48 protein-coding genes and 2 pseudogenes are annotated in these 47543 nt (G+C 65.4%); 28 read left to right on the top strand and 22 right to left on the bottom strand.

Features of this window, described 5'->3' with window-relative positions; genetic code table 11:
* From MKK60_RS25780 to MKK60_RS25770, 3 genes and pseudogenes are all read left to right on the top strand, one after another.
* Window positions 1-131 (top strand): annotated as a pseudogene (locus tag MKK60_RS25780) (IS5/IS1182 family transposase); the annotation flags it as partial.
* A 247-nt stretch (window positions 132-378) separates the two neighbouring features.
* The gene (locus MKK60_RS25775) at window positions 379-1371 is read left to right on the top strand and encodes a hypothetical protein (RefSeq protein WP_243989012.1); all 993 of its coding nucleotides are present in this window, start codon (window positions 379-381) and stop codon (window positions 1369-1371) included.
* Between the two features lie 174 nt (window positions 1372-1545).
* Entirely contained in the window at window positions 1546-1956 is a 411-nt protein-coding gene (locus tag MKK60_RS25770; protein ID WP_243989011.1) for a hypothetical protein, read from the top strand.
* Window positions 1957-2028: 72 nt separating this feature from the next.
* Here the strand turns inward: MKK60_RS25770 and MKK60_RS25765 are convergent, their stop codons facing one another.
* Window positions 2029-2379, bottom strand: a complete 351-nt coding sequence (locus MKK60_RS25765; protein ID WP_243989010.1) for a hypothetical protein — start codon at window positions 2377-2379, stop codon at window positions 2029-2031.
* Window positions 2380-2592: 213 nt separating this feature from the next.
* The gene (locus MKK60_RS25760; RefSeq protein WP_243989009.1) at window positions 2593-2949 is read right to left on the bottom strand and encodes a helix-turn-helix domain-containing protein; all 357 of its coding nucleotides are present in this window, start codon (window positions 2947-2949) and stop codon (window positions 2593-2595) included.
* Window positions 2950-3306: 357 nt separating this feature from the next.
* Here MKK60_RS25760 and MKK60_RS25755 point away from each other — a divergent pair, with 357 nt between their 5' ends.
* The 3 genes from MKK60_RS25755 to MKK60_RS25745 all read left to right on the top strand — a co-directional run bounded on the left by MKK60_RS25755 (window position 3307) and on the right by MKK60_RS25745 (window position 5332).
* Complete coding sequence (locus MKK60_RS25755; RefSeq protein ID WP_243989008.1) at window positions 3307-3624, top strand: hypothetical protein; 318 nt, start codon at window positions 3307-3309, stop codon at window positions 3622-3624.
* Between the two features lie 54 nt (window positions 3625-3678).
* The gene (locus tag MKK60_RS25750) at window positions 3679-4272 is read left to right on the top strand and encodes a hypothetical protein (RefSeq protein WP_243989007.1); all 594 of its coding nucleotides are present in this window, start codon (window positions 3679-3681) and stop codon (window positions 4270-4272) included.
* A 349-nt stretch (window positions 4273-4621) separates the two neighbouring features.
* Window positions 4622-5332 carry a hypothetical protein gene (locus MKK60_RS25745; RefSeq protein ID WP_243989006.1) on the top strand — a complete coding sequence of 237 codons (711 nt, stop codon included), beginning with the start codon at window positions 4622-4624 and terminating at the stop codon, window positions 5330-5332.
* A 170-nt stretch (window positions 5333-5502) separates the two neighbouring features.
* Here MKK60_RS25745 and MKK60_RS25740 read toward each other — a convergent pair whose 3' ends face one another.
* On the bottom strand, window positions 5503-5673 hold the full coding sequence (locus tag MKK60_RS25740) for a helix-turn-helix domain-containing protein (RefSeq protein WP_313901153.1): 171 nt from the start codon (window positions 5671-5673) through the stop codon (window positions 5503-5505).
* 16 nt (window positions 5674-5689) lie between these two features.
* Window positions 5690-6253 carry a recombinase family protein gene (locus MKK60_RS25735; RefSeq protein WP_243989005.1) on the bottom strand — a complete coding sequence of 188 codons (564 nt, stop codon included), beginning with the start codon at window positions 6251-6253 and terminating at the stop codon, window positions 5690-5692.
* 466 nt (window positions 6254-6719) lie between these two features.
* Between MKK60_RS25735 and MKK60_RS25730 the strand changes: the two genes are divergently transcribed.
* The gene (locus tag MKK60_RS25730; protein WP_243989004.1) at window positions 6720-9656 is read left to right on the top strand and encodes a glycosyltransferase; all 2937 of its coding nucleotides are present in this window, start codon (window positions 6720-6722) and stop codon (window positions 9654-9656) included.
* Between the two features lie 232 nt (window positions 9657-9888).
* Here the strand turns inward: MKK60_RS25730 and MKK60_RS28555 are convergent, their stop codons facing one another.
* Window positions 9889-10020: a hypothetical protein gene (locus MKK60_RS28555; protein WP_279604252.1), complete on the bottom strand. Its 132-nt coding sequence runs from the start codon at window positions 10018-10020 to the stop codon at window positions 9889-9891.
* Window positions 10021-10246: 226 nt separating this feature from the next.
* Here MKK60_RS28555 and MKK60_RS25725 point away from each other — a divergent pair, with 226 nt between their 5' ends.
* A complete protein-coding gene (locus MKK60_RS25725; RefSeq protein WP_243989003.1) occupies window positions 10247-11659 on the top strand; it encodes a class I SAM-dependent methyltransferase in 1413 nt (470 codons plus the stop codon).
* A gap of 86 nt (window positions 11660-11745) precedes the next feature.
* Window positions 11746-12681, top strand: a complete 936-nt coding sequence (locus tag MKK60_RS25720; protein ID WP_243989002.1) for a class I SAM-dependent methyltransferase — start codon at window positions 11746-11748, stop codon at window positions 12679-12681.
* Between the two features lie 602 nt (window positions 12682-13283).
* On the opposite strand, the gene MKK60_RS25715 is transcribed toward MKK60_RS25720, so the two are convergent.
* Window positions 13284-13487: a hypothetical protein gene (locus tag MKK60_RS25715; RefSeq protein WP_243989013.1), complete on the bottom strand. Its 204-nt coding sequence runs from the start codon at window positions 13485-13487 to the stop codon at window positions 13284-13286.
* Window positions 13488-13605: 118 nt separating this feature from the next.
* Between MKK60_RS25715 and MKK60_RS25710 the strand changes: the two genes are divergently transcribed.
* From MKK60_RS25710 to MKK60_RS25685, 5 genes and pseudogenes are all read left to right on the top strand, one after another.
* Window positions 13606-14517: a transporter substrate-binding domain-containing protein gene (locus tag MKK60_RS25710; protein ID WP_243989001.1), complete on the top strand. Its 912-nt coding sequence runs from the start codon at window positions 13606-13608 to the stop codon at window positions 14515-14517.
* A gap of 108 nt (window positions 14518-14625) precedes the next feature.
* Window positions 14626-14955, top strand: coding sequence for a nucleotidyltransferase domain-containing protein (locus MKK60_RS25705; RefSeq protein ID WP_243989000.1), 330 nt, complete (start codon window positions 14626-14628; stop codon window positions 14953-14955).
* Window positions 14952-15464 (top strand): annotated as a pseudogene (locus MKK60_RS28770) (hypothetical protein). The gene MKK60_RS25705 and the pseudogene MKK60_RS28770 overlap by 4 nt, the downstream one beginning before the upstream one ends.
* Window positions 15465-15545: 81 nt before the next feature.
* A complete protein-coding gene (locus tag MKK60_RS25690) occupies window positions 15546-17264 on the top strand; it encodes a lysine--tRNA ligase (protein WP_243988997.1) in 1719 nt (572 codons plus the stop codon).
* A gap of 72 nt (window positions 17265-17336) precedes the next feature.
* Window positions 17337-17948: a pyridoxamine 5'-phosphate oxidase family protein gene (locus MKK60_RS25685; RefSeq protein ID WP_243988996.1), complete on the top strand. Its 612-nt coding sequence runs from the start codon at window positions 17337-17339 to the stop codon at window positions 17946-17948.
* A gap of 15 nt (window positions 17949-17963) precedes the next feature.
* Here the strand turns inward: MKK60_RS25685 and MKK60_RS25680 are convergent, their stop codons facing one another.
* Complete coding sequence (locus tag MKK60_RS25680) at window positions 17964-19151, bottom strand: putative zinc-binding metallopeptidase (RefSeq protein ID WP_147726589.1); 1188 nt, start codon at window positions 19149-19151, stop codon at window positions 17964-17966.
* Window positions 19152-19430: 279 nt separating this feature from the next.
* On the opposite strand from MKK60_RS25680, the gene MKK60_RS25675 reads away from it, so the two are divergent.
* Genes MKK60_RS25675 through MKK60_RS25665 form a run of 3 tightly spaced genes read left to right on the top strand, consistent with a single transcriptional unit; the run spans window position 19431 to window position 26184 of the window.
* Window positions 19431-22724: a DUF2126 domain-containing protein gene (locus tag MKK60_RS25675; RefSeq protein ID WP_243988995.1), complete on the top strand. Its 3294-nt coding sequence runs from the start codon at window positions 19431-19433 to the stop codon at window positions 22722-22724.
* Window positions 22721-25279 (top strand): circularly permuted type 2 ATP-grasp protein, encoded by a 2559-nt coding sequence (locus MKK60_RS25670; protein ID WP_243988994.1) that lies wholly within the window; start codon window positions 22721-22723, stop codon window positions 25277-25279. Before MKK60_RS25675 ends, MKK60_RS25670 begins: the two co-directional genes overlap by 4 nt.
* Entirely contained in the window at window positions 25276-26184 is a 909-nt protein-coding gene (locus MKK60_RS25665; protein ID WP_243988993.1) for a transglutaminase family protein, read from the top strand. The genes MKK60_RS25670 and MKK60_RS25665 overlap by 4 nt, the downstream gene beginning before the upstream one ends.
* 12 nt (window positions 26185-26196) lie before the next feature.
* Here MKK60_RS25665 and MKK60_RS25660 read toward each other — a convergent pair whose 3' ends face one another.
* The 5 genes from MKK60_RS25660 to MKK60_RS25640 all read right to left on the bottom strand — a co-directional run bounded on the left by MKK60_RS25660 (window position 26197) and on the right by MKK60_RS25640 (window position 28975).
* Window positions 26197-26691, bottom strand: a complete 495-nt coding sequence (locus MKK60_RS25660; RefSeq protein WP_243988992.1) for a DUF6894 family protein — start codon at window positions 26689-26691, stop codon at window positions 26197-26199.
* A 52-nt stretch (window positions 26692-26743) separates the two neighbouring features.
* On the bottom strand, window positions 26744-26956 hold the full coding sequence (locus MKK60_RS25655; RefSeq protein ID WP_147728746.1) for a hypothetical protein: 213 nt from the start codon (window positions 26954-26956) through the stop codon (window positions 26744-26746).
* Window positions 26957-27155: 199 nt separating this feature from the next.
* On the bottom strand, window positions 27156-27350 hold the full coding sequence (locus tag MKK60_RS25650; protein ID WP_147728747.1) for a hypothetical protein: 195 nt from the start codon (window positions 27348-27350) through the stop codon (window positions 27156-27158).
* A 61-nt stretch (window positions 27351-27411) separates the two neighbouring features.
* Window positions 27412-28044: an acyl-homoserine-lactone synthase gene (locus MKK60_RS25645; RefSeq protein WP_243988991.1), complete on the bottom strand. Its 633-nt coding sequence runs from the start codon at window positions 28042-28044 to the stop codon at window positions 27412-27414.
* Between the two features lie 199 nt (window positions 28045-28243).
* Complete coding sequence (locus MKK60_RS25640; RefSeq protein ID WP_147728749.1) at window positions 28244-28975, bottom strand: LuxR family transcriptional regulator; 732 nt, start codon at window positions 28973-28975, stop codon at window positions 28244-28246.
* A gap of 175 nt (window positions 28976-29150) precedes the next feature.
* On the opposite strand from MKK60_RS25640, the gene MKK60_RS25635 reads away from it, so the two are divergent.
* From MKK60_RS25635 to MKK60_RS25615, 5 genes are all read left to right on the top strand, one after another.
* Entirely contained in the window at window positions 29151-29402 is a 252-nt protein-coding gene (locus MKK60_RS25635) for a hypothetical protein (protein WP_147728750.1), read from the top strand.
* Window positions 29403-29505: 103 nt separating this feature from the next.
* Window positions 29506-30300 carry a trypsin-like serine protease gene (locus tag MKK60_RS25630; RefSeq protein WP_243988990.1) on the top strand — a complete coding sequence of 265 codons (795 nt, stop codon included), beginning with the start codon at window positions 29506-29508 and terminating at the stop codon, window positions 30298-30300.
* 127 nt (window positions 30301-30427) lie between these two features.
* A complete protein-coding gene (locus MKK60_RS25625; RefSeq protein ID WP_147728751.1) occupies window positions 30428-30679 on the top strand; it encodes a hypothetical protein in 252 nt (83 codons plus the stop codon).
* 105 nt (window positions 30680-30784) lie between these two features.
* Window positions 30785-31162 carry a phage holin family protein gene (locus tag MKK60_RS25620; RefSeq protein WP_147841678.1) on the top strand — a complete coding sequence of 126 codons (378 nt, stop codon included), beginning with the start codon at window positions 30785-30787 and terminating at the stop codon, window positions 31160-31162.
* Window positions 31163-31261: 99 nt separating this feature from the next.
* Window positions 31262-31990 carry a spermidine synthase gene (locus tag MKK60_RS25615; protein ID WP_243935906.1) on the top strand — a complete coding sequence of 243 codons (729 nt, stop codon included), beginning with the start codon at window positions 31262-31264 and terminating at the stop codon, window positions 31988-31990.
* A gap of 29 nt (window positions 31991-32019) precedes the next feature.
* Here MKK60_RS25615 and MKK60_RS25610 read toward each other — a convergent pair whose 3' ends face one another.
* The 6 genes from MKK60_RS25610 to MKK60_RS25585 form a co-directional block, all read right to left on the bottom strand.
* Entirely contained in the window at window positions 32020-33084 is a 1065-nt protein-coding gene (locus MKK60_RS25610) for a sensor histidine kinase (RefSeq protein ID WP_147728928.1), read from the bottom strand.
* Entirely contained in the window at window positions 33081-33515 is a 435-nt protein-coding gene (locus tag MKK60_RS25605; protein WP_147728927.1) for a response regulator, read from the bottom strand. The genes MKK60_RS25610 and MKK60_RS25605 overlap by 4 nt, the downstream gene beginning before the upstream one ends.
* 14 nt (window positions 33516-33529) lie before the next feature.
* Window positions 33530-35413 (bottom strand): MHYT domain-containing protein, encoded by a 1884-nt coding sequence (locus tag MKK60_RS25600; RefSeq protein ID WP_243935904.1) that lies wholly within the window; start codon window positions 35411-35413, stop codon window positions 33530-33532.
* Between the two features lie 220 nt (window positions 35414-35633).
* Window positions 35634-35786 (bottom strand): hypothetical protein, encoded by a 153-nt coding sequence (locus MKK60_RS25595; RefSeq protein WP_187274723.1) that lies wholly within the window; start codon window positions 35784-35786, stop codon window positions 35634-35636.
* Window positions 35780-36022, bottom strand: coding sequence for a hypothetical protein (locus MKK60_RS25590; RefSeq protein WP_243933118.1), 243 nt, complete (start codon window positions 36020-36022; stop codon window positions 35780-35782). Before MKK60_RS25590 ends, MKK60_RS25595 begins: the two co-directional genes overlap by 7 nt.
* Window positions 36023-36193: 171 nt before the next feature.
* On the bottom strand, window positions 36194-36439 hold the full coding sequence (locus tag MKK60_RS25585; protein ID WP_147729921.1) for a 3',5'-cyclic-nucleotide phosphodiesterase: 246 nt from the start codon (window positions 36437-36439) through the stop codon (window positions 36194-36196).
* A gap of 184 nt (window positions 36440-36623) precedes the next feature.
* On the opposite strand from MKK60_RS25585, the gene MKK60_RS25580 reads away from it, so the two are divergent.
* Both MKK60_RS25580 and MKK60_RS25575 read left to right on the top strand, forming a co-directional pair.
* Window positions 36624-37694 carry a UV damage endonuclease UvsE gene (locus tag MKK60_RS25580; protein ID WP_243988989.1) on the top strand — a complete coding sequence of 357 codons (1071 nt, stop codon included), beginning with the start codon at window positions 36624-36626 and terminating at the stop codon, window positions 37692-37694.
* Window positions 37695-37865: 171 nt separating this feature from the next.
* Window positions 37866-38177, top strand: a complete 312-nt coding sequence (locus tag MKK60_RS25575) for a hypothetical protein (protein ID WP_147727288.1) — start codon at window positions 37866-37868, stop codon at window positions 38175-38177.
* Between the two features lie 455 nt (window positions 38178-38632).
* Here MKK60_RS25575 and MKK60_RS25570 read toward each other — a convergent pair whose 3' ends face one another.
* Window positions 38633-39331, bottom strand: coding sequence for a hypothetical protein (locus tag MKK60_RS25570; protein ID WP_243988988.1), 699 nt, complete (start codon window positions 39329-39331; stop codon window positions 38633-38635).
* Between the two features lie 362 nt (window positions 39332-39693).
* Here MKK60_RS25570 and MKK60_RS25565 point away from each other — a divergent pair, with 362 nt between their 5' ends.
* Window positions 39694-39972, top strand: a complete 279-nt coding sequence (locus MKK60_RS25565) for a hypothetical protein (protein ID WP_147727297.1) — start codon at window positions 39694-39696, stop codon at window positions 39970-39972.
* A 102-nt stretch (window positions 39973-40074) separates the two neighbouring features.
* On the opposite strand, the gene MKK60_RS25560 is transcribed toward MKK60_RS25565, so the two are convergent.
* Window positions 40075-40287, bottom strand: coding sequence for a hypothetical protein (locus tag MKK60_RS25560; protein WP_243988987.1), 213 nt, complete (start codon window positions 40285-40287; stop codon window positions 40075-40077).
* A gap of 217 nt (window positions 40288-40504) precedes the next feature.
* Here MKK60_RS25560 and MKK60_RS25555 point away from each other — a divergent pair, with 217 nt between their 5' ends.
* Window positions 40505-40744: a hypothetical protein gene (locus tag MKK60_RS25555; RefSeq protein ID WP_243988986.1), complete on the top strand. Its 240-nt coding sequence runs from the start codon at window positions 40505-40507 to the stop codon at window positions 40742-40744.
* 1539 nt (window positions 40745-42283) lie between these two features.
* Here the strand turns inward: MKK60_RS25555 and MKK60_RS25550 are convergent.
* Window positions 42284-43276, bottom strand: a complete 993-nt coding sequence (locus MKK60_RS25550) for an AraC family transcriptional regulator (protein WP_243988985.1) — start codon at window positions 43274-43276, stop codon at window positions 42284-42286.
* Window positions 43277-43596: 320 nt separating this feature from the next.
* Here MKK60_RS25550 and MKK60_RS25545 point away from each other — a divergent pair, with 320 nt between their 5' ends.
* Complete coding sequence (locus tag MKK60_RS25545) at window positions 43597-43794, top strand: hypothetical protein (protein ID WP_243988984.1); 198 nt, start codon at window positions 43597-43599, stop codon at window positions 43792-43794.
* A gap of 584 nt (window positions 43795-44378) precedes the next feature.
* Entirely contained in the window at window positions 44379-46343 is a 1965-nt protein-coding gene (locus MKK60_RS25540; RefSeq protein ID WP_243948870.1) for an alpha/beta hydrolase domain-containing protein, read from the top strand.
* Between the two features lie 725 nt (window positions 46344-47068).
* Here the strand turns inward: MKK60_RS25540 and MKK60_RS25535 are convergent.
* Window positions 47069-47543: SOS response-associated peptidase (locus tag MKK60_RS25535; RefSeq protein ID WP_243988983.1), on the bottom strand; the 475-nt coding region annotated here is incomplete at its 5' end.

The following is a 47543-nucleotide window of genomic DNA, read 5'->3' as shown; positions in this document are numbered from 1 at the left end:
GGAGCTTCGGCTGGATCGCCCGCTGCCGCAGGTTGGCTCGCGACCACGAGGCTACCCCGTCCTCTGCGCTCGCCTTCTTCGTCCTCGCCGCAGCCATGATCCTCGTCAGACGGATCGCCCGAGCTTTATGAAACAGGGTCTCAGACGTATTGTCGGACATCTGTGCGCAATCGAGATAGCAATGCACGAAAGGTCATAATTCTGCCTGACCGGCAGAATGCTGCGTGGCAGCAACTACAGTTTCCAGGATCTACTGTTCGACCTCTCGGTATTGATAGTAGGTCTCCTGTTCGAGTGAGGAAAGACAGGACCTATACGTCTGCTACCGAGAGGAAACGGGCTCAACGTGCCCGACTAGCCGATACACAAAATGAAATCATGGGCGGATTGATGCAGGCAGTTGAGTCCAAACAAGAAAATTTCTTCATCAACGAATGTCACGGTTCTTCGTTTAATAGTAGTAGTCCTGTGACATCCCTTCAAGGCTCCATCATTGCACAAAAGATGGATGGAAATTCAACTGCTCTCATATGCTCAAATAAAGAGTTTGTTGCAAGTATGAGAAGATTCTCGATTAACGAATTTTCATCGAAGGACACTAATTGCCTCATCAGTCCGGCCTTATTCGTTCCCAGCGATCAATCTCAACAGAAGCGGTCAGCGAAGGAAGCTTTCTGCGGACGACATGTTTACCTGGATATCGAGAACGGCAATCTGACTCATAAGCAGATAAGTAAGCTGTTCCCGAGAGAAGAAATCGTTGTTTACAGCTCCTATAGCCATACAAGAGAATTATCCAGATATCGTGTTATCTTTCTCACCGATAAGGTCATGGCACCGAATGCATACACTGCTCTATACAACCAGATTGCGCATGTGATTGAGGGTGCGGGATACCAGGATATCCGTAAGGGTACATCTGGATCGCGGGCCAAGGTGCATGGAATTGATCGTAAGCCGTACCTGACCGATCTGTTCTATCTGCCCTGTAAGCCCGGGAACGGTGATGGGTTCTTTGTCCACTATGAGAAGGGCCGTTCCCCCATCGACGTTGATCAGTGGTGCGCGAACCTCAGCCCAACGCGGTTCGACAAGGATGATGGGACAGGCACCGTCGAAGCGTCGTTGGCGACTATCGTAGCGGATCATGCCTCGGTCTGTGAGGAGGCTTTGGCGACGTTCAGAGACGCTACGGTCGAGCCACGGACTAGCTTCAAGGCGCTGAGGAAGCTGAACTGCACGCTTATCAGGGCCGGAGTTGATGATATCTCGCGCGATGTCACGCTGACCCAAGCCGCACAGTCTAGTCGTTCACCGACTGATCGAATGAAGGACAAGGCGCGCCTAATGCGTATTCAGGGTATTAATTGAACGTTCGATGCCTATTCATTCGTTACCCTGAATTCTGTAGATTGCCTTATCGATCAACGAGAGGCAAGGCAAGTCTCGAGCGTCTGATTGATTCCATGTAGATCGATACGATCTGCTTCATTTATCTACTCTTACCGCTTATGGGTTGTTGCCCGAGCTTAAAAAGGAACTATCATGTCTAAAACTTATGCAAACGTTGACTACCGTTCCAACTCTCAAGAGACGTTCGTTTTGCGGTGTGTTCTGCAAGGTATCATTGATGATCTGATGCCAGTTGAAACCTGGGGCCGTGTCCCTGTAGAGCATCAGAAAATGTTCAGGGATGTTCACGTGCTGCTTGGTGTGCTAAATGAAGCAGACGATATGGTTGATTCATTTAACTATCTTGGTGCATTGCGTGTTTTCGAAATGTTATCCCAAATCTCCAATTCTACCGCCGTAGACGACGAAGATAAAGGTCTAATCCATCACTATTTAATCGATGTAGTATCACTGTTTATTCACAGTGAAGGTTACGAAGAAGACGAACGGAGTGAGTTCAAAGCGTCGGTTAACGCGCATTTTGGATTTAGTTACGTGAACTGATTGATCGCCCGGCGGCGTTTAGCCGCCGGTTTTAAACCTGCTTGGGCGCATTCGATCGATGACAATACTGTTTCACGCCAAACTAAGATGTCCGCGTCCAATGCGGCTGAACGGTCCATTACCCTCCGAAATATTGCCGTCTAAATCATGACGAACAATATGATCAGGTCGGTAGTGGACAGTTACGCCGATGGGACGATCGAAATAAGGAATCTTTCCCTTAAAACTATCAGTCTCATACCTCGCCAGACGATTTTGCAACCCATCGAGGGCCTGTTGCAGGTAGGTATGCTCGCCCCGGCTCGGGTCGAGGCTCAGTTTGAGAAGGTTGTCGATCCCCAGGATGGCCGCAAAGGTCGGGGAGGTTGGTACGCTTCGCTCACAGACGATGATGGCATGAGGGGTAAAGGCTGCTTTCGTCATCGTGGTCTCCCCCTTGATCAAACGCTTCGTCACAGTCTCAATCTGATTGCAGCGGCTACGGGTAGTCCACCACCGATCCGGAGATACCCGAGCAATGACACACGGCGTCCCGCAGAGGCATCTGCATAATCTGGCTGGGGAACCCAAGGCGAACGGTTCACGGGTGCCTACGGCCTTGGTAGCTGCCGGCCTCAGTCGTGGAGACCAAGGGCGTCAGTCAGGTGATCGGCTTGTGACGAAGGCTTCGATCATTGCGACAACCGCTCTTGCATCCGCCTCGCTTAGTTGACGGAACGCATAGTCGAGCTTGGCTTTGAGTTCTATTTTTACTCGATCGTTGCTAAAGTCATCGAAGAGGTAGACGATGGGGACATTGATACCATCGCATATCTTCTGCATCGTTTCGAGGGTTGGCATGTTTCGCCCACGCTCGATGTTACTGATGGTATCCTTCGTCTTGCCCACGATTTCGGCAAGCCTCTCCTGACTGAGTCCGGCCTGTTCACGAGCCGTCTTCACCCTCTTGCCGATCGATACGTTCAACAACCCCTGCATGACCGGCAGTGTCACCGGTCCCCAGGCGTTGAAAACTAAATCATATTCCGCTAATTCGCAATAGACGGAATATGGTTCCGGCTTTGCAGAGGGTATGCGATGGCGTTCGGTGGCAAGCCGCAGGGAAAGACCTACCAGCCGTTCGTCACAACCGATGATGATGATGTGGTAGTCAAGAGCATCAGTAAGCGAGGGAACGACTATTACGTCAAATTCGGAAAGAGGGGAAGCATCTTCGGACAGGAACGATTCATCGGATCGGCAACTGGCAAAGGTGCCAAGATAGGATCGGTTCTAGGAACGACCTATCGAGTTGAATGGGAACGCGACTAATCTGACCATCATAAACGTAGTTTCACATAGGAGTCGCCCATGGTCGGCTGGTTCGAACTGTTCCATTACACGTTGGTTGGTTTGAGTGTTGTATTCCTTGTTGGCTTACTCTACGCTGGCTGGCAGAAGATAGTTGAGTTGATTTTACTCATCCATAGCAAGCGCGTGGCGGAAGCCGTCAATGATACGGTTACCGAAGAGCGCGAGGTTCATCACATTCACCACGTAAGCTACACTGAGGAACCGTCGTATCGTCCCCAGGCTGCAAGGACTGTCCGAGCGTCGCCCGTGGAGTATCATCAGGTGAAACAGGTGGTCGAACAGCCGCGTGCCATATCCCGTGTGAAGCGAAGCTGATAGGTGAGGCTGTCCTGTTCGAAGCCGGCACTACGATAGTAAGAGAGTGATACGATGTCTCTGCGAATCCCCATCATCGTAGCTGCGGCATCTGTCTGCACTCTCGCGACATTAGTAGTTGAAGCGTTGGCTGATGACCTTAGTGCCATCGCGGGTGTCTGGGCGCTCGATAAGGAGGCGTGCAAGCTGAAGCCTTCCGACTTCGATGATCGGTTGAAGGTCACCGCCGCGGGGAAGAATGGTGGTCCGGAGTCTGATTGCCGGGCATCTACCATTAGGTCGGCAGGATCGCGCATCGAGTTTCAGAACGCCTGCCTCTCCGAGGGCGAACGGTCGAAGTCGAAAGTGACGGTCGAAGTCGCCTCCCCGGATCGGATCACGTGGAGAGAAGGGAAAGCGCCACCGACCACCTATGTTCGGTGTGATGGTGACCGGGAGGCTCCGAAGGCCCAAGGAGCGGCTACGGCGTCATCCTTCGAGACCGGATCATTCAATCTGTCCTCCCACGGCTACAGCGCCATGATCACGAGCCTGACGGGTGCCGACACGCCAAACGCGACGATGACAGGGCAGGTGACCAAGGCGGACGCTACCGAGGAATGTGAGCGGAACGGTCCGGCCTTACGGAGCGAATGCGCCAATCTTTGATGGCTGTTGATCCGTGGGCTGATATCGCCACGTGATTTGAATACATGATACCACCTTAATCCACTAAAGTTAGCAAATGACGATACGGTCAGGTTGAATGTGCGCTTTAGTCGCGCGATGACAGATTGTCCTCCCCCTGACACACCGGGGTCGCGCTTTTTCAGGCGCCTTCCTCAGGATGTCCTAAGGCAGAACTGCCCGAATGATGGCGTCAGCGATCTGAGCCAAGATGGCCGCGATCTGCTAACCCTCATCCGGCTGTGGAGTGCCATCACTGAGCAGCTTGCAAGGGCTCGCGTTCTCAGTACCGCGCGGCAGGAAGCAGAGAGGTCAGGCTATCGCGAGTAACATGTCCGAAGCAGAACCCAAGCCACCGACCACCGCACATAGAATAAGTGCGGAACGTATCAATACATTCGTCCAGACCTTAGCTATTATTGGCGCGGGCGCCTGGGGTGTCTACACCTTCATCTACGAAGCCCGCATCAAGCCAAGTCTAGAGCCGCCCGCAGTCTCGGTCACAACACACTTGGAAAAGGCTGGAGAGCGAAACAACCGCATTGCAATCCGCTCTACGGTGACGCGGAAAAACGTGGGACAGACGGGCGTACGGGTTCTAGGACTAGTTTACAACGTCATTGGCATCCGCGCACAATTCAAGGATAGCCCAATCGACATGACTTACAGCGAACGTGGGCATTCGAACCAAGTTGCAGGGGCCCGCGACTACACCCTTGATGAACCAGGAACAGAAATCCTGTACCAGGGCAGGCTGTTCGCCGGTGCGGGGGACGATAACGCCGAATCCTCGGACCTGAACCCCGGCGAGGCTGTCTCACGAGACCTCATCGTTTACGCAGATCGAACCAAGTATGACTTTGTTCGGTTTGAAGTTAGACTTGCCTACACAAAGGATGACGATTTGCCAGTCAGGCTGCGCTTCGAAATAAACTCGAAGGGTAATCTTACGATCAAGCCGGCCACAGATTGTGAAACGCAAGCTGGTCGCTGCGAACGGCTAAAGGCGACTGACTACGGAACCGAGTTCTCGCTCTGGTAACGCCGACCATAGATTCCAATATTAATTATTGAACCGTGCCAATAGCGACAGTCATCGACCGGTGAGTTTTGAACGAAATTCGAGATGATTTCTCGAACTGTAGAGGAAGGTCGGCACTATGATAGTCGAGAAATGATAGCAATAAACCGTTGAACGTGAGCGTAGAACAACTAAGACCTTTCATCTGGTCCTAAAAGTCTGTAAACGGAAGCTCGTGAAACGTTCAGGGCGCGGGCGATGGCAGTTACTTTAAGACCAGATGCTGCAAGCTCACGAACTTTAGTAGCGTCGATTGAAGGCTTACGGCCTTTGAACGCTCCCTCGGCCTTGGCCTTGGCGATTCCCTAACGCTGACGCCTACACAGCGTTGGGCGCGTTCCCCGATTCTATGATCCGATAGACCTGCATACGGGAGCAGCCAAGCGCCCTTGCAATCGCCGCCGGACCGGTGCCAGCTGCCTTCATGGCCAGAACCTTGTCACGATCCAGCCGTCGTTTGCCTCCGGTGTAGAGGCCCTTCGCCTTCACTGCCTCGATACCTTCGCGTTGACGTTCAAGGATGAACCGGCGTTCCATCTGGCTCACCATCCCGAGAACGGTCAGCACGATCCGCCCGCTTTCGCCTCTGGTAGAGACATGAGGGTCGAGGACGGTAAGGAAAGCGCCGCGCTGATCAAGCTCGTGGACGATGTTGAGCACGTCACGGGTAGCGCGGCCGAGTCTGTCTGCCCGGAGCACGATTAACTCGTCGTCTTCGCGGATGAAATCGAGGATCGCGGCAAGTTCCGTCCGTCCATCACGCGAGGCACCAGACATTTTCTCGGCTCGGATCGGCTGACATCCTTCTGCCTTCAACCGTGCAATCTGGATGTCGAGGCTTTGATCCTCTGCACTGCACCTAGCGTACCCGATCCTCGCCATGTGTCACCTTAGGTTCTAGACCTTATGATAATGGCGTAACATCAGGTGGTTGGCAAGCCTGATGTTACGCATTTAGGCGAGTGTCTGTTACGTCAATCCACGGTGAACCCTAATGTAGCTCCCGGCTCAGACACTCTCAAAGCCATAAGAATTCATCCTGCGGAAATGCACCAAAAAGTAAAAGATCTATCACGCCGTCACATATCGAAGTACAGTTCGAAGCAATTGATCTTGCCGGACCATCGTTGCGATACCATTCACAACTGAATCCCAAGTTTTCTAGTAGTATCAGTCCCTGCCATCTGACTAAAAAACTGATACTCTGCTTCACAAAATCGCGTAACTGAGTCAAACCTCAACTTAGGGTTGACCACCCAATGAAACACTGTTACTCACTACCAACCAAATCCTAGCAACTGTTGCGAGCATGATGCTTAATAAAATTAGACGCTTAACAAGGAATAGGTTGGAGAAAAAGGCAAAAAAGCTTGTTGACGAGAGGTTTTATCTTATTGAGTATCCTGATGTGGCAACGCAAAAAGATATGGATGCTTCCACTCATTATATGAAACATGGGTGGCGCGAAGGTAGAAATCCAAACAAAAATTTCAATACTCTATTTTATAGAATAAAGCATTCTATAGCTAGAGAAGAAAACCCATTGATACATTATGTATTGTATGGCGAGAAGAAGCAATTGGACTGCGCGCCTATCAACGGGCGGACATATGATGCATTTCAGTTAGAAGTGATCCGCAGGCACATTGACGCTGATTTTTTTATACAAAATAACTATTTTGGAGGCGGGGATGTAGCATCTGACTATTTTTACGGCCAAAGAGACGGAATTAAAGTTAAACCTCGCGCTGATTTTGATACTGCCGAGTACTTATCGGCTCATTCGTTTCTGAAAACATCGTCTACAGACCCATATTTTCACTTCCTTGCAACGACTGGACTATTCGATGCCAAGGGCAACGAAATCATGCCGCCGGAATCATACGATGTAGCGGTATTCGCACAAAGCAATAGTACTGAAAATCATGAAATTCGTAGATTGGTGGCCGAACATTTTGATGCCTCATTGTATCTCGATAGTAATGCTGATGTGCGAATGTCTAAAGTTAATCCTTTGAACCACTATATAATCGATGGCTGGAAAGAGTCACGAAACCCCAACGCGTTCTTTTGGACGAGTTATTATCTTGCAAGCAACCCAGATGTAGCAAGTTCACTACATAACCCGTTCTATCATTACTTGAAGTGGGGTAGAGACGAAAAGCGACGTCAAAATCCGATTGGGGACGAGCTTTGGACCGGAGGAATCAAAGCGGGCTCGCGGAAATGGGCATCGCATACGTGCACGGGAATGAATGAAGCTGATGTCGTGGTCATAATGCCTGTTTATCAAGGCTACAACGAAACATTGGATGCGATCTATTCAATTTTATGCGCGCAACAAAAGACTAAGTATCATCTAATCGTCATACAAGATAACAGTCCAGATTTAACATTGATCGATGATCTGCGATCACTATCTATCAAATGCCAATTCTCTCTTGTTGAAAACGAATCAAATGAAGGATTCGTTAGCACGGTAAACAAAGGGTTTTCCATCTCTTCCGGAAGAGACGTCGTTATCATAAATTCTGATACCGTAGTCTACGGTGATTGGCTCGATAGGCTGCGCTATCATACGTTGAAGCAAAACAATGTCGGGACTGTTACGCCATTTTCCAACAATGCTACGGTGTTCAGCTACCCGGATCCTACACAAAACAACGTTTTGGCTATTGAACTATCAAGTCATGAACTCGACAGTCTCACACGCTCAGCTAACTGGCAAAACAGCGTAGAGGTACTAACGGGCGTTGGTTTTTGCATGTATATAACTGCAAATGCGCTCAAGAAGGTTGGCGATTTTGATGTTGAGTCCTTTGGTAAGGGTTATGGCGAAGAGAATGACTTCTGTATGAGAGTGAAACAGGTCGGAATGACGAATCTGCACGCTCTGGATGTTTTTGTGTACCATAAAGGTCAAGTTTCATTTGGGAACTTCACTGCCGGGCTCATGTCTGAAGGTTCACAAAAGCTGAACTGCAAGCATCCAAACTACGATTATGAACTAGCTAGATGGGTGAAGGCAGATCCAGCTCGAAATGCTCGTCGCCGATTGGATGCACATAGACTTGTGAATGCTGCTGGCGATCAATATATTGTTTTATTTCATTCGAAGGCAGACGGCGGTATTAAAACACACCTTGATGAGCTAGTTGAAATTTTCAACGAGTCGAAATTGAATGTTATCTCTGTCGAGCTAGACCCTCGACGAGAGTCCCGACTCAAAATATATCTGCTTAACACGCCACAGCCGTACGTGCGCGAAGATGTATCATTTGATATGTACGACGATTTTGCTGCTGAATTTTTCGATACCCTCTCACCTAAACTATTCCACATTCATTCTTTAGGCCGGATGAGTAATGCCGACCTAGATAGATTTGACCTTCTCATATCAATGCTCGATTGTCCTATATATTTTACCGTTCACGACTTCGGCTCCATATGCTTGAGGTATAATTTTGTCCGCGAGGATGGGCAATTCTGTAATAATAATAGTAATATTCCCTGCGATCAGTGCAACTGGGCGGACAAGCATGTTTGGTCGATGGCGGATAAAATTCACCGCTACAATTTGTTTTCGGATATATTATCCAAGTGTAATTTGATTGCACCATCTATTTTTGCTGGAGAACGATTGAATAAAGCGTTCCCTTTGATTACTTATCACCATAGGCCGCATCCAAGAAAGCTGAAAACTTCCAATTTCATATCCTATCCGAATGAAGACCGCTACCGTCGTATTGTAATAATTGGAGCAATTGGCCCGCATAAAGGTTCCGATTTGGTGGCGGCTGTTGCATCACATGTGAAAGACGCCGCACTGAACCTCGAATTTCACATAGTAGGCTATTCAGATATTGATGCAAAGCTCGAATCTTTAAACGTAAAACTACATGGAAGTTATACTGATGAAGACGAAGCAATAGACCTCATCCAGAAGATTCGTCCTCATGCAGCATGGCTACCCTCTATTTGTCCAGAAACTTATAGCTACACCCTCGATATAGCGCTCCGTGCGGGTGTTCCACCCATTGTGTTCAATCTTGGTGCGATGGCCGAACGTGTAGAGAAAATCGGATGGGGGATTGTGCTGCCAAAATACTTTATCACATCTCCGAATAAATTGGCGAATACACTCAACAATGCGTCACTCAACCCGCTGTGGCAAAACCGGGAAGGCGTAAAATCGGCTATGTATGCAAACATATTAGACGAGTATTATCAGCTAAGTCCTGGAATCATCGAGTCCTCTGAAGAAATTGATGATGTGAATGTCTAACGCTACGCGGCGGTGTATTTGCAGGAATCTGGTCGCCCTCGACGTTGCGCCGGAGCGCGACTTGCTTCATGCCGTCCGCCACGTCCTCCGTCTCGTTGCCAAGGCCGAAGGTTTGGCGCGGGCAGTAGCCGTTCGAGCGCAGCTTGGAGAAAGGCGCCTCGACCTTCTGCGCCTCTCCGTTGACGAAGCCGGCGACGCCCAGTGCGCACGACAACCCGAAGCCCTAGCTGATCTAGGGGTTGTAGTAGAGTTCGCTCTCCTCCATCAGCTTGAAGGCGAGGAAGACGGTAGCCGTCGTCGTCGCCTGGGCTTGGTGCGGCACGAGGTTGTTTGGGGCGAGATAGGGCGAGGGAAGCTCAGTCACGCCCGGGCGGATAGAGGCGGTCTAGCCGTGGGGCGATAACCGCTCGGCGTCGCCGTCCGGCGTGGTTGCCTCGTCCGGCTCCGGCGGCAGTCGGGCGCTATGATGGGCGGGCTAGGATCTGGTTCCAGGTGAGTGCGCCCGCGTCGCGACCGGGCTGAGGCTTTGCACCGCGCAGAGGACGAGGCGCCGCAGCGTTTTCTGTGGATTAACTTTGGAAACATCAATCATGTCTGAGCAGTATCAAACATTTGGAGATGTGCGAGGAGCATCGAACTCTTTCGCAAAATTATTATTGCTTGGCGTTCCAAATCTCAAAGACAAATCTTTTTTAGATGTAGGTTGTAATGAAGGCTTTTTCTGTAAAGCGGCCGAGATAGCAGAAGCTACAAAGATCATTGGCATCGATATTGATCAAGACGTTATCACACGCGCGAAACACCGTTATCCCAATATCGACTTCAGATGTATGTCTTGGAATGATCTTGATAGCGACAAGTTCGACGTGATATTATTTTCATCGGCGATCCATTATGCTGACAATCAAATTTCTACCATCAAGTCGATGCTTGATAGATTAAAAGAAGACGGGTTGCTCATCTTAGAACTCGGATTGTTTCCGCATGGGTCACCAAATGTCAACAAAATTACTCGTTCTGCGGGTGATGTAAGGGAGTATTATAGTTTAGATTACATAGAAGGCGCGTTGCCTGGTTTTGTAATCAGACTTGTTGGGGACAGCGTGAAGCAAGCTGGCGATCCCGTTTCCCGAAAAGTGCTTCACATACGGAAGCGTAAGCCCTGTATGGCGGTCTTGTCATCGGCGTCTCATACGGGCAAGTCGGTATTTGTCAATGCTTTCTTCAATGGCATTAATTCTTCGGATCATATTAATGTAATTGCTGTTGATTTGATACTTCACAAAATTCGCAATAATCAATTTCAAGAAACCGATGGGATCGCTCAAACTATTAGAGAATATGGACTTGCAACATCATTCGAAACTAATAACATAATGAATTATATATTCTCATATAATAAATTGGAAGACTTCATAAGTTTTGCGCTTGCCGTAGATTGCTCACCGGGGAAAGACGTTGTTTGGGAGGGCTTTATTCCCCCTGAGTACCATCATCAGTTCGTTGAGACTGTATCAAATCGTGGCTTTTTTGTATGGGAGCTCAATTGTCTCACGCCCTCAGCCTTAATCGCAAATGATTTCAATTGCTATAGAACCACAGAGGGTGATTTTATTGGATACAAAACCCGGAGAAATATTCGACTCTGCTTAGATATGATTCATATTGAAGAAGATTTTATTGAGTTCCGCGGGTGGTCTTTAGATACTTCAACAAATAGCTCTTTAGATAATGTCACAGTCATGGTCGGCAGCGCCGTTGTTGAGGCTATTGTAAATCGGACGCATCGACCAGATATAAACAGTGCTTTTCAAATCGACTCGGATCGAAGTTTTGGATTTTCGGCTCGTATCGCCACGTCAAAATTGCTTACATCAATCGACACGAAAAGTTTACTTGGTCTTGTGCTTCGAACTGATATAAACAAAAATGCTCTTAGAGCCCTCAGAATTTTCGGGAATGATATTGAAGGATGTTTGTGCGAGGCGGAATATCTTGCGTGAAAGAAATGATGAGCTATAAGCCTAGAGCATATTAGATGGACTGCGGTACGGCCATTGTTTGATACAAGGTTAGTTTCGAGGTAACCATGCCCTATATTTTTGAGCAAAATGGGTCGTTCCGAGATCGCGACGGACGCTTATATCTTTCTGCAACAGAGGCGACGTCAGCTTCGCCCGAATTTGATGGTCAGATTAATTCGCCAGAAAGTCCTCATATTATAAAGTTCTTTTCGGATAATTATATGCCAATTATAAAGATGGCCGGCATTAATCAGTCTGATGCTCGTATCCTTGAAATTGGTGCTGGACTTGGTGCACTAGCGTATGGAACATTGAGTACGTTTACACCGCTTTCCTATGTAGCCACCGACATTTTTCCAATCTTGATCGATGAAATGTCTAACAACCTTAGTAAATGGTCAAGATCAGAGACATGCGCTGCGCTATTAGACCCGAACGATCGACTTTCATTTGAGTTCAATTATTTCAATATTATACAATCTCATTCTGTTTTCCATCATGTTGCCGATTATCGAACTGCTATTGCGAACCTGTTCGATCGATTGAGGACTCCGGGCGTACTGATAATTGCCGAGCCCTCAGCGGATGGATATGCCCTTCTATGCATGCTTGTACGCTCGATGCAATTGCATAACATTTACGCTCCCGAGAAATTTTCGGAGCTGTATTTAAACACCTTGAAGAAACTTGTTAACAATCTTGCGGACAGGCTTAGTCATGCAAACGATGTGAATTATTTGCGTAAGTATGGCCATGGTGACAAGCACATATTCAGTGTATACGATTTGGTTGACCTTGCTTGCAGTCTAAAAGCCAGACTTCATATCCAGCGCGAACACCGCAGTTTTTTCGGTGGAACGAGATTTCAACTGACGTCTCGTTCGGCAAACGAGCTAGATATACGTTTGACTGAGGAGCTTATCAGAAATCTGGAACCGGTTGGTGTTCAAAACGCCGTCTTCAATGATATGCGAATCATAGCGGCATTTATAAAATCTTGAATAAACCGAATTTTCGATCGTGTTTAATAATTACTTCAATTGCAGATAAAATATCTGAAGAAAGTCAGCTTATACAATGATAACATGCTCAATCGTGGGGTTACGTATCGTCTCCCTACCGACGCGAACCGATGGACGGTGAGCGCATCCTCCAGGCATTATCCTATTCCAGCAGTTGAGGTATAGGTCTTTCACGTGTGTCGCCAGCCCGGTTCGGATCAACGCACGGACCAAGTTGAACGGTCTCTCGCAGTCACTTCCTAATGTCAAATTTCTGTATTTCACCCGGAAGCGTCTTTTAAACTTTCCCGCGCCGCTTGGGGTCGTAGAACAGAGGACCGGACGCTGCCGCTTGAACGAGCGTGAGAAAGCCTTGCTCGATAGGTCAAGCATGTTCGGAACGGTTCGTGATTCACATGGGGCCAATTGGGCGATCAATCGCTGCAACGGCGTAGGTCGTTCGCTGTCTCCATGCTCAGCGTTCGAAAGGGTCGGCACCATGATGGTCGCGACAGGATGCCGCACACGTAGAACCAACGACGGACTGCCTTTAAATGATGCCGCTATTGCCGCTAATTTCCTACCTAAGTCGTTGTTTTGCATCATCCAAGAGCCCGGTAATACGGCTCCTCGTCCATCAGCCCGGCCCGCAGCAGCGCGGTCGCCGCATCGGTGCCGCTCGCCTCGGCCAGCGCCGCGGCCCGGCGGAGCAAGGCCGCGTCGACGCCTTCGGCCGCCAGGAACGCGATCTCCGGCGGCAGGCCCGGTGCGCCGAGGGGCGGGCCCAGGAAACGGAGGAACGACACGGGGCCGGCTGCCGTCGGCTCCGGGACGTGCTAAGACGGGGGCGTGAGCCGGACCCCCTCCCCATCGCGCCGTCGGCGCCCCGCGATCATAGGTGCGCCCGGCCCCGGCGCAAGCACGATGTCCTCGATCAAGACTATTCTCTTAGCCGTTGGCCTCTGCGTCGCGACGATGCTGCAGGCGGGCGCCCAGGATCGTGCCGGTCAGGATCGTGCCGGTCAGGTGCGTGCCGGCCAGCCCGCCGCCGGCAGCCCCGCGCCCGCCGCCGTGACGGTGCCCAACTTCTGGAACCCGCGCAGCCGCGGCGAGCGGGTCGAGGCGCCGCAGACCGGCCGGGCCGTGCGCTTCCTGACCGACGACGAGTTCCCGCCGCTGCACTTCGCAGGCCCCGACGGAAACCCGACGGGCTTCGTGGTGGAGCTGGCCCGCGCCGTCTGCGAGAAGCTGTCGATCACCTGCACCGTGCAGGCCCGGCGCTTCGACACCCTCCTCGACGGCCTGACGGACAAGCAGGGCGACGTCGTCGCCGCCGCGATCCCGCTGACGCCGACGCTGCGGGCGACGTTCTCCGCGACGCGCCCGTATTTCCGGTGGCCGGCGCGCTTCGCCGCCCGCGTCGACCGCGGCCTGCCGGCTCCCTCGGCGAGCGCGCTGGCGGGCAAGTCGGTGGCGGTGGTCGGCGGCAGCGCCCACGCCGCCTACCTCCAGGCGTTCTTTCCCAAGGCCGAGGCGAAGCCGTTTTCCGACCTCGCCGCGGCGGAAGGCGCGGTGAAGCGGGGCGAGGCCGACTACGTCTTCGCCGACGGGCTCGGCCTCGCCCTCTGGGTCGGCGGCCTGGAGGCGGGCAATTGCTGCGCGCTCGTCGGCGGCGACTACCTTGAGAACCGCTACTTCGGCGAGGGCATCGGCCTGATCACCCGGCCCGAGGACGCGGCCCTGTCGCGCGCGCTGGACGACGCGCTGCAGCGGGTGTGGGACGACGGGAAGTACACCGAGCTGTACCTGCGGTTCTTCCCCGTCAGCCCGTTCTGATCCGCATTGCGTCCGGGACCGACGCGTCTCCTTTTCCGCAGGCGTTCCTGCGGGTATCCTCGGCGCGGTCCTGCGAAGGGGCGATCCCGCAAACGGCGTGCGGCGGCCATGACGGCTCCGAGCCCGTTCGAGCGCATCCTCGCCGCGCGCGTCGCGGACCGTCACCGGACGGCGCGAGGCCTCGCGGCACGGATCGTGTCCGACGTCGAGGCGCAGGGTCGCGCGATCAGCCTCATCGGCTCGCTGGCGACCGGGCGTTTCCGGCTGTATTCCGACATCGACCTCCTGGTGCGCGGGCCGATCGATCCGGCCGAACGCGCCGCCGTCGAGCGGGCGGTGGCTGCGGTGATGCGCGGCACCGGCATCCCAAACGACCTGATCTATGCCTGCGATCTCACGCCGTCGCAGCGGGAGGCATTCGAGAAGGCGGTCCCGTGATCGCGTCGCGACTGCCCGCCTTCGCCAAGCCTGGTCCGAAGCTCGACCGCGCGGGCCGCGAGCTGGCGAACCTCGACGCGTTCCTCGCCGGATACGACGCCCTCCCGCCGGAGCAGCGGACGACGTGGGGGCGGCTCACGGCGATCGCGGCCGCCCTTCACAACGCTGACAACGGCATCGAGGACGTGCTGCTCGGCATCGCCAAGGACGTCGACGGGGCCGCACCGACCGGCGACACCTCGCACCAGGACCTGCTCGATTAGATGCGGGCGCAGATACCGGGCCTGCGTCCGGCCGTGCTCGACGACGAGCTCTACGTTTCGCTGATGGAGCTGAAGGGCTTTCGGCACCGCGTGCGGCACAATCACGGGTTCGACCACGACGCCGGCCGGACGGAGCAGAACCGGGCGCTGATGCAAGCAACCTTCCCGAAACTCGTCGAGGCCGTCAGGACGTTGGAGAACCGGCCGACGGGATCGGGGGCCGACGACCCGGCCGAGCGGCCGTAAAAGTCGATTTCGCATCGCGGCAAACCTCATTAGGGTGCCGCACCCGCGAAGATCCCGTGTCACAGTCCAGCGTCCCAGCCCATGTCCGCGCCCCTCCACCTCGACCCCGACCTGATCGAGGCCGCCGCCACCGCCGCCGCCTGGCCGTTCGAGGAGGCGCGCAAGCTCGTGGCCCGGCTGGAGCGCCGGCCGAAGCCGGAGGTGCTGTTCGAGACCGGCTACGGGCCGTCGGGGCTGCCGCATATCGGCACCTTCGGCGAGGTGGCGCGGACCTCGATGGTGCGCCACGCCTTCCGGGTGCTGACGAAGGACGCCGTGCCGACGCGGCTGATCGCGTTCTCCGACGACATGGACGGCCTGCGCAAGGTGCCCGACAACGTGCCCGAGCGCGCGATGCTGGCCCAGCACCTCAACCAGCCGCTGACCCGGGTGCCCGATCCGTTCGGCACGCATGACAGCTTCGGCGCGCACAACAACGCAGAGCTGCGCCGCTTCCTCGACGCCTTCGGCTTCGACTACGAGTTCCGCTCGGCCACCGACTGCTACCGCTCCGGCGTGTTCGACGCGGCCCTGATGCGGGTCGCGGAGCGCTACGACGCGGTGATGGCGATCATGCTGCCGTCGCTGCGCGCCGAGCGCTCGGCCTCGTATTCCCCGTTCCTGCCGCTGCACCCGGTGACCGGGGAGGTGATGCAGGTGGTGGTCGATGCGGTGCACGCGGACCGGGGAACGCTCGCCTGGCGCGACCCGAAGACCGGCGAGGCCTACGAGACCCCGATCACCGGCGGCCACGCCAAGCTGCAGTGGAAGCCCGACTGGGCGATGCGCTGGTTGGCACTGGGCATCGACTACGAGATGGCCGGCAAGGACCTGATCGACTCGGTGAAGCTCTCCGGGCAGATCGCCCGCGCGCTCGGGGGCGAGCCGCCGGAAGGCTTCAACTACGAGCTGTTCCTCGACGAGAAGGGCCAGAAGATCTCCAAGTCGAGGGGCAACGGGCTGACCATCGACGACTGGCTCGCCTACGGCACGCCGGAGAGCCTGAGCCTGTTCATGTACAACAAGCCGCGCGAGGCCAAGCGGCTGTTCTTCGACGTGATCCCGCGGCACGTCGACGAGGTGCTGAGCTTCTCCGAGCGCTACGCCGCGCAGGACGCCAAGCTGCGCCTGGGCAACCCCGTCTGGCACATCCATGCCGGCAACCCGCCCGCGCCGGAGCGGATCGGGGAGGGCGCGCAAGGGGGGTCCAAGGGCAGCGTGAGCTTCGCGATGCTGCTCAACCTCGTGGCGGTGGCCAACGCCGAGGAGCCGGGCGTGCTCTGGGGCTTCATCCGGCGCTACGCCGCCGACGTCGGCCCCGAGACCCATCCCGGCCTCGACCGGCTCGTCGGCCACGCGCTGGCCTACTTCCGCGACTTCGTGCGCCCGGCCAAGAGCTACCGGGCGCCGAGCCCGGAGGAGCGCGCGGCCCTCGACGACCTCTCCGCGTCGCTCTCCGAGCACGACGGCTCGACCGACCCGGAGGGCTTGCAGGCGGTGGTCTACGAGGTCGGGCGGCGGCACTTCCCGGACCTGTCGGGCAAGGGCAAGAGCCCGGACGGACGGCCCGGCGTGTCGCAGGCGTGGTTCACGACGATCTACAACGTGCTGTTCGGCGAGGCCCGCGGCCCGCGCTTCGGCTCGTTCGTGACGCTCTACGGCGTGGCGGAGACCCGCGCGCTGATCGCCAAGGCGCTGTCGGGCGAGCTGCTGGCCGAGCACGCGGCGTTCACGGCGAGCCGCGCAGCGAAATCCGCCTGACGGGCGTTCGCGGGATCGTCACGCACCGCGCGTGACGCACCGCCATCGGATCGGGCGCTTGGGGGCAGGGGCATGATCGTACGGGACCTCGCCGGGCTTGAGGCCATCTACGGCGACCACCTCGCCCCGGCCTCCGTGGTGAAGGAGAGCGAGCGGATCACCGCGCACTACGCCGCGCTGATCGCGGCCTCGCCCTTCGCGATCCTCGCCACCGCCGGCCCGGAGGGGCCCGATTGCAGCCCGCGGGGCGACGGTCCGGGCTTCGTCCGGGTCGTCGACCCGCACACCCTGGTGCTGCCCGACCGCCGCGGCAACAACCGGATCGACAGCCTGCGCAACGTGGTGCGCGATCCGCGCGTCGCCCTGCTGTTCCTGATCCCCGGCTCGGGGACGACCTTCCGCGTGAACGGGCGGGCCGTCGTCTCGGCCGATCCGGCCCTTCTAGAAAGCTTCGCCGTCGACGGGCAGGCGCCGCGCACCGCCCTCGTGGTCACCGTCGAGCAGGCCTACTTCCAGTGCGCCCGCGCCGTCGTCCGCGCGCAGCTGTGGGATCCCGCCCGCCACGTCGAGGCGGGGACGCTGCCGAGCCCGGGGACGATCCTGGCCGCCCTGAGCGCGGGCGAGGTCGGCGGCCGCCCCTACGACAAGGCCTGGCCGGCACGCGCGGCCGCCACCCTCTGGTAGGGCGGCCGGGCGCGCTCACGCGTTCGGCACCGCCACCTTCTGGCGCAACCCCGCGATCACCGCGCGCAGGATGTCGGCGCCCGCCTCCGCGCCGGCCTTGGCGCTCATGTCGCCGCGCACCGCGTAGATGCGCTCGTGCACGAAGGCGAGCTTGGCGATCACCGCGGGCGTCAGGCGGAACGGGTAGAGGTCGGGCTGCCCCATGCTGCGGGACAGCGAGTTCACCGCGTAGGTGAGCGGCAGCCACGCCGCGATCAGCTTGTCGAGGTCGGGCGTGCGATAGGGATCGAAGTCGATCACCACCGGCTCGCTGCCGCCCCGGCGCAGCTGCGGCCGCAATTGGAGCGCGAAGGTCGAGGCGGTCTCCACCGTGTCGACGATGTGCAGGTAATGCGCCCAGGTCTCGGCGAAATCCTCCCACGGGTGGCTCGTGGCGTAGGCCGAGACGAAGGATTCCTCCCAATCGCCCGGCGCGCCGTGGGCGTAGTGGTTCTGCAGGGCGCCGACGTAGTTCAGGCTCTCGTCGCCGAACAGATCGCGGAACGTCCACAGGTGCGGGCTGTTCTGGACCAGCAGGTACCAGAAGTAATGCCCGATCTCGTGGCGGAAATGCCCGAGCAGGGTGCGGTAATGCTCGCCGAAGCGGATCCGGCGCCGCTCGCGCTCGACGTCGTCGGCCTCGGCGATGTTCATGCTGATCAGGCCGTTGAGGTGGCCCGTGAGCACCGGCGGCCCGATCAGGAAGCTCTCGGACGGGTCGACCAGGAAGTCGAAGGCGAGCCCGTCGGTGTATTGCGCACGGGTGGCCAGCGGCAGGTCGAGGCGCAGCAGCGAGTAGAACAGCCGGTGCTTGGCCGCCTCGACCTGACGCCAGCGGGTCAGGTTCCAGGCGAGCGTCAGGTCGGGGACGACGCGGTTGTGGCGGCAGGTGACGCAGAACGTCTCGGGCGCGTCGTCCGGCACGAGCCAGTTGCAGGCCGCGTGCCGGGCGTTGGCGCAGAAGCGGTAGCGCTGGCCGGGCCGCGCATAGGCGTGGAAGGTCTGCGCCTCGGCCGAGCCCGGATGGGCCGAGCGGACCGACGGCTCGAGCGCGGAGATCTCGTGCACCTCGCAGACGTAGCCGAGGCGCCGCTGGCAGCTGTCGCAGGCCGTGCTCTCGAAGGTGAGCGGCTGGTCGCAGGCTTGGCACTGGAAGATCTTCATGGCGGGTCCCGGCGCCCGAGGCGGGCAAGCACCCTGTCGTCGAAGGCGTCGTCGGCAGTCGTCGGCGGCCGCCGCCGGGCGGACCGTCCTCGCCGCATCAAACGGGCTTGCCCGGCAAAGTTCCCGGGGGGCGCGGCACGGGGAGGACGCGGCGCGCCGCCCGGAGCCGGACGCCGCATGGAAATTGCTTGCGCCCTCCCCTTTGCCGCATAAGGCGCAGACGAGGGCACCGCCGGATTCGATCCGGACGCCACCTGCTTCGCCCAGACGAGAGTGCCCGTGTCGATCAAAGCCGCCCTGCACCACGTCACGCACTACACCTACGACCGGCCGATCGCGCTCGGGCCGCAGGTGATTCGCCTGCGGCCGGCGCCGCATGCGCGCACGAAGATCCCCTCCTACACCCTCAAGGTGACCCCGGAGAACCACTTCGTGAACTGGCAGCAGGACCCGAACGGGAACTGGCTCGCCCGGCTGGTCTTCCCGGAGAAGACCAGCGAGCTGAAGATCGAGGTCGACCTCACCGCCGACATGTCGGTGATCAACCCGTTCGACTTCTTCGTCGAGGACTACGCGCAGGCCCGCCCGTTCGCCTACGCCCCCGACCTCGTCGCCGAGCTGGCGCCCTACCGCGTCCTCGACGACGCCCAGGGGCCTGAGATCGACGGCTTCCTGGCGCGCCTGCCGTCCGAGCCGAACACCGTGCTGTTCCTGGTGGCGCTGAACGCGCAGATCAGCCGCGAGGTCGCCTACGGCGTCCGGATGGAGCCGGGCGTCCAGACGCCGGCCGAGACCCTGACCCTGAAGAGCGGCTCCTGCCGCGATTCGGCCTGGCTCCTCGTCCAGGTGCTGCGCCGCATCGGCTTCGCCGCCCGCTTCGTCTCGGGCTACCTGATCCAGCTCGTGCCCGACACCACCGCGGTCGACGGCCCCGAGGGCACCAAGACCGACTTCACCGACCTGCACGCCTGGGCCGAGGTCTACCTGCCCGGCGCCGGCTGGATCGGGCTCGACGCCACCTCCGGCCTGCTCTGCGGGGAGGGGCACATCCCGCTGGCCGCCACCCCGCACTACCATTCGGCCGCGCCGATCTCGGGGCTCGCCGAGCCGGCCAAGGTCGAGTTCGGCTTCGAGATGACCGTGGCGCGCGTGGAGGAGAGCCCGCGCATCACGAAGCCGTTCTCGGACGCGGTCTGGGCGGCCATGGACGCCCTCGGCGACCGGGTCGACGCCGACCTCGTCGCCCAGGACGTGCGCCTGACCATGGGCGGCGAGCCGACCTTCGTCTCGATCGACGACTTCGAGGCGCCGGAATGGAACATCGCCGCCGTCGGCCCGTCGAAGCGGGGGCTGGCCGACAAGCTGATCCGCCGCCTGCGCGACCGCTTCGCGCCGGGCGGCATGCTGCATTACGGCCAGGGCAAGTGGTATCCGGGCGAGAGCCTGCCGCGCTGGGCCTTCGCCCTGTACTGGCGCCGCGACGGCCGCCCGATCTGGCGCGACGCCGAGCTGATCGCGCGGGAGGACGGCCCGAAGACGGCCGACGCCGACGCCGCGCGTCGCCTGATCGATGCGGTCGCCGGGCATTTCGGGCTGCAGGACTACGTGATGCCGGCCTACGAGGACCCGGCGCAGTGGGAGGAGAAGCGCGCGGAGCTGCCCGTCAACGTGACGACGCAGGAGGCCAAGAGCGGCTCGGTGGAATTCGATTCGCGCATCCACCGCGTCTACGAGCGGGGCCTCGGGAACCCGGCCGGCTTCGTGCTGCCGCTCGCGAGCCTGCCCACCGGCAAGGACGGCGATTCCGACCGGGTCTGGATCTCCGAGGCCTGGGATTTCCGCCGCGGCCACGCGTTTCTGGTGCCCGGCGACTCGCCGCTGGGCTTCCGCCTGCCGCTCGGCTCGCTCCCGTACGTGCCGCCGGAGCATTACCCCTACTACCAGCCGCAGGACCCGCTGGAGCCGCGCGAGCCCCTGCCCGAGGGGCATGCCCACGAAGGAACCGGCGAAGGGACCGGCAAGCGAACGGTCAACGGCGGCGGCATCACCGGCGTCGCGGTGCGGACCGCGCTCGCCGTCGAGCCGCGCGACGGGACGCTGCGGGTGTTCATGCCGCCGACCCAGCGCGCCGACGAGTACCTCGAGCTGATCGGCGTCCTGGAGGAAGCCGCGTCGGGGCTCGGGCTCGCGATCCACGTCGAGGGCTACGAGCCGCCCTTCGACCCGCGCCTCAACGTGATCAAGGTCACCCCCGACCCGGGCGTGATCGAGATCAACGTCCACCCGGCGACCTCCTGGCGCGACGCGGTGGCGATCACCACCGACCTCTACGCCGACGCCCGCCAGACCCGGCTGGGCGCCGAGAAGTTCATGGTGGACGGGCGCCACACCGGGACGGGCGGCGGCAACCACGTGGTGATGGGCGGCGCCACGCCCGACGACTCGCCGTTCCTGCGCCGGCCCGACCTCCTGAAGAGCCTGGTGCTGTACTGGCAGCGCCACCCGGCGCTCTCGTACCTGTTCTCCGGCCTCTACATCGGGCCGACGAGCCAGGCCCCGCGCATGGACGAGGCCCGCCACGACGGCCTCTACGAGCTGGAGATCGCCCTGGCGCAGGTGCCGGGCCCGGACGAGCCCAACATCCCGCGCTGGCTCGTCGACCGGGTGTTCCGCAACATCCTCGTGGACGTCACCGGCAACACCCACCGGTCCGAGATCTGCATCGACAAGCTGTACTCGCCCGACGGGCCGACCGGGCGGCTCGGGCTGCTCGAGTTCCGCGCCTTCGAGATGCCGCCGGACCCGCGCATGAGCCTCGCGCAGCAATTGCTGCTGCGGGCGCTGGTGGCGTGGCTGTGGCGCGAGCCGCAGGTCGGCGGCTGTGTCCGCTGGGGCACGGGCCTGCACGATCGCTTCATGCTCCCGCATTTCCTCTGGGCCGACTTCCTCGACGTGCTGGAGGATCTGCGGGCCGCGGGCTACGACTTCGACCCCACGGCCTTCGAGGCGCAGGCCGCGTTCCGCTTCCCGGTCTTCGGCCGGGTCGAGCACGGCGGCGTGAAGCTCGAGCTGCGTCAGGCGCTGGAACCGTGGCACGTGATGGGCGAGGAGGGGACCAGTGCCGGCACCGTCCGCTTCGTCGACAGCTCGGTCGAGCGCCTGCAGGTCAAGGTCGAGAGCTTCGTGCCCGGCCGCCACGTCATCGCCTGCAACGGCCGGCGCCTGCCGATGACTGGCACCGGCACCGGCGGCGAAGCGGTCGCGGGCCTGCGGTTCAAGGCCTGGCAGCCGGCCTCGTCGCTGCACCCGACGATCCCCGCGCACTCGCCGCTGACCTTCGACATCCTCGACAGCTGGAGCGGGCGCGCGCTCGGCGGCTGCCGCTATCACGTCGCCCACCCCGGCGGCCGCAACTACGAGACGCATCCCGTCAACACCTACGAGGCGGAGGGGCGGCGCCTCGCCCGCTTCCAGGCCCACGGCCATACGCCGGGCAAGATCGCGATGCCGGTGCCCGAGACCAACCCCGAATTCCCGCTCACGCTCGACCTGCGCACGCCGAAGCCGACATGAGCCCGACGCTGGCGGCGGCACAGGTCACGGCAGGACGGCACGCACCGGCCGACGCGGACGCCGCGGACGAGCCGGACCGGCTCGCGCGCTGGGCCGATGGCTATCGGCCTGAACCCGGCCGGCCGGACGAATATCTCGACGCGGACGGCCGCGCGCGCGGCGCGTGGCCCCGGCTGCTCGAGCGGCTCGCGCGGCTGACCGAGCCCGAGATCATGGCGCGCTTCGTCTCGGCGGAGCGTCACATCCGCGACACCGGCATCTCGTTCCGCATCTACGGCGACCAGCGCGAGCATGCCTGGCCGTTGGGCTCGCTGCCGCTGGTGATCGAGGCGGCCGAGTGGCGCGCCTTGAGCGCCGGGCTGATCCAGCGGGCCGAGCTGATGGAGGCGGTCCTCGCCGACGTCTACGGGCCGGGCCGCCTCGTCGCCGACGGCCTCCTGCCGGCCGCCGTGGTCGCCGGCAGTCCCGAGTTCCTGCGCCCGCTGCACGGGGTCGCGCCTCCCGGCGGGCGCTGGCTCAAGCTCTACGCCGCCGATATCGGCCGCGGGCCGGACGGGGCCTGGCGTGTGCTGGCCGACCGGACGCAGGCGCCCTCCGGCCTCGGCTACGCCCTGGAGAACCGGATGGTGCTCGGCCGCACCTTCCCGGACGTGCTCGAGAGCCTGCAGGTCGAGCGCTTCCCGGCCTTCTTCCAGGCGTTCCGCGAAGGCCTGGCGGCCGGGTCCGCGCGCTCGGACCCGCGCATCTGCCTGCTGACCTCGGGGCCCTACAGCAGCACCTACGTCGAGCAGGCGGCGCTCGCGCGCTATCTCGGGCTGATGCTGGTCGAGGGCGACGACCTCGTCATGCAGGACGGGTGCCTGCACGTGCGCACCGTCTCCGGCCTGAAGCGGGCCGACGCGGTCTGGCGCCGGATCGACGGCGACTTCCTCGATCCGCTGGAGCTCAACCCGGCCTCGCGGCTCGGCATCCCCGGCGTGATCGAGGCCTTGCGCAACGGCAGCCTGGTGATGGCCAACATGCCGGGCTCCGGCGTGGTCGAGTCGGCGGCCCTCAGCCCGTATCTCGAAGGGATCGCGCAGCGCATCCTCGGCGAGGGCCTCAGGCTGAAGAGCCCGCCGGCGTGGTGGTGCGGCGATCCGGCCGGTCTCGCCCACGTTCGGGACAATCTCGACGCGATGACGCTGCGCCCGGCCGCCACCCCGCAGCGCGGGGCGGGGCGCGACGCGATCCTCGGGCCGCAGGCGCTGGCCGCCGAGCGCGAGCGGGTGATCGCAGCCTTCCACGACCGGCCGTTCGACTTCGTCGGCCAAGACCTCGGGCCGCTCTCGACCATGCCGGCCTGGGAGCGGACCGACCGGGGCCTGCACCTCGTCCCCCGCCCCTTCGCGCTGCGCGTGTTCGCCGCCCGCACCCCCGACGGCTGGCGGGTGATGCCCGGCGGCTTCTGCCGGGTCTCGGAGCGCGAGAACGTCGACCCGATCGAGATGCGCCTCGGCATCCGCTCGGCCGACGTCTGGATCCTCTCGGAGAACCCGGTCGACACGCGCCATCTCGGGCAGCAGGCCACGCCGCGGGTCCGGCGCATCTCCGGGCACCTGCCCTCGCGGGCGGCCGACGGCCTGTTCTGGTTCGGCCGCTACGTCGAGCGGGCCGAGGCGGTGATCCGCCTCGTGCTGGCGCACCTGCGCAGCGTCGGCGACGCCGTCGTCACCGACATCTCCGGCGACACCGCGGCGCCGACCGCGCTCCGCATCCGCGCGCTCTTGGAGGAATGGGGGGCGGCCAGCTCCGCCGACATGCCGACGGCGGCACTGGCGCAGGAGGCCCTGGTCGGGCGCGAGGTCCACGGCTCCGCCCGCGCCCACGTGATCTCGGCCCGCACCAACGCGGCGACCCTGCGCGCCCGGCTCTCGGGCGAGGCGTGGCGGGTGCTCGCCGACCTGATCGACCTGCTCTCGCTGGACACCGCCCGGGCGTTCACCGAGTCGCAGCTGCTCGGCCGGGCCGAGCGGGCGCTGAGCCACATCGCGGCGCTCTCGGGCCTGACGCACGAGAACATGAACCGCGCCGCCGGCTGGCACTTCGTCGATCTCGGGCGGCGGATCGAGCGGGCGATCAACACCTGCGCCTTCACGCTGGCCTTCGGCCACGACGAGGCCGGGGCCGACTGCCTCGGCGTCCTGCTCTCGCTCGCCGATTCGCAGGTCACCTACGGCGCGCGCTACATGCAGGGCGTGGCCCTCGACCCCGTGCGCGACATGGTGCTCCTCGACCCCTACAACCCGCGCTCGGTCGCGTTCCAGGCGGAGGCGATCGGCCGGCATCTGGCCGAGCTGCCGGCGCTCTCGGCCGACGGCATCCCCGAGCCGCATTGCCGGCTGGCCGCGCGGATCGTGGCGACCCTGCGCAGCGGCGAGGCCGCCGACTTCGACGGCGTCGGCCTGGCGCGGATCGAGGACGACCTGGAGCGGCTCGCCGACACCATCGCCGGCCGCTACTTCCCGAACGGGCCGCACGCCCTGCGGCCCGAGAAGCTGGCGGGCCTGGCGTGATCTACACGCTGCGCCACGTCACCACCTACACCTATGCGAAGCCGGTCGGCTTCGCGCGCTGCTCCCTGCGCCTGAAGCCCGCCGACGGCGAGGGCCAGAGCGTGCTCGAGAGCGCGGTGACGATCGACCCGAGCCCGGCGACCGCGGTGATCCGGCGCGACTATTTCGGCATCGAGACCGTCGGCATCACCCTGGACGCGCCGCACACCCGGTTCCGGGTCGAGGCGCTGTCGAAGGTGCGGGTCGAGCGCGGGCCGCTGCCGGCGCCCGAATCCGGCCGCAGCTGGGAGGCGGCGCGGATGGCGGCGATCGCGTCCCGCGATCTCGGGGCCGACGCGCCGGTCCACTTCCTGTTCCCGAGCGCCCGGGTGCCGCTGCTGCCGGCGGTGACCGACTACGCGCGGGCGAGCTTCTCGCCCGGGCGCAGCGCCTACGGCGCCGCCTTCGACCTGATGGCGCGCATCCGCAGCGACTTCCGCTTCGACGCGAAGGCCACCGACGTGCACACGCCGCTGGCCGAGGCCTTCGCCCTGCGCGCCGGCGTCTGCCAGGATTTCGCCCATGTGATGATCGCCGGGCTTCGCGGCATCGGGCTGCCCGCGGCCTATGTCAGCGGGTATCTCCGCACGATCCCGCCGGCCGGGCGGCCGCGGCTTCGCGGCGCGGATGCGAGCCACGCCTGGGTCGCGGTCTGGTGCGGCGACGGCTGGCTCGGCCTCGACCCGACCAACGGCATCGGGGTTCGCGACGACCACATCGTCGTCGCCCGCGGGCGCGACTACGGCGACGTCTCGCCCGTCGACGGCATCGTCAGCGGCTCGGGCAAGCAGAAGCTCAAGGTCGAGGTCGACGTCATCCCGCAGGACGAGCAGGACGAGATCGGGGCGCTGGCCCTCGTCGGCTGAGCGCGGTCGCGATCAGCGGCCCGGATCGAGCTGCAGGGTGAAGCGCTGCCGCGGGTCGCGCCGGAACGACAGCAGGTCGGCCATCGTCGCGAGATGCGCGCGCAGCCGCAGGGCCGCGGCGCCGATCCGCGGATGCGTCGACAGGGCCCGCATCCGAGCGGCGATGCCCGCGACTGCCGCGGCCGCCTTGCCGGAGACGGCGTCGGGCATCCGGCCCGCCGCGCGGCGCAGGTCGGCGCGCGGGCGCGCGGGCCCCGCCCGCTCGGGCGCTGCCACGGGCACGTAGAGCGCCTCGAAGAACGACAGGTCGAGGATGGACGCGCCGTCCGCGTTGGTGACCGCCATCACCGCGTTCAGCAGGCGCGGCTCGCCGCCGTGCTGGACGACGAGGCGGCGGATGATGGTGCGCGCCACCGCGCGCGCCTCGCCGGCGTCCCGGACGAGCTGGCCGGTGCGCTCCGGCAGGTAGGCGTCGTCGAGGCGGATGTTGAAGAACGCGTGGATCATGATCGAACGCCCCGTTCCTGATTGGGTGGGCCGGCGGGCCCGTGCGACGGCGTCAAGCGGCCTGGGCGCCGGGGTCGACGGCGTCCACGGGCGCGGCGAGCCGCGGGTGGAAGGCGTCGGCCAGGCGCTCGAGGCGATGGGCCATGTCCCGCACCTCGTTGAGGGCGATGGACTTCTGGCCCTCCTTCACCGCGCGCGTGATGTCGCTGATCTGCGTCGTCGCGATGCGCTTCAGCTCGGTCGCGAGCTGGTCCTTGGTCATCATCGGCTTTCGGATCCCGAATGCTGGTCGCGGGACACCGTGGCGCGGCGTCCCTTACCGATCGGTTTCCCATCCCGGCGGGTCGTTGGATGAGCGGTGGACAAGTCGGCCGGCGACAGCGCGCACGACCGGCCGCGCCGCGCCGCCGACCCGTTCGGGTCGGCAGCGGGCGCGGCCGGCGTCGATTCCGTTCGCCGGCCGGTTAGGCCGTGCGGTGCTGCGGGTCGAGGCGCTCGGCGAGGCCGAAGCCGACCCGGACGAGGAGAGCCTCGAGGGTCGCCTTCATCTCCGGCGTGCCGGCCTCCTCGATCAGGCCGTGCGCCTCGATGCAGATCTCGGCGAGGCGCTCCATCGGGTTGTCGGGTTCGGTGGAAGCGGGAAGGGTCTGTCGTGTCATCGGTTCGTTCGCGGGTTGGCGTCGATCGGGGTCCGGCGGCATCGCGCCGGAACGGTTGGGGTCAGCTCGCCAGGCGCTGCGGCAGGGCGGGGCGCGCGGTCAGCACGGAGGCGGCGTCGTTGCGGGTCTCGCGCAGGCGCCGGAGCGTGCGCACGTCGAAGGCCGCGACCACGGCGAGGGTGTCCTCGCCGGCGATCCGGCAGGGCAGGCCGAGGGGGGTCACCCGGAAATGCAGCTGCACGAGGCGCAGCAGCCAGAGCGGGTTCATCTCGATGACGATCGACTCGATCCCGCTCTCGAGACCCCACTCGACGATGCCGGCCAGGAGCGCGCTTCCGACCGGGCTCAGGATGCGGCCGCGGTCGCGCACGTCGCGCTGCACGGCGTAGCGGGTCCACTCCCAAACCCGCGCGCTCCGGGGCGCGGGGACCTCGCAGAGCTCCGGCAGGACTTCGGTGAGCAGGTAGGGGCGGGTGGTCGGCAGCATGCGCTGGTAGCCGACGACGCGGTCGCCCTGCATCGCGAGCATGTGGAGGGCGTGGCCGTCGTCGAACTGGTCGATCTCGCGTCCGTCGGGCTTGGCGAGGTCGTGCCAGCCCTTCTCCTCGACGAAGACTTGATGACGCAGGCGATAGGCCTGCTCCATGGCATCGCGGTAACGATTGATGTTCTCGGGCGTGACGATATGGATCAAAGCGGCCTCCATTGGATGGCCGGCAGTATCGTCTCTAAGTATTCGTCCGAAAGTACGCGTTCGCGTACCATTCTCGACTGCGAACCTGCGGAACTTGACTGGATCCGGTCAATCCGCGAGAGCATCCCCGCGCGCGCGCGCACGCCGGACGAAGCATGCTTTCGACGAAGCGGTCTTCGAGGTCGGAGGCGCGCGGCGCCTACTTGAGGAACCCGCGCCGGAATCCTTCCGCGACGGCATGCGTCCGGCTCGCGGTCCCGAGCTTGGTCCGGATCGAGCGCAGGTGCTTCTCGGCGCCGTGCTCGGAGATCGACATCAGCTCGCCGATCTCCCACTCGGTCTTGCCGTCGGCGGCCCATTGCAGGGCCTCGCGCTCGCGCGGCGTCAGCCGGACCTCCGGCCGCGGCGGCCCTTCGCTCAGCACGATCGAGCGGCCGAAGGCGTAGCTCGCCACGAGCTGCAGCATGCCGCGCAGCTCCGGCGAGGGATCGAACCGCTCGGCCCCGAAGCTGAACCCGGCGACGCGCCCATCGAGGGTGATCAGCGGCACGGTGAAGCCCTGGCGCAGGCGGAAGTCGCCGGCCTCCTCCATCACCCGCCGGGCGGCCGCGTCGGCGCGGTATTCCGGCTCGATGTCGGACCACCGGAACGCGGTCAGGTCCGTGGTCAGGCGCTGGATGGTCGGGTCGCGGAACAGGTGGCCGGCCTTGAAGTAGCGGTCGGTCCAGCCGGCCGGCGTGCTGTCGAGCAGGACGTGGGCCGCCTGGTCGCGCCGGCTGGTGCCGGGCATCGGGATGATGCCGGCGAACGTGCTCTCCACGCCGAGCTTGGACACGGCGGACAGCAGCGTGCGATTCAGATCGCCGACGGAGCCGGCCCGGTCGAACGCCTGGAACAGGCCGTAGGTGACGTCGATCGCCTTCGTGATCATGTGTTGCGCAGCCGTTTCGCAGGAGCCGTCCGACGGAGCCGGCCGTCGTCTTCCGTACGCGAACTGGGTCGCCATCCCACCATGCGGCTGGACAGACACCATCCTGCCCTGTTTATAGGGGATTGAAAGTTTATTCTAGGTTGTATAACGAGACGCATGACGTGAGGAGTCCGACGTGGACGACGGCCGGAACAACGGATCGGACCGATCCGAACGGGCGCGGATCCTGCTGGGGAAGATCGCGGAGCTCCTTCGTGTCGACACGGCGTTCTTCCTCTCGCCGCGTTCCGGCGCGCCGGGCTCCGACGCGGACCCCGCCGAGTTGCTGCGCCTGTTCCAATCGATCGGCGATCCGGACCTTCGGCGCTCGGTGATCGCCATGCTCAAGGACCTCGAGGCGAAGGACGATACGCGCCGCGACTCCTGAGAGCCGCAGGACGGCGCGGCGGCCCCCGCGTCCTCGCGCCCGATTGCCCTCCGGCGCGCCCGGATGATCTCTGGACGGCGTGTTCCACACCCCCGAGGCCCGCGTGTCCCGAATTTCGACCCCGTCCCGAGCGGGCATTCGCCCCGCCCTGCGTCACCTTGCCTCACGTCTCGCCGTTCCGCTTCTCGCGCTCGCTTCGGGGAGCGCGCCGGCCGCGGCGCTCGAGGGCGGTGCCGCGGGCCGGTCGGGCGATGCGCTCGCGCAGGCCACCGTCGGGCTCGGGACCGTGACCGCGCCCGAGGACGGCCTGCACCTCTCGCGCTGCACCGGCGTCCTGATCGCACCCGACCTGATCCTCACGGCGGCCCATTGCGTCAACGGCGATCCGCTCGGCTCGCTCGTGGTGTTCTTCCGCGGCAGCGAGCCGGTGAAGCCGGTCCGCACCGCCCGGGTGATCGCGCGCTACAGCCCGGATCCCGGTCAGATGACCTCGAACGTCGTCGACGTCGACCTGAACAGCCTCTCGCTCGACCTCGCCGTGCTGCGCCTCGCCGAGCCGGTGCGCGACCGCGTGCCGGTGCCGCTCGCCACCGACCCGAGCCGGGTGCCGAGGAGCCTGCGGGTCGCCGGGACCGGCGTGTCGGGCCGGGTGGTCGGCCGGCTGCGCACCGCGATCCTGACGCCCGTCGCCGCGTCGAGCACCGGGCTGACGATCGCCCGCGTGAACGGCGGCCGCGTCTGCTTCGGCGATTCCGGCGGCCCCGTGGTGGGGCAGGACCGGCGCGGCGTGTTCGTCTGGGGCGTGGCGAGCGCGGTGCTGTCGCGGCAGGCCCCGTGCGGGAGCCTCGTCGTGATCGCGCCGGCGGCGCAGGTCTTCACCAGCAGCGGGATGCGCTGACGCCGCGCCCCGGGGTTTTTCGCATCGTCCGATGCAACGCCGGGCCCGTGCCGATGTTGAACCGGCACAGCGTGCCTGCGTCGCCGTCGTGCCGAGTTCCGCCCATTCTCGATCGTGCGGGCTTCCCATGCTCTACGAACGCCTGCTCGACCTCGCCCCGGGGGCGCGGCTCGAACGCCGCCTCGCCGAGCGCGTCGCGGCCCGCCTGGTGATCGGGCTCCTCCTGAGCCTTCCCCTCTGCGCGGTCGCCGCGTTCCTCCTGGCCGCCGGTGCGATCCACGCCGTCCTGATGGGCGTCTGGGATGCGGGACGGATCGCGGGGCTGCTGATCCGGGACGCGTGCGAGCGCGCGCTCGCGCCGCCGATCACGCCGCGCTGACCGGCGGCCGCCGCCATCCGGGAACGCCCGGTCGCATCCGGGGTTGGTAGCCGCGCCGAACTGGTGCACCGCTCCCGGCCCCCTTCTGGACGACGGCACCGCTCGATGCAGGATCGCACCCCCGAGAGCACCTTCGCGCTGACCCTCGGGATCCTGCGCGAGAGCGGGCGCCTGGTCGGGCGGACCCTCGACCTTGCGCGGACCGAGATCGACGGCAACCTCCGGGCGCTGATCGGCCTGTTCGCGCTCCTGGGAACGATCCTCGTGCTGCTCGTCGCGGCGTTCTTCGTCTTCCTCGACGCGATGGTGAAGGCGCTCGCGGCGCTGATCGGCTCCGAGGTCGTGGCCGCGCTGATCGTCGCGAGCCCATTCCTGGTCGCCGCCGGCCTGCTGGCGTCGTTCGGCCTGCGCCGCATCGCGCGCGCCACCCGGATCGAGCGCCCGAAGGCCCGCGGACGGGCCACGCTCGCGGCCGGCGCCTGACGCGGCGCGAGGCCCTGGATCACGCCCCTCGCGGCGCCCTCGAACCGCTGGTACAGGGGCGTTCCTGCAGCCACGCCGCCCGACGGCGGGAGGACATCCGTGACGTCTTGGGTCCATGTCGACACCGGTCTCGTGCCCGGCGAGAAGACCACCCTGCGCCTGATGCGGCAGGGCGACGCCTTCGCGATCACGGTCGGCAACCAGGACCTGATGCGCGACCGGCACTGCGAATCCGAGCGGGCGCTGGCGACCCTCGTCGCGGCGCGGCTTCGGGACCGGCCGAAGGCGCGCGTGCTGATCGGCGGCCTCGGCATGGGCTTCACCCTGCGCGCGGCGCTCGGCGCCTTCGGGCCGGAGGCGGAGATCGTCGTCGCAGAGCTCGTGCCCGCAGTGGTGGCGTGGGCGCGCGGGCCCCTGGCGCACCTGTTCGACGGCAGCCTCGACGATCCCCGGCTGGCCCTGCACGAGGCGGACGTGAACCGCCTGATCCAGTCCGGCCCGGCGGCGTTCGACGCGATCCTGCTCGACGTCGACAACGGCCCCGAGGGCATGGTCCGGGGCGAGAACAACCGCCTGTACGACGGCTGGGGCCTGAAGCGCGCCCATTACGCCCTGCGCCCGGGCGGCATCCTCGGCGTCTGGTCCGGCCGGCCGGACCGCAAGTTCAAGGCGCGGCTCGCCCGCTCGGGCTTCTCCGTCGAGGAGGTCCGGGTGCGCTCGCGTGCCAGCGGGGAGGGGCCGCGGAACGTCCTGTGGCTCGCCACCCGGACGGGGCCGGCGGCGGCGCCCCCCGTCCGCGCCGATGCCGTCCCGACCCCGGCCGCCTAGAGGATCCGATCCGCGCGAAAACGGGGCCGTCAGGCCCGGAACGACAGCACGGCCCGGGTGCCGATGCGGTCGGGCACGTAGCACAGGCCCGAGCGCAGGTTCGTCGCCATCGCCCGGATGATGCGCGAGCCGAGGCCCGTGCCGCGCGGCCGTCCCTCGCCCGTCCAGCCGATCCCGTCATCCTCGACGGCGAGCTCGAGGGTGTCCTCGGCCCGGCGCCGGAGCTCGACCCGGATCTCGCCGGCCGCATTCACCGGGTAGGCGTACTTGTAGGCGTTGGTCACCAGCTCGGTCACGACCACCCCGACGGAGACCGCCTTGTCGGTGGCCAGCCGCACCGGGTCGGCGCTCAGCCGGATGGCGTGATCGCGCCCCGAGGCCCGCATCGCCGCCTGCAGCTCCTCGACGAGGCTGGCGAGATAGGCGTCGAGCTCGACCGCCTCGACGTCGTCGGAGGTGTAGAGACGGCGGTGGATGCCGGCGATGGCCGAGATCCGCGCCTGCATCTCCTCGAGCGCCGCCTTCGCGGCCGGGTCCGAGACGGCGCTGGTCTGCATGTGCGTCAGCGCCGCCACCAGGGCGAGGGAGTTGGCGACCCGATGGTTGACCTCGCGCAGCAGCATCACGGCGTGGTCGCGCGCCGCGCGGACCTCCGCCTCGGCGCGCTCCTTGTCGCGGCGCAGGGCCTCCTGGCGCAGGGCGGTGTCGACGGCGCCGCCGAGCAGCTCGCGGAACTGGCCCTGCACGTCCTTCCAGACGTAGTCGACCGCGCCGGCCTTCAGCGCGGCGACGGCGACCCGGCTGTCCTCGGAGCCGGTGACGTAGACCACCGGCGGCGCGTCGGGCAGGGCGCGGATCGCCGGAAGCACGTCGAGCCCGGTCTGCCCGGGCATGTGGTGGTCGAGGGCGACGACGTCGATCCCGCCCCGCGCCAGCCGCTCCAGCCCGGCATCGCCGCTGGCGGCGAGCTCGACCACGTAGCCGCGCGCGCCGAGCGCGCGCTGGACCAGGCGCGCGAGCCCGGGGTCGTCGTCGATGTAGAGGATGCGGGCCGTGCCGGCCGGGTCGGCCGCGGCGGGGGGAGGGCCGGTCATGGATTCTCGGGCACCTGGATCACCGAGAAGAACAGGCCGAGCTGGCGGATGGCGTTCGCGAAGCCTTCGTAGTTGACCGGCTTGGTGATGTAGACGTTGGCGCCGAGATCGTAGCAGCGCTGCACCTCGCGGCTGTCGTCGGTGGTGGTCAGGACCACGACCGGCGAGCGCTTGGTGTGCGGGTTGGCCTTCACCTTCTCCAGGATGTCGATTCCGGTCATGTCCGGCAGGTTGAGGTCGAGCAGGATCAGCAGGTGGCGCCGGGCGCTGGCCTCGCCCGAGCCGTCCGGCCCGAGCAGGAAGGCCAGGGCCGAGGTGCCGTCGCGGAAGGGGATGATCTCGTTGTTCACGCCGGCGCGGCGGATGTTCCGCTCGATCAGCCGGGCATGGCCGTCGTCGTCCTCGATCATCACGATGCTGACGGCGTTCATGGCGGCCTCCAGGGTCATTCCGCGGCCAGCGTCGTCGGGGCGCCGTGTGCCTCACGACCTGTAGCGGCCTCGCGCGGCAGCGTCACCTCGAAGGTGGTGCCCGCGCCCAGCGCCGAGGCGAGGTCGATGCGTCCGCCGAGCGACCGCACCAGCGCCTTGACGTGCGCGAGCCCGATCCCCTCGCCCGGCCGGTCCTGGACCCCGGACCGGCGGAACAGCTCGAACACGCGGGCGTGGTCGCGCGGGGCGATGCCGCGGCCGTTGTCGGCGACGGCGATGCGCACGCGGTTGCCGCCCACCGACCGTGCGGTGATCGTGATCCGCCCGGGCCGGGCCGGGTCGAGGTACTTCACGGCGTTGTCGATCAGGTTGCCGAGGACCTGCTCGACCGCCAGCCGGTCCGCGACGATGGTCGGCAGGTCGGGGGCGACCTCCACCGTCGCGCCGGCGGTCTCGATCTGGTGGCGCTGCGCGTCGACGAGCGACCGCAGGAGGCGCGTCAGGTCGAGGGGTTCGGGCGCGAAGCTGCGCCGCCCCTCGCGCGAGAGCTTCAGGATGGCGGCGATCAGCCCCTCCATCCGGGTCACGGCGGCCCGGATGAAGCCCAGCGCCTCGCCGAGATCGGCGTCGATCCGCTCGGCCTCCGGGTGGTCCCCCAGCGCCCGGCGGATCTCGGGGCGGGCCTCCTCCAGCTCGGAGGTGAAGCCCATGACGTTGACCAGCGGCGAGCGCAGGTCGTGGCTGACGATGTAGGCGTAGCGCTGGAGCTCCTCGTTCGATTCCCGCAGCTCGCCTTCGGCCTCGCGCTGCTCGGTGATGTCGGTGTGCACGCCGACCCACTCGGTAATCGCGCCGCGGTCGTCGAGGACCGGCACGGCGCGGATCGCGAAGTGACGCCAGTTGCCGTCGCGGGCGCGGACCCGGTGCTCGTGCACGAAGGGCCGGCGCGCGGCCACCGTCGCGTTCCAGGCCGCGATGCTCGGCTGCACGTCGTCGGGGTGCACGGCGCTCGCCCAGCCGAAGCCGGCATAGGCCTCGGGCGCCTGGCCCGTCAGCGCCGCCCAGCCGGGCTGCTCGCCGACCATCCGGCCGGCGGCGTCGTTGGTCCAGAGCACGCCGCGCACCGCCTGGACGGCAGCGCGGAACCGCGCTTCGCTGGCCTGCAGATCACGCTGGACCCGCTGCTGGTCGACGGACGAGGCCAGCATGGCGAGGAACAGGATCAGGAAGGTCGCGCCGCCGACCGAGAGGGCGAGGTTCTGCTGGCCCGCGCCGACGCCGCCGGCATGGGCGGCGTGGGCGCCGGCGGCCTCCGCCGTGAACGTCGCCGCCGCCATCCCGGTGTAGTGCATCCCGGCGACCGCGAGGCCCATCACGAACGCGGCGGACAGCTTCTGCCAGACGCCGTGCCGGCGCAAGGTCAGCCACAAGGCGGCCGTCGCGGCGGTGACGGCGATCGCCACCGAGAGCGCGACCACGGGCCAGCTGTAGGCGAGATTGCCGGGCACCCGCATCGCCGCCATGCCGGTATAGTGCATGCCCGCGACGCCGACCCCCATCAGCGGACCGCCGACGAGGACCTCGCGCGGGCCCGCACCCGGACGGCTGATCAGGACGAAGGCCGCGCCGGTGGCGCCGACCGCGATCAGCAGGGAGGCGAGGGTGAGCGTGAGGTCGTAGGCGGCCGGCATGCCCATCTCGAAGGCGAGCATGCCGACGAAGTGCATCGACCAGATGCCGCCGCCCATCGCCAGGGCGGCCCCGGCGACCCAGGCCCAGCGCGGACCGCGGGCGGCGCCGCGCATCCGCCCGGCGAGGTCGAGGGCGGTGTAGGAGGCGAACACCGCGATCGCCAGGGACAGGGCGACGAGGGCGGGATTGTAGCCGGTATGGACCATGGCGCGACCGGTGACGGGGACATTCGCGCGAGGCGGGTCGCGGCCGTCGCCGCACGGCTCGGGTCGGCCAGCGCGCTCGCGGCTCGCGCGACCTTAGTGGGCTTTGGCCCGAAGGGAATCCCGGTTTGGCGAAAGAGCACCTCGCGTGCGGACGGCTTTCGCTGCGGGGGTGCCGGGGACCGCCCGACGCGACGGCCGCCGGCGGGCTTCCGCGCGTCGGTCAGGCCAGGAGCAACTGGATCAGCAGGTCCGAGACGAGGACGAGAAGGACGCTCGCGGCGATGTAGGCCGGCATCCGGCTCGTGCGCCCGCGCAACCCGAGCGGCGACGCCGCGAGCTCGTCCGCATCGTCGAGGCGGCCGAGCCTCAGCACGACGCCGACGGCCGGGTGTCGGGCGGGGGGACGCGGTCGGCGGCGCGCGGGTCCGCCTGGGAGATCTCGCGGAGCAGGTCGTCGCGCTGCGCGTCGATCAGGTCGGGCAGGATGTCGTCGTCGCTGTCGTCGATCGCCGCGATCAGGCGGAAGCCCGATCCGACGCGCTCGAACGCGACCCGGACCTCGCGCTGCGCATACGGGTCGTGCGGGTCGAGGCAGAGATGCTCGGGCATGGTTTCGGGACACGATGCCGTCGGCGCGGCGAGGGCGCCCGCTTAGGCGGACACCGTGACGGCCGGATGACGCAGGACCCGCCCCCCGGCCGCCGGACGCCCGCGACGGGGCGCCCTCACGGGTCCCGGGGCAGCCCGGCTCGGCGTGCCCGAACTCGACCGGACCTGCCCTTACTTGCCGCCGGAGCCCGCGTAGGCGTCGATCGCCCGGCGGCAGTTCTCCGTCAGCGCGCCGCGGTTCTTCTTGAAGCACGCATCCATCGCCGGATCGTCCGGATCGATGTCGCCGCAGAGCTTCAGCGCGTCCCCGGTGCAGTACTTCTTCAGGTCCGCGTTGCCGCGCGTGGACGTGGGCGCGGCGAGAGCCGGGACGGCCGCGAGGGCGAGGACGAAGGCGAGCGGGGCGACGCGCATCATGGCTTCCAGCTGAGAGGATGTGGCGGGTCGCGGACCTGTTCGGGTCGACGAACCGTGCAGGGAACGCCGGACCGCGCGAAACGGCTCCGTCTTCCCCGGCCGGGCGCCTGCGGCATCGACCCTCCCTGCGGCGGCCGCGCGTCGACGGCGTGGGACGAAACCGGGCGCACGGCGTTCTCGACCCATGATCGATGATGCGCCCCGCCTCGGATTCTGCTGCAAGTTCGTGCTCACGCCGCCGCCGGAGGGCTTCAAGACCCTGAAGGCCGCCCGGGAGGCGGCGCTTCAGATGAACCTCACCAACGCGACCATGGCCTCGCTGACGGCGCTGGCTCCGGCGGCGCGGCGCGCGAAGATCGAGAATCTGGTCCGCCACAACCTCGGGGCGCTGGAGCGCCAGATCGCCTGGGTTGCCGGGCGGCCGCCGATCGCGCGCCTGCTGCGCATGGCGAGCAACGTCCTGCCGGGCTACACCCATCCCGTGGCGCGCGACATCTACGCCGAGCCCGAGATGCGCTGCCTCGTGGAGGCGGGCCTCGCCCGCTGCGGCGCGGCGGCGCGTGCGGCCGGCATACGCCTCAGCTTCCATCCCGGCCCGTTCTGCGTGATCGCCTCGCGCAACCCGGCGGCGTCCGAGAACGGCATCGCCGAGTTCGAGTATCACGCCGAGCTGATGGCGCTGCTGGGCTACGGCGGCGGCTGGCACCCGCACGGGGCCCACATCAACATCCATGTCGGCGCCCGCGACCCCGGCACCGACGGCTTCCGCGCCGCCCTGCCGCGCCTGTCGCAGACGGCGCGCGACCTCATCACCGTCGAGAACGACGAGAACGCCTTCGGGCTCGACGCGGTGCTGGCGCTCGCCGACAGCGTGCCGGTGGTGCTCGACCTGCATCATCACTGGGTCGAGAGCCGCGGCGAGTACATCGCGCCGGAGGATCCGCGGGTCGAGCGCGTGCGCGCGTCCTGGCGCGGGGTGCGGCCGCTCGCCCATGTCAGCGTCTCGCGCGAGACGGTGCTGCCGGAGCACGACCGCGACGCGCTGCCCGACTTCGCCGCGCTGACTGAGGCCGGGCATTCCTGGCGCGACCTCGCCGCCCACTCGGACATGATGTGGAACAGGGCCCTGAACGCCCTGGTCGGGCGCCACATGGAATGGGCGGATTTCGAGATCGAGGCGAAGTCCAAGAACCTGGCCTCCGACGCCCTCGCGGCGGAATTCCGCGACGGGGGAGCCGGCGCATTCCTTTCCTAGCCGCACAGGCGTACCGGTTGCAGGGCGGCATCGGGCGGCCGATCGAAGGTCGTCCGTTCGAGACCGTGGCCGCGTTCGAGGCGATGCGCTGTTCGAAGCGATGGACTATTCGCAGCGAAGCCCTGCGTTTGAAGCGATGCCTGCGCCGCCGGCAGGCCGACGGGATACCCCATGAAGGATCTGAGCCCGGAGGACGCGCAGGCCGTCGACAGGTTGGCGTTCCACCTGCTGCGCGAGGCCTATTGCGACCTCGCCGGCGTGATGATGACCGCGAACGCCGCGGCCGCGCGGACGGTGCTGAGCACCATCGAGCAGCGCCTCACCGACACCCTCGGCCGCTTCCATTCCGAGACCGCCGAGGGCGCCGCCTCGACGGCGATCGTGATCGCGGTCGGCGACAAGATCGGCGACGTGATGGACGAGGCGCAGAACCGGAACGCCGCCCCGTCGGCCCGGAAGCGGACCGCCGACCTGAGACGCTGACGCGGCGTGCCGGGACCGGGCCCGGCGCCGCGTCCGTTCCCGCCTCGCCGCGAGGGCCTTGTCGCGAGAACCTTGCCGCGGGGAAGGACGGTGCGTCCGCGAGGCGCGACGGCCCGGTCCCCCGCGGAATCCGCTGACGCTCCGGCCGTCGCCTGTGATCCGACCGGGAGCCGGGAGAGCACGGCGGGGGCGCAAAAAGGCCCGACGCGGAAGTCTCCGGCCGGGCCAAGGTGATCTCGGGCCTCCTGCGTGAACGAGTCAGGACCGGCCGTCATCCTCCAGATGGGGGATCGAGTTTCCGGCACCTGGCGTCCGGACCCTCGCGGAGGTTCCGCACCCCGGCGTGCCGGCGGCTTCACGCATGACGACCCTCGCAGCGGCCGACCCGAGCGATCGTCATCAACGGAGAGGGCGCGGGTCCCGGCCATCGACCCGATCCCAGCCGGGGGCCTGCGTCACCGCGGATGATCGTCCGCCGCCTTCGGCTCCGCCCGCTCCAGGGCGACGCGCGCGGCATGGAACCACCACAGCGGCATGTCGCGGTTCATCCCGGCCAGATCCGAGACCCAGCCCTCCTTCGGCATCGTGTCGGCCCGATCCGCGAACAGCCGCAGGGCGGTCTCGACCCGTTCACGCTGGGCGCGCTCGAGAATGGCCATGCGCTCGGCTGCGTTCCGTTCCGCGGTGAGCTTCACCAGGCGCTGGGTGGCCAGATCGTCGGCGTCGAAGGCGAATTGCTGCCAGAAGGTCTCCGCTTCCCGCGCGACGTCGCGCTCGCGCTGCATCAGGGGCAGGGCCGCCTCCGCAGCGGCCTGGGCGGCCGCGGAGGCCCGGGCGCGCTCGAGCATCCGGTTGTTGGCTTCCAGCAGTTCGCGCTCGCGCTCCGGACCCATGCGCTGGCGGCGCAGGACGTTCACCTCCTCCTCGACCATCCGGCGTTCCTCGCCCTGGCGCGCCAACAGGGCGAGCAACCCGGCGATGGGGCCGCCCAAGAGGGCATCGGCGCGCCCGAGATAGCGCGCGCGCAGCCCAGGATGCTCGCGGTCCAGACGATCGCCGATCCAGGGCGGCGCACCGGCGATCTCCGCACTGTCGTGCTCGTAGAGGGTGCAGGCCATCGCGTCGCGCAGGCTGGCCGGCGTCGGATCGGTCATGGTCATGCGGATCTTTCGGCATGGAATGGGGACGCGCGGGAAACGCGGTCGTCGCGCACGCGGATCGCGGCCTGCATGACGGCGATCCCGACATGGTGGCCGATATCGACGGGGAGCAGGCCGCCCGTCGTACCGATCGGCCGGCATCGGGCGATCGGGAAGGCGGATCGAGGCCGATGTGCGAGACGAGGCCGGGCGAAGCGTCGCGCGGGGCCGACCGGATGGTTGGTGCTCCGGCAGCCGCACCGTGCTCTGGCAGCCACACTCGGCATCGACGTTCGCCGACACGGACAAGCTGCCACACTCTGTCCCAAGCGATCACCCAGGTCTCTGCGCATCCAGCGAGGCAAGGCGAGGTCGCGATGAGCACGAACGAACAGGCAAACGCAGGCGCCGTCGTGCCCTTTCCCGCCCGGATCTCTGCCGCGGTCGCGGACGCGGACACCGCCTCGATCATCGCCGTGCTGCAGGACCAGCTCGTCCTGGCTCGCGAAGGCAAGCTGCGATCGGTCGCCGTCGTGTCCGTGTCCGCAGATGGCGAGGCGGTCGGCACGCAGTGGTCGTGCAAGGGGGCCGACATCACCGGCCTGATCGGGAAGTTGACCGTCCTGACGCACGACCTGATGGCAGCGAGGACATAGCTGCACCCGTCCGCCGAGCCGCGATCCGTGAAAACCCGAACCGGCCTGTGAGAACCGCGTCCTTCGGCACTTTTCCGGCCAAGCTCAGACCTCGGCAGCCTCTCACGACGCGCCGGTCTCCGGCGGCTTCGGAGCCGGCGCTTCGGCGATGTCCCGATACCAGCGCCAACGGGCTATGCTGACGCGGCGCCGCTGGCCGGTCGCGTCGACGAAGTCGCCCGCGACGGCCGCATCGGGATCGGCTTTCACAAGACGGCAATACGTGCGCGCCATCTGAATGGCGTCGACCTGATCGAGCAGCGGTTTCCGGGTCACGACAGCATCCCCATCGCAAAAGACACGTCCCTGCCATACTGGGCTAAGTTTTCGTCAACGAACCGCCTCTATCTGCAACGATACGGAGGCCGTCGGGCGACGAGGCGAATCCAAAGCCGCGCCGGCCCTGTCCAGCGATCCTCTTCCTCTTCATCACGATGCCTCGGATCACGGCCATGCGGCCGCCGGCCGAGTTCGACAGTCAGGATTGGCGTCCGTGAACTTCACCGTCACCGCTCGCATATCGGCACAACGGTTTTCGCATCACTACAACTCGATGCTGGACGCTCTGGAGCAAGGCCTATCGCTGCAGGCCTCGGGCCTGTCCGACGTCCGGATCGTCGACGGCAATGGTCACGCCCGCACCCCTGCCGCGATCTATCAACTCCTGTTCGGAGCCAAGGACACCGTCGCCCCGACCGGCGGGGAAACCGCCGTCCTCGCCCTGGCGGCCTGACACTCCGTCGGCCTGAACGGCGTCGCGGTGGCGGTCCTCGCCGTGGGAGGTCTCGCACCCGTGTTCGCCCGGAGGCCGCCGGGCCCGGTCGATCCGTCCGTCGCCGTCGGCACAGGGGAGACGTCCCGCGTTTGCCTGGCGGTCGGCACCGGCCCATATTCAGCGGCACGCAGCCTCCTGAAGGGACTCCGGTGATGGATCCGCACAATTACCTCCTGATCGCGTGGGCCGTCGGCGCGTTGGCGATCGGTCTTGGAACCGCTTGGCTCGCGCGCCGGGCGCCCTGAGCGTCACCCGGAGAGCAACAGGCTCGGGTTTGGCGCCCGAACCGAGCACGAACGCCGGATCGTCGGCGCGACGATGCGGCACCGGCCGGCGCGTCACGCGTCATAGGACCACCGATGCCCCGCGGGCTCGAAGTCGCCCTCGTCTGTCGGCCGCCGCGATGCCGGAACGGCGGGCATAGCCGCCGCGATCACCCCGGGCGTCGACCCAGCGCAGGATCGTCGCCAGCAGGAGGCGGTCGGCGACGCAGGGGTCATTCGGAGCGCCGCCCCCGTCCATGTCGTCGGGCGGCCTCTATGCTCGGGCGGCGAACTTGCCGATCCCGTCCGAAGGCTCGGCGGCTCGAGGCCGTTGCGACCTCACCCGCTCTGCCGCCTCGCCGCGGCCGACCCGCGATCGCCGTCGAAAGGTCACGTGCGGGACGGCAACCCCGTGCGCCCGTCGCCGCCCTCGACGCCGATCATGGCGCGACACGTCCGGCCGGACCGGGCCGGCTCCCGGGGGCCGACCGCCTGCCGGCGGCCGCACGTCCGGGTGAGACGCAGATACACGTCGTAGAGGTCGGCGTGGTCGCCGAACCGCTGCCGGAGGCGCGCCAGGTCGTAGGTGCCGCGCCGGTTGCACGGCGGGCACGCGACGACGAGCCGGCCACCCCGGAGATCGCACAGGCGCTCCTTCAGCCGGTTTTCGCGATCGGCAACGCACCCACCGGCATCGCCGCCATCGGCGGCCCGGATCGCGCTGGCCGATCGGAGCGCGCGGGCTGGCTTTCGAGGACATGGAGCCGTTCCCGCCGATGTGCGCGATGGCGCGGCCGCCGGTCCGGTCGCGCGGACCTGTCCCCGCACCTCCGGGCTCGATGCGGAGCGCCGGGCGAAGCGATGAACGAGACCAAGGTTTTGGAAAGGTGATGGCTCCCCGAGCAGGTCTCAAACAACCCTTTATCATCGAGACTGTTTGCCCCGCACCTGGGGGGAGGGGGGCATTGAGGCGGAAGGGTTATTTTCGGCGGCCCCCGCACCGACATCGCCTTGGTAGCGTCCGCTCCCGCCTGCCACGACGATCACCCCATGCGCGACCCGACCGTCAGCCTTTTCCGGTTCGCGAGCGGGCACACGGTGGACCCGGCCGCCGCGGTGAAGGACCATGAGCCATCGCGGAAGGCGGTCGCCGAGCCCGGCGCATCCGGGAATTTTGGCGCGGCATGGTGCGAACCGCGATCCTGCTGGCGCGGCCGACGGCCCCGCGAGCGACTTAGCCGAGCGCTCGCATCCATGTTGCTGCAGCCGGTGAACTCGGCAATTCTAGCTCTCCAGATGTTTTGCGTGACGCGCGGTAGTCCCGAGGGCTCTGGCCGTAAGCCTCCCGGAAGGTTCGGCTGAAGTGGCTGAAATTACCGAACCCGTAGGCTTCACTGATCACGCCGATATTTCGGCCCTCCTGCGGATCATCCAAAGCCGCCCTCACGGCAGCGAGACGTTGCTGCATCAGATAGCGGGCTACCCCGCCTTCAGGTTCGAACAGGTGGTACAATCGGGTCCGAGACAAACCGACAGCCGATGCGATCTGCTCGACCGTCAGCGCCTTGGCAAGGTTGCTGCGGATGTACCGTTTCGAGGCGGACAATCGGGCCATGCTTGCCGGGGCACTTGCCATCGCCTGCCGATCCCGGTCGGGCCGGGCTGTGGCTGCAAGCAAATGGAGCGTGGCCTGCGCAATGTCGAGCGCCTGGTCCGTCCCTATCGTGTGCCGATGCGCGACCAAGCCGCGGAGATGTTCAGCAAGCAGGCAGGCCGTTGGACCAGCGAGGATCGCCCCATGCAGCGTTTCTTCGTTAGGAAGCAGGCGAGCGACGCTGTCGCGCGCGAGGCTCACGATTAGTGAGTTTGTTTCGCGAACTCGGCTGCGTCGATAAGGCTGCGACAGGTCGTTGAGCGTGAAAGCGCCGGGCGGAACTTTTTGGGTGCCGCGATCCGACTCGATCGCGTAGGTGTGCTGGCTCAGCAGCAGGGTGAACCGCTCCTGGCCATCCTGCCTGATCTTAGATCGCGTGCGGCCTGTCCTTTGAGGCGAGGCGTTCATGACGTGCAGCAGGACCGGACCGATCTGTGTGGTGTCGATGCGAGCAGAGAAGCCGTGCGGGTCCGCATCCAGATCGTGAGCGCTGAACAAGGTCCGCCACGCGTCGAAGCGATCGCGCTCAGGCAAGTCATCGGTCGAGAACGAAGAATGCCGAACAACGCTCATGACGCTGCTTCTTTTCCTCGAGGAGATCGCCTCTCGCGAGGGAGGCGGGCCGCAGGTCTACTCGCCCTGAGATCCAATGAAGCGCTGTTCAGGGAGTAGGGCGAGCATCGGCGTACTCGATTTGCGGGTCGCTTTCCATCTTCTGGTTGAGCGTCTGAATACTGCGTCGAGACCTCGCACGCCCTGCAGCGTGTGACGATCGTCATCGCCCGACGCGCCCTCAGATTGCAGCACCCGCCGCCACGGCTTTGTCCCGCTCTACTCGATCGGGTCGGGCTTCCTCGGGATGCTCGCGGCCGAGAGGGGTACGCGAGGCTGGCGTGAGTAGCCCCATCGGCTCCCGCACGCAGCCCGACAGCGACTGCGACCTCATCGCCCGCGATGCGGATCGCTACCGCGTCGGCCGGATCCGGCGCGAGCACGGCAACCTGCAGCGGGGGGCGTTCTTCCCGAAGGGGGTCCAAGGCTGCGCCTGGCACAGCTGGCTGCGGGTCGAAAGCAAGGGACGAGGCGACTGAGCGCCTGCATGTCGCGTGGCGCGCGTGAATGGCGATCGACGAGGCGGGTACGGCAGGGCCGAACGCCGCGTTGTGCCGCCCGGCCCGCGCCTCCACCCCGCCGGCCGTACCATCGTGCGGCATGATCCGGATTATCGAGCGAGCCCTTGCGGAGCCCCCAGCCGATCGATCGGAGCGCCTGGAGACAATTCAGCAGCCATCCTTGCAGCCATCCTGGCAGCGTTCCCGGACGCGACGATCGAGATCGTCCCGGGCCCGCTCGACGACGACCACGCGGTGGAGGTTCGGCGTCCGCTCTCGCATCTCGACGCGTCGCAGGCCGTCCGGAAGCGCCGGGGCGACTTCAGTCCCGTCGGCAGCGCGGCCGAGCCGTAGCCGTCAGATGCACGGAACGCCCGCTCATCGTGGCTTGCGGGGTGCGATGGCGCGTTGCGGACCGTCGTCGCCCCAAGCCCGAGGACTATACCGCACCTGACAGGTCGGCGGGGGCGACATCTGTCGAAGAGCCATCCCTCTCGACGCTCACGCCTCCATGTGATTGCTGATGGTACCGGCCTTCGTAGAGCCGGACCTCGGGAGTGACCATGCGAACCAGTGGCGTCATCATCGCCGTGCTCGGCTGCGCCCTGGGCGTCGCGCCTGCGCAATCCCGCATCGTGGGCATCGATATCACGACGGTCGAGCCCTTCGCCGACGGGGTCGCGTTCGGTGCGGCCGGCGCCTACGAGCGCGTCATCGGCACGGCGCGCGGCGAGCTGGACCCGGCGGACCCGGCCAATGCCGGCATCGTCGACATCGCGCTCGCGCCCCGCAACGCGCGCGGCATGGTCGCGTACCAGACCGACCTGTTCATGCTGCGCCCGAAGGATCCGGCCCGCGGCAGCGGCACGCTGCTGTTCGAGGTGCTGAACCGCGGCCGCAAGTTCCTGTTCAACTGGGTGCTCGACGCGCCGGCCCAGGCGGCCCAGGCCGTCAACGATCCGCGCACCGCCACCGACGCCGGCACCGGCCTCGTCCTGCGCCGCGGCGACACGGTCGTCTGGTCGGGCTGGGAGGCGGACGCGCTGCGCCAGCAGGGCGGCATGGCCATCGACGTTCCGGTCGCCGGCCGCAACGGCACGCCGATCGTCGAGACGGTGCGCGACGAGCTCGTCAGCGCGACGCGCGGGCCGCCCGAGGCCCCGTTCTACCTCACCTTCAAGACCGCCGGCCCGGACAAGGCCGACGCGCAGCTCACCGTTCGCCGGCGCGAGGGCGATCCGCCTCGCCCGGTCCCGGCCGAAGCCTGGCACTACGCCACGCCGCGACAGCTGGAGTTGCTGCCCAAGGGTACCAAGCCCCTGCCGGGATCGCTCTACGAGTTCACCTACCCGGCCACCGAACCGAAGGTGCTCGGCATCGGCTTCGCCGCGACGCGGGACGTGGTGGCTTATCTGCGCGGTGGTGCCGCCGACGGCGCGAACCCGGCCGGCGGCACCATCCGCCATGCCGTCGCCCTCGGCATCTCGCAGAGCGGGCGCTACCTGCGCGACTTCGTCTACCAGGGCTTCAACCGCGACGAAGCCGGCCGCCGCGTCTTCGACGGCATGCTCTCGCACATCGCGGGCGTCGGCGGCATCTTCCTCAACGCCCGGTTCGGGCAGCCCTCCCGCACCAACACGCAGCACGAGGACCACCTCTATCCCGAGAACGCCTTTCCGTTCTCGACCGCACGGCAGCACGATCCGGTCACCGGCCGAACCGGCGCGCTCCTGCGCGGCGACGGCTTCGATCCGCTCCTGATCGAGGTGAACACCGGGACCGAGTACTGGCAGAAGGGCGCCTCGATGCTCACGACGGATCCGCTCGGCCGGACCGACGTGGCGCTGCCCGGGACGTCGCGCGCCTTCCTGGTCTCCAGCGGCTTTCACTACGGGCGCGCCGGTCTGACCTCGACCAAGGGGGCGTGCGCGAACCTGCGCAGCACCCTGAACCCGGCGCCGGCCCTGCGGGCGCTGCTGGTCGCGCTCGAGGAATGGGTGACCGCGGGCAAGGCCCCGCCGGACAGCCGTGTCCCGCGGTTGTCGGACGGCACGCTGGTGGACGCCGCCGAGATCGGCTTTCCGTTCCTGGTCGGCATCCCGGTCCCGACGACGCCGAACGCGATCGCGCGGTTCGGCACCTACGTCGATCCCCGCCCCGAGACCGGGCCGCAGTACCGCCCGCTGGTGCCGCGGGTCGACGCGGACGGCAACGACGTGGCGGGCATCCGCCTACCCGCCGTCGCAGCCCCCCGCGCGACCTTCACCGGCTGGAACCTGTATGCCGACCCGTTCCCGGCCGGCGCCCTGTGCGATCGTGAGGGCAGCGAGATCCCCTTCGCACGCACACGGGCCGAACGGACGGCCGCCGGCGACCCCCGCCCGTCCCTGGAGGAGCGCTACGCCGAGCCGGACGCCTACGTCGCGGCTGTCGCGAAGTCGGTCGATGCTCTCGTCTCGGATCGCCTGCTGCTGCGCGAGGACGGAGACCGGCTGATCGCGGCGGCACGCCAAGGAGCGACCCCCTAGCCGAAACTGGCAGGTCGAAGAGAAAGCTAGGCCACCGCTCGCGCGGTCTCGCTCCATGGAGAGTTCATGCGCGCACGTCTCACCGGCGCTGCTCTGTTCGTCCTCGCGGCTGCCGGCGCCTCGGCTCAACCCTACGACGATCGGCGCCCTCCGCCTCCATCGGATGAGGATTACGACGGGCCGCCGCCACACCGCTACCGACCGCCCCCGCCGGACTTCGATGACGACAGGCCGCTGCCTCCGCCGCGTCGGCGGGGGCCGCCTCCGCCGGATGACGACGACGATGACGGCTCGCCCCCGCCGCCCCGGTCACGCGCCTACTGAAGCCCACGAACACGCTCCCTCTCGCGTAGGGCCCGTTCGCTTTTTGTGCTGGCTGTGGCGTGGCTGTAGCAGCCACAGCGGAGCCCTTCGGTTACCGTGAGGCATCCTTCAGGTGCCTCACATGCTCACGTTGACCTCGATCATCACCCGCAGCGTCCTCGCTGTCGCGACCGTGGGCGGCCTTGCGATCCTGGCCGACGGGCGCGGTCCGATCTCAGCTCGAGCGGGCTGTGCGGAGCAATCTGAACGTCGTCGGGCGTGCTCCGGCGCCGATGCGGGTTGCCCGGGTGGATGAGCGCTACGTCGCAAAGGGGCTCGATCGGGGTCGGCTTGGCGCCACCATGCGAATGGTTGGCACCGACGACGCGCAGTAAGCGCATCACGCACCGTCGATCCGGGGCCTAAGTCCCATCGCTCCGCTTGCCGCGGGCGACCTCGCGCATGGCCTCGTCCGGCAGCGGCCGCTGAAGCTGCAATGCCTCCTCCACCGGCGCCTCCAGCCACGTGCGCCACTCCTCCGGCGTGGTCAGCAGCGCCGGCATCGCCTTCGGATGCACCGGCCCGACGACGCCGTTCGCCTCCGTCGTGAGGAAGGCGTAGAGCCGGTGTTCCTCCTCGACGGGCTCGTCGCGCTTCGGGCCGCGCACGCCCGTCCACGGTCGCCAGATCCCGGCGAAGGCGAACAGCGGCCGGTCCGCGTCGAGCGCGAACCACACCGGCGTCTTGCGCGGCTTGGTGTCCGCGTACTCGCTGAACGAGGACACCGGCACGAGGCAGCGCTGCTCCGGCTTCAGCCACGGGCGCCAGTAGGGCGACCTCACGTTCCGCACGTTCGTGACCGGGTGCTGCGGCCCCTTGCTCGACGGCGAGGGGAAG

Origin of the sequence: Methylobacterium sp. J-092 (assembly GCF_022829325.1) — a bacterium.
In the GTDB taxonomy this organism is placed as follows: domain Bacteria; phylum Pseudomonadota; class Alphaproteobacteria; order Rhizobiales; family Beijerinckiaceae; genus Methylobacterium.
This window is presented reverse-complemented; position numbering and strand designations above follow the sequence as displayed.

Bases quoted from the DNA above. Each gene is read 5' to 3' on its own strand.
- MKK60_RS25775 (WP_243989012.1), top strand. From the start codon at position 379: ATGGGCGGATTGATGCAGGCAGTTGAGTCCAAACAAGAAAATTTCTTC.
- MKK60_RS25770 (WP_243989011.1), top strand. From the start codon at position 1,546: ATGTCTAAAACTTATGCAAACGTTGACTACCGTTCCAACTCTCAAGAG.
- MKK60_RS25765 (WP_243989010.1), bottom strand. From the start codon at position 2,379: ATGACGAAAGCAGCCTTTACCCCTCATGCCATCATCGTCTGTGAGCGA.
- MKK60_RS25755 (WP_243989008.1), top strand. From the start codon at position 3,307: ATGGTCGGCTGGTTCGAACTGTTCCATTACACGTTGGTTGGTTTGAGT.
- MKK60_RS25750 (WP_243989007.1), top strand. From the start codon at position 3,679: ATGTCTCTGCGAATCCCCATCATCGTAGCTGCGGCATCTGTCTGCACT.
- MKK60_RS25745 (WP_243989006.1), top strand. From the start codon at position 4,622: ATGTCCGAAGCAGAACCCAAGCCACCGACCACCGCACATAGAATAAGT.
- MKK60_RS25735 (WP_243989005.1), bottom strand. From the start codon at position 6,253: ATGGCGAGGATCGGGTACGCTAGGTGCAGTGCAGAGGATCAAAGCCTC.
- MKK60_RS25725 (WP_243989003.1), top strand. From the start codon at position 10,247: ATGTCTGAGCAGTATCAAACATTTGGAGATGTGCGAGGAGCATCGAAC.
- MKK60_RS25720 (WP_243989002.1), top strand. From the start codon at position 11,746: ATGCCCTATATTTTTGAGCAAAATGGGTCGTTCCGAGATCGCGACGGA.
- MKK60_RS25710 (WP_243989001.1), top strand. From the start codon at position 13,606: ATGTCCTCGATCAAGACTATTCTCTTAGCCGTTGGCCTCTGCGTCGCG.
- MKK60_RS25705 (WP_243989000.1), top strand. From the start codon at position 14,626: ATGACGGCTCCGAGCCCGTTCGAGCGCATCCTCGCCGCGCGCGTCGCG.
- MKK60_RS25690 (WP_243988997.1), top strand. From the start codon at position 15,546: ATGTCCGCGCCCCTCCACCTCGACCCCGACCTGATCGAGGCCGCCGCC.
- MKK60_RS25685 (WP_243988996.1), top strand. From the start codon at position 17,337: ATGATCGTACGGGACCTCGCCGGGCTTGAGGCCATCTACGGCGACCAC.
- MKK60_RS25680 (WP_147726589.1), bottom strand. From the start codon at position 19,151: ATGAAGATCTTCCAGTGCCAAGCCTGCGACCAGCCGCTCACCTTCGAG.
- MKK60_RS25670 (WP_243988994.1), top strand. From the start codon at position 22,721: ATGAGCCCGACGCTGGCGGCGGCACAGGTCACGGCAGGACGGCACGCA.
- MKK60_RS25660 (WP_243988992.1), bottom strand. From the start codon at position 26,691: ATGATCCACGCGTTCTTCAACATCCGCCTCGACGACGCCTACCTGCCG.
- MKK60_RS25655 (WP_147728746.1), bottom strand. From the start codon at position 26,956: ATGATGACCAAGGACCAGCTCGCGACCGAGCTGAAGCGCATCGCGACG.
- MKK60_RS25650 (WP_147728747.1), bottom strand. From the start codon at position 27,350: ATGACACGACAGACCCTTCCCGCTTCCACCGAACCCGACAACCCGATG.
- MKK60_RS25640 (WP_147728749.1), bottom strand. From the start codon at position 28,975: ATGATCACGAAGGCGATCGACGTCACCTACGGCCTGTTCCAGGCGTTC.
- MKK60_RS25625 (WP_147728751.1), top strand. From the start codon at position 30,428: ATGCTCTACGAACGCCTGCTCGACCTCGCCCCGGGGGCGCGGCTCGAA.
- MKK60_RS25620 (WP_147841678.1), top strand. From the start codon at position 30,785: ATGCAGGATCGCACCCCCGAGAGCACCTTCGCGCTGACCCTCGGGATC.
- MKK60_RS25610 (WP_147728928.1), bottom strand. From the start codon at position 33,084: ATGACCGGCCCTCCCCCCGCCGCGGCCGACCCGGCCGGCACGGCCCGC.
- MKK60_RS25605 (WP_147728927.1), bottom strand. From the start codon at position 33,515: ATGAACGCCGTCAGCATCGTGATGATCGAGGACGACGACGGCCATGCC.
- MKK60_RS25600 (WP_243935904.1), bottom strand. From the start codon at position 35,413: ATGGTCCATACCGGCTACAATCCCGCCCTCGTCGCCCTGTCCCTGGCG.
- MKK60_RS25590 (WP_243933118.1), bottom strand. From the start codon at position 36,022: ATGCCCGAGCATCTCTGCCTCGACCCGCACGACCCGTATGCGCAGCGC.
- MKK60_RS25585 (WP_147729921.1), bottom strand. From the start codon at position 36,439: ATGATGCGCGTCGCCCCGCTCGCCTTCGTCCTCGCCCTCGCGGCCGTC.
- MKK60_RS25580 (WP_243988989.1), top strand. From the start codon at position 36,624: ATGATCGATGATGCGCCCCGCCTCGGATTCTGCTGCAAGTTCGTGCTC.
- MKK60_RS25575 (WP_147727288.1), top strand. From the start codon at position 37,866: ATGAAGGATCTGAGCCCGGAGGACGCGCAGGCCGTCGACAGGTTGGCG.
- MKK60_RS25570 (WP_243988988.1), bottom strand. From the start codon at position 39,331: ATGACCGATCCGACGCCGGCCAGCCTGCGCGACGCGATGGCCTGCACC.
- MKK60_RS25565 (WP_147727297.1), top strand. From the start codon at position 39,694: ATGAGCACGAACGAACAGGCAAACGCAGGCGCCGTCGTGCCCTTTCCC.
- MKK60_RS25550 (WP_243988985.1), bottom strand. From the start codon at position 43,276: ATGAGCGTTGTTCGGCATTCTTCGTTCTCGACCGATGACTTGCCTGAG.
- MKK60_RS25540 (WP_243948870.1), top strand. From the start codon at position 44,379: ATGCGAACCAGTGGCGTCATCATCGCCGTGCTCGGCTGCGCCCTGGGC.